We start from the raw sequence: 57,671 nt of genomic DNA, 5'->3' as shown, positions 1-57,671 counted from the left end.
ATCACCGAGTACCTGCGCGGCAGGGTCGCGCCCTACAAGGTGCCCAAGAAAATCGTCTTTATGGACAAGCTGCCCACATCGGCCATCGGCAAAGTGCTCAAACGCGAGCTGCGCAGCCAGCTGGCCGAGAGCGCCAGGAAATAGCGGCAGGGCCGGAAGCAAGGAAAACAGAAGAGGGCGGGCCTGATGCCCCGCCCTCTATTATTATCGAAATAGGAAAACCGTTTGTTTCAGATGCTATTTCTGGTTGCCGCCGCCCTGACCGCCGCCGCCGGCGCCGGCGTTTGAAGAGCCACTGCCCTGATTCTGCTGTCCGGTCTGCTGCTGGGTCTGCTGTTGAGTCTGCACGGTAGCCTGAACCTGTACCTGCACCGGCAGCAGAGATGGTGTCTGGGCCTCGATTTGAGCCTGAGTCTGTGTCCCAGTCTGAGTCTGGGCCTGAATCTGCGTCTGAGTTTGTGTCTGTGTTTGTGTCTGTGTTTGAACGCCCTGTCCGCCACTGTTGCCGGACTGTCCATGCACGGCCTGCAGCTTTTGTTGTACCTTTAACCTGGTCTCGCTTCCCAGATTAGTAGTCTGTTGATTTACCTGAGTCTGGTACTGCAGCAGTGCTTGCTCACCTTCATGTGCCAGGATCGCTGTGGCGACATGTTTGTTGGAGTTCTCTATGGCGTTGAGCAGGCCGCTTTGCGCTGCTTCGGGCGCTTTTTCCAGCACTGAGAGCAGGATTTCCTGCTGTTTAAGATAATTCTGTTCCAGGTTGGCGACGAGTTCCGTTGATGCCGCTTCACCCTGGCTGGCCCTGACCTGCTCTACGGCCTGTACGGTGTTCTGCAGTTGCAGAGCATACTGTTCGGTTTGTTTAGCGCCGACATCATACTTGCCCGCCGCATACATCGCCTTCAAGGCCAGCGCGTCTTCGCCGGCGTACTTCAGCATCAGTTTGGCCTTTTCGGCCTCGCTTCCGGCGAACGCCAGCTGAATGTTTCTGCCCCAGCCGTTCAGGAAATTAAATCCCGAGTCCGGCAGGATTGCAGGCGTTGTGGCCTCCCCTATGGCTGTTATCTCTGCGCTGTCGGCCGAGGCCGGCGCGGCTGAGACGACCATTGCCAGGGCGCAGACCATAACCAGTAATGCTGTTAAAAATTTAGACATATTACCCCCTGTACGATTATGTAATCACTATAAGAAACGTATTTGGGAGTAGAAAAGTTTATTATGTTTGAACAACAGGTTACGCATCCATATAATTAACGCCAATAAATGGAGGTGAGGCATATGGTTGAAACGGTCAGACTTGAAAAAGACGGCAAGATATCCAGGTTGATACTTAACCGCCCGACACATTATAACGCCTTTAATTTCGACATGATCGACGGGCTGGCCTGTGCCCTTGTGGAGCTGGCTGTCGATAAGAGCGTGCGTGCCATTATCATAACCGGCGAGGGTAAGGCTTTCTGCGCCGGCGGCGATCTCAAGTGGGTCAGCGGATTCGCCGGTGGTCCGGCCGCAGGTTTCCACAGGCTGGCGGCCAGCTATCACCTGGCCGTGATGGAGATACGCCGCATGAACAAGCCGGTGATCGCCGCCATCAACGGGATCGCGGCAGGAGGCGGATTTTCTCTGGCGCTGGCCTGCGATTTCCGCGTCATGGAGAAATCGTCAACCATGCTACAGGCCTACACTTCCAACGGGCTGTGCATCGACGGCGGGGGCACCTTCACACTCCCCAGGATCGTGGGGCTGGCGCGCGCGCTGGAGATCATGGCCTTCGATGCCCCGATATCGTCCGGGCAGGCGCTCTCCTGGGGTCTGGTGAATAAAGTGGTTGACGACGGTAAATCGCTGGCCGAGGCGACCGCCATGGCGCGTACGCTGTCAGACAGGTCGCTGATTTCTTACGGCTGCGTTAAGCAGCTTCTCAACGATTCCTTTGCCAACAACTTTGAATCGCAGATCGAGCAGGAGAGGATGATGCTGTGCGCCTGCGCGGACGGGCCGGACGCAAAAGAGGGCTTGAAAGCCTTCGTCGAGAAGCGCAAACCTATCTACCACTCTCATTAAACAGGAAATCGATACTTACAGGGTTATGTAATTATTGTTATAATATATGTACGTCTATATGTATGTATGCCTGTATGCCTGAATGGAGGAACTTAATGAGTAGAAGGATGACAGTAGTATTTCATAGCGATGATCTTTATACTGATTTGAAGGTAGCAGCGGTAAAACGCCGGCTCACAGCAAGCGAAATTGTGGCGGAGGCCGTAGCCGAGTGGCTGGAAAGCCGTGAAGACGCTTCGCTTATGTCCGTGATTAAGGCCGCCCGTGCAGAGTATCAGTCAAAGGGTGGGCGCCCCTGGAGTGAAGTGCGGAAACAACTGAATCGATCTGGCAGCAGAAAAAAGAGGCCGTAATTGAATTGGATGACACATGATGGGATCAGCAAATTATCAAATCGAGCTCTCGCCAGCAGCAGAGCGGGATACCAGGAAACTATATCGCCGAATATCCCGTCAGGATTCCGAACGTTTAATTGCTGCTATTGATAAATTAGCCGAAGAACCCAGACCACGCGGGGTCAGGAAGATAGAACGTGCTGTTACTGCCTATCGGATGCGTGTAGGCAGATACCGTATAGTTTACGATGTCTTCGATGATAAAAAACGTGTTGTGATACTTGAATTAACACGTCGGAATGAGGCCACGTATAATTTGTAATAATTTCCTGACGGTGGGAATCTGATTTATTTATACGAGGTAAGTCATGCGGAAGTTTGAGGATGTATCTAAAGAGGAGATCAGGGACCTGTTGGGCAAAGGCTGGCTGACCCATGACGGGATGTGGTTCTACACCGTGAGCAGCGAGCTGGGAGTGGACATGGCTAATAAACTGAACAAGGCCGCCATCAAGGCCATGGCCCCTTTTGAAGTAAACAGGCTGAAGAAGGTGACGGGCCTGCGGGAAAACCAGCTGACCGGCATTGAGGTACTGAAGGAATTCCTGCCGGCCGGCATGCAGATGATACTGCCCGTATCCGTGTTCAGCAAACTGCACTTTTCAGTTATGCCCGGCAATATTCTTCACTGGGAGTGGGAGGATGGAGAGTGCTTCGCCTACAAGGGCATGGGTCGCATCGGCGTGATCGACAGATATGAGTGCGGCGTGATGTACCGCGTCGAGTGCTGGCTGGAGCTGCTGGGCTTGAAATTCACGTCCATCCCGCAGACAACGAATTGCCGCATGCATACACAGGGCCACTGCTCAGGCGAATTCATCTTTGAGTTTTGATGGCCTTGCCGTTTAAACATCAGAGGTCATATCGTAATTAACCACCGGACTGCGCCGGAAGCCCAGATTCTCCACAGCCTTACGAAGCTTTTCATTTTTTTCAGGGAATATAGCGCGTACGATGTATATGCCCTCCTCATGGCATTTGTCGAGGATCTCATTGACGAGCCTCCTGCCGACGCCCTGCCCGCGATGCTCTTCATCAATATCTATGGCATTGATAACACAGAACTCGCTGAAAGGCATCCCCATATACATCAGGCGGGCGAGGACAAACCCTATAACTTTATTGCCGATCTCCGCTACAAAGCTGAAGTCGAGTGGGCCACCGGGATCAAGGGATACCATATCCTTATAGGTTATCTCGCTCTTACCTCCACCAAGTTTCTTGTCAAGTTCTATGATGGTTTCGATGTCTGCCCTGGTCATGCGCCGGATCGTGACCTTTCCATTTGCGATCGTGCCCATTGCTCCACCTCCTCAAGAATGATCCAGATCGCATGATAATAACCGGTCGCAAGGTGGCTGTCAATGACTCGCCGGAGCTCTCCTGCTTGTTGAATCGTCCTTATACGGGCGGTGACTACAGCCGGCAATTCGTCGGCAAAGCATTAATTTCAGATACGCGCCTGGAGGGATTCGAACCCACGACCCTCGGTTCCGAAGACCGATGCTCTGGTCCGCTGAGCTACAGGCGCATGTATTTTTAGACCTCCACGCTGACGCTCGCCTGAAATCGAAGCAACAGCCGGAGGTATTCGGAGTATAAATATTCTATCAGATTAGCGCCCTTTCCACTGCGGCGGCCTTTTCTCGAAAAATGCCAGAGGGCCTTCGACGAAATCTTCGGATTTAAATAACCTGTCCACACCGGGGAATACAGTGTTAATGGCCTCTTCCAGTTTCATATCAAGCCCTCTCAGAGCAGCTTCCTTGGTAGCCTGGATGGTGAGCGGCGAGCCGTGCAGTATATCATCGGCCCACCTATCGGCTGTGGACATCAGGTCTTTCAGTGGAACAACTTCATTTACCAGCCCGATGCGATAGGCTTCCTGCGCGCTGATCGGTCTGCCGGTAAACATCATGCCCAGGGCTATTTTCTGGGGTATCATACGGGGCAGGCGGTGAATACCGCCGGCGCCGGCTATCAGCCCGACCTTTGCTTCCGGCAGGCCGAACTGCGCATGGTCGGCGGCTATGATAATGTCGCATTTGAGCGCAAGCTCGAAACCGCCGCCCAGGGCATAGCCGTTGACTGCGGCGATCATGGGTTTGGCGCAATAATAGTGCTCGGTGATGCCGCCAAAACCGCCCGGAGTTTTAATCGCCATATAGGCAGGATCACTGCCGTGCTGAGCCTGGTACTTGAGGTCGTTGCCGGCCGAGAAGGCTTTCTCACCGGCGCCGGTCAGAATGACTACCCAGGCCTCAGGATCGTCACGAAAATCGGAGAAAGCCTCCCACATCTCATCGCTGGCAGGCGGACAGATCGCGTTCATCACCTCGGGACGGTTGATAGTAATATATGCGATTCTTTCCTTCTTTTCGTACAGCAGGTATTTGTATGACATACGCCCTCCCCGACTCACATCGCGTTCTATCCCATTTTCTTGCTTAGCAGTTCACGTATCATCTTGGGATTGGCCTTGCCGCCCGAGGCCTGCATCACCTGGCCGCCCAGGTTCAACAGCCCTAACTCGGCCAGCTGTTCGCGTTTCACCGTAGAGGGAGCGCCGGTGAGGGGACAGGCGGCGCTGCGGTTCTTGGGGAAAGCGATCACCTCGCGTATGGAGGGGGTTTGCAGGATCATCGACACGGTGCGGTCCATGCCCAGCGCCAGGCCGCCGTGCGGCGGCGCGCCGAAATCGAAGGCACGCAGGAAAAAACCGAACTTCTCCTTCGTTTCCTCTTCGGTCAGACCCAGCGCAGCAAATATCTTGCGCTGCACATCGCGGTCGCTGATGCGGATGCTGCCGCCGCCCAGTTCCTCACCGTTCACGACCAGGTCGTAGGCCCGCGAGCGCAGCGCCAGCAGTTCCTCGATGTTCCCGGGATCGAAATCCGTCCGGTCCGGCGCTGTGAAGGGATGGTGACTGGAGGTGACGCCCCCTTCCTCGGTGGGCTCAAACAACGGGAACTCCGTTATCCAGACCGGGTAAAAGCTGTCGGCGGGGATCAGGCCGAGACGGTTGGCCAGGTGCAGGCGCAATTGTCCGAGCGCCGATGTGACAACGGCATACGAGGCATCGGCGATCATGATGAGGACGTCCCCGTCGGCGACGTCGAACCTTCTGTGCAGCTCCTTCAGTTCCGAACTGCTGAAAAACTGGACTATATTGGATTCGAGTTTACCCTGTTCGGCTCGCATCCAGGTCATGCCCCTGGCGCCGAATGAGGGCACTATCTCTTTGGCATATTCATTCTGCAGTACGTTTTTACTGAGTTTATCGGACTGGCCCTTGATGTTTATGCCCTTTATGCATCCGCCTCGTTGAAGTATCTGGCGGAAGATGGAATAGTTGGTTTGAGAAAACACGTCCGTTACATCGACGAAGCGCAGGCCGAAGCGCAGGTCGGGACGGTCCGAGCCGGTGGTGTCCATGGCCTCCATATAGGTCATGCGGGGGAAAGGCCGGTGCAGCGTGATTCCGCCTATGTCAAACATCTTGACGGTGAGATCTTCGACCAGCCCGTAGAGAAATTCCTCATCGATAAAAGAGGCTTCGATATCGAGCTGGGTGAACTCCGGCTGCCGGTTGGGACGCAGGTCCTCGTCGCGGAAGCAGCGCGCCAGCTGGAAATAGCGTTCCATTCCGCCGATCATCAGCAGTTGTTTGAAAAGCTGCGGCGACTGGGGCAGGGCGTAAAAATTCTGCGGATGGACGCGGCTGGGGACAAGGTAATCGCGCGCACCTTCCGGAGTGCTCGCCGTCAACACAGGCGTTTCGATCTCCACAAAGCCCCGCGAATCGAGAAATTCCCGCACGCACTGAAATATTCGGTGGCGGGCAATTAAATTGTCACGCATTGAGGGACGGCGCAGGTCCAGATAGCGGTACTGGAGCCGTAAATCCTCGGCCACGTTGTCTGTGCCTGCGGATGCCGCGCCGGTGACCATAGCCTTCTCGGAGATGGAAAAAGGTAGCCCGTCCGATTCGGAAAGCACGGTCAGCTCGCCGACCATGACTTCGATATCCCCTGTTTCGATGTTGGGATTTTCGGCGCCGGCCAACCGCTTCTTTACCTCGCCGCTGACTGCGATACAGTATTCGGCGCGCAGAGCGGCCGCCGTCCGGCAGACGTCGGCTGCGGCTACTTCCGGGCTAAAGACTATTTGAATTATGCCGCTGCGGTCGCGCAGGTGGACAAATAGCAGGCCGCCATGATCGCGGAAGGCATCCACCCAGCCGGCCAGCAGCACCTTTTTCCCGACTTCATTAAGAGTTAATTGTCCGCAAAAAACACGTTGAGCAAACAGCATGAGAAAAGTCCTTTCTATTCGAGCAATTAAAGAATAACTCTATGTATGTAACTATAAATATATGCCGCGAAGCGTATCGTTACTGTTCCGCTGCCTGAAAAAATTTCTTAATAAGTGTATCATCTTTCAAACTGGAGTTGAAGCAGGGGAAGCTTCTTTTAAGGGGCTGACTACATAGAGGGCGTTGCCTGTAAGGCTGACTTACGATAACATTATGAAACGAAGCGCGCGCATCCGGGATATCTATCAGGGGAGTATTTGCCGCATATGGAAAAGTTCTCATATTTCTTGCTTGCCTCTCTTTTAGCCGCAGTCATAGCTATTACGGCCTCCGGCTGCGCCGGGCCCGTGAAAAATCTGAAGCAGATGAAGTCGGCAACGGAAAACCTGCAGGCTATTATACAATCCAAGCTGTTGAACCTGGACAATGCGGTTGCGGATGCCGCTGAAAAAATAGCCAAAAGCGGGCTGCAGGGTGAAGAGACGAGGGGCATATTGAACGGCCTCTGCAGGAAATACCCCTACCTGACGGACTGCTCTGCCTCCGACCCTCAGGGAAAGATGATCACTGTGGCGCCCGAGGCATACCGCCGCTACGAGGGGACGGAGACCGCTACCACGGAAGCTTCAAAGAAGTTCTTTGCGGATTTCGCTGAAAACAGGAAGCCGATGCTGAGCAATGTCTTCAGGGCGGTTGAGGGGATCGACGCCGTGGTGCTGGTCCGGCCTGTTATTACTGAGGATGGTGAGCTGCTGGGCACGGTCAGCGCCCTGTTCAAACCGGGGGACCTGCTGGACGGCACCATCGCTCCCGCCGCAGAAGTGAGGGCCATGAAGGTCAACGTCGCTCAGACCGACGGACTGACAATTTACTGCTCCAACGGAATTGAGACCGGAAAGAACCTGCTGACAGACCAGCGTTATAAAGATTATCCCGAGCTGGTGGCGATGGGTGAGAAGATGGTCGCGCAGAGGACCGGCTCGGCTGAATATACTTTTATCAGCGATGCGACAGGTAAGCCTGTAATAAAAATCGCCTTCTGGACCACCATAGGATTACACGATACGGAGTGGCGGCTGGTATCGATCGCTGAACTGGAAGACTGATGTTACAGCCTGTTATAAAGAGCGATGGGAGGCAGCTATGTTCAATGCGATTACAGATATACCGGGTATCAGTGTCGGTCATTACACCGATTTAACAGCTGCAACGGGATGCACCGTGGTCCTCTGCGAGGCGGGCGCAGTGGCAGGTGTAGATGTCAGGGGAGGCGCTCCGGGCACCAGGGATACAGACCTGCTCAATCCGATAAATGTGGTTGAAAAGATACATGCCGTCCTGTTGAGCGGTGGCAGCGCCTTCGGACTGAATGCTATAGGCGGTGTACAGCACTTTCTGGAAGAAAAGGGAGTAGGATATGAAATGGCCGGCGTAAGGGTACCGATCGTGCCGGGAGCAGTGGTTTTCGACCTGGATATTGGCAACGCCACAATCCGGCCGGGTGTACCTGAAGGGTATCAGGCATGCAGGGATGCAACTTCAGGCCCGGTTGCCGAAGGCTGCGTGGGCGCCGGCACCGGGGCCATGATCGGACAGCTCAAAGGCAAGAGATGCGCAATGAAGAGCGGCCTGGGCACCGCCAGCATAAAATTCTATGGCGAAATAGTTGTTGCTGCCCTGTTTGTTGTGAATGCTCTGGGCGATATTGTTGACCCGACAGGCGGACGGATTATCGCGGGAATCCGGCGTGAGGATGGCAAAGGTCCTGATAATACCATAGAGTTGATGAAACAGGGATATACATTTCTGGCAGAGCCCGGCCGTAATACGGTAGTTGGAGTTGTGGCCACGAATGCAGCCCTGACTAAAGCACAGGCTGCCAAGGTCGCCGGGATGGCGCATGACGGTCTGGCCCGCTCAATTAATCCTTCGCATAGCATGCACGATGGGGATACGATCTTTGCGCTTTCCCTGGGCGACCGGGCGAGTGATGTCACTTCAGTGGGATCAATGGCCGCCGAGGTAACCAGGATGGCTATAATCAATGCGGTAAAAAAGGCTACCAGCCTTGATGGAGTCCCCTGTATCAAAGATCTTCCGTATTGAAGTTGCGCTGATATTCAGGCGTTTCTTTTGCGGGTCATCAGTACAAGGAACACAATCAATGCCAGCAGGGCGCAGACAGCATCCATTACAGCGTACAACATATCGCCTGCCATGAAGCTGTTGATTCCGAACAGGATGCAGGCAATAACATACGTTGCGGGCAGGAAAACATTGATATTTCGGGTCTTTTTAATCAAGGTCTCGTACAATTGAAATAACCAACCTATTATTGTGAAAATAAGCCCCGCTAAATACATAACGTCTCATTCCTCCTTATAGCTGTTTGAATATACTATCGCGCCTCGTTATTAACAGGGTGCCTTTTTACGGGCTGATAATATTGAACATGGGATCGTAGCTATCCATCATTCCCATCAGATCGAGTATCTTTAAAGCATCTCCTTCAATAGTTACTTTTCCGGCTAAAATCTCCTTGGGAAACGTAGTCTCACCTGCCAGTACAGAGATCAATGTAGCACGTGACAGATTCAATGTGGCATCGGCCCTGTTCGATAGTCGGCCCGATGTGTAAGTCAACGCCGAGTTTTCAAGGTTAAGGACATATTTGTCGCCGGTATCAGTGAAATTCCAGTTGATTACAATCTTTTTACCTTCGGCTTTGGGACCGTTAAGGCGGCTGCCCATCAAGTCGAAATACTGGGGTAGAGTTATACCTCTCACCATGTCGGGGCTGACGCTGCCCGCACCTATACTTTTACTCATCCCGGTGCGCAGTTCGGAGGCGCCCACCAGATAACAGTTACGCCACACGGTGGATTCAGCCTGGTAAGCGAGTTGCTCCATCGCGTCAGCCTCCAGGTTACGCGCCTCCTGATTGTCGGGGTAAGCGAAGACAACCTGGTTCATTACCTGCGCTACCCAACGGTAATCACCGTTGGCATAATCAACTTTTGCCCTGTCGATAACGGCCTGGGGACCGCCCATGTATTCGACATATTTCTTGCTGGCCTCAACCGGCGGTAACGGATTGAGGTTTGCCGGGTTGCCGTCGTAGAAACCGAGATATTTCTGGTAGACGGCCCTTACATTGAAGCTCAGCGTCCCGTAGTAGTCGCGAACATCCCATCCTTTAGCCAGGCTTTCCGGCAGTTTGATCATTTCGGCTATTTCATTGGGCGTATAGCCATGGTTCAGCAGCCTGAGCGTCTGATCATGAGTATATTTATACAGGTCACGTTGCTGTTTGAGATAGCCGACTATTTTATCGTTGCCCCAGCACGGCCACTGCTGTGAGGCGAACATCACGTCGGTCTTATCACCATACAACTCGATCATCTCATTAATAGCCTTGGCCCACGCATTGGCATCGCGAACCTCCGCGCCTCGCGGGGTCAGCAAATTATGGTTACTCTGGCTTGCGATCTCGGCTGTATCAAGCGCCCGCAGCTGTGGGAAGTATATGGTCATCGCGGCCGGCGCCTCGGTGCCTGAGACTATCTGGAATTCCATTTCCACTCCGTCAAGGAACAGCTTTTCGCCTGTAGCTTTAATTTCCTTGTTGGGTCCGATCAGCGCCATTGTGCCAACGGGTAAGGCTTTGCCGCCTCCACTATCCACCTGCCCTCCGGCATTCCTGGGCAGATAGACACCGAACTGGTACTGCGCGCGGCGGCTCATGGCGTTGCCGGCCAGGATATTCTCACTTATGGCATAATCGAGGAAACCTTCAGGCGCTATAATCTGAACGCTGCCGGATTTTGCATCTTCGTCCGAAATAATGCCTTTGATTCCGGCGAAATGATCGATATGGCTGTGGGTATAGATAATGGCTGCCACCGGTTTTACTCCGCGCTCCCGGTAATACAGGTCAAGCATGGCTTTGGCAGTCTCAGCGCTCATCCCCACATCGATAATAATGATCTTGCTGTCACCTTCGACAATAGTCATATTGTTTATATCAAACCCTCTTACCTGGTAGATGCGGTCCGTCACCTTGTAAAGGCCGTTGTTCAAATTGAGTTGAGAATGTCGCCAGAGCAGGGGATTAACGGTCGCGGGTATCTCTGTTTGTTTTTCGAAATCGTAGTCGGGCATGGACCACGCTATGCCGCCGGCAGCGTTTTCAATGACGAGGTCCGGCACGGTGGCGATGAATCCGCGTTGTGCGTCTTCAAACTCTTCCCGATCGGCGAAATCAAACTGGTTTTTTACTTCCTCGTTGGCTTTGATAGTCCATTCCGACGCCCCAGCCTGTGTCCCTAAAGAGATCTCTGGAGTCGCAGCTTTGTCGGGGGCTTTCTCGCAGGCGGAAAATGCGGGCAGCATGATTCCGATTATGACGAAAACAGCCGCGATTACAGTTGCCGGACGTTTGATCAAACCCATGATTACCTTACCTCCTGCCCAAAATGATTGTGATGTGACGCCATGTTGTTAACGAAAAAAAGATGGGGTGAGTGGAGGGATTCGAACCCTCGATATCCAGGGCCACAACCTGGCGCCTTAGGCCTCTGGGCCACACTCACCACAACGGGAGAGATTATACCTAATGAAAGGGGTTTTTACCAATTTAATAAGATTAGCCCGTTGAACTCGTACTAATGAATTGTTACATCGTCATTGCGAGGAGCATGGCGACGAAGCAATCTTGTGCATGATTGCGGGTACACAGGATTGCCGCGCTTCGCTCGCAACGACGTAGAGGATAACGCCTGGCAATTAAGAATTATTAACGTCTGTTATTCCGATAAATAATGACCTGTATCGAAAGGCCAAAGAGAATGGTGAAAACGAGCGCGACCAGCAGGCCGTTAGTAGTATTATCCGGTGGTATGGCTGAAGTTGAAACCGTCGGCTCTGCGGCCGTGTTGAATGAGAACACGGGGCTGCTGTCGCCCGGCACCGGTTTGAGCGGTGTGACCTGCCAGAAATATGCCGTCGCGTACTCCAGCCGCCAGGGCAGTTTGAAGGCCGCTGCATCGACTGTCTGGTCGATCACGGGCTGGCCCAGGTCCGGGTCTCCGGCAAGCACGAATCGGTAGCCGGTTGTTCCCTGCGTTGGAGACCAGGAGAAGCTGAGCGGATAAGGCGGGACCTCGCAGGCGTTGTGGCAGGGTTGCAGCGACTCTATGCCTGTATAGGAAGGCGCGGAGACCGGATAGCCGGGTCGGACGCTGAAGCTGAAGGCGGGTGACCAGCGGCTGCGTATGACCTGGCCGGTGGCCGCCCTCCTCACCCTCACACGCCAGAAATAATCCTGCCCGGCGGCGGGCAGCACGCCCGGCCTGATATAGTACGCGGGGTAAAGCGAGTTCTCCGGCACGAAGAAGGGGTTCGTCACCGGTTCCGCCTCGCTAACCGCCAGGTCGAACCATTTGTCCTTGCCCACCTCCACCTGGTAAGCGTCGGCCAGCGACAGCTGCTCCCACCTGAGGTCGACCTGTGCGTTGCGGCCGGTCACGGGATCGCAATAAACCAGGCTGTTGCCTTTGGGTGAGATCAGCCAGGGCGAACGGTTGGCCAGCGTGTCCCTGAACGCCCATAGAAGGCCCGTACCCAAAGCGCAATCGTAATCGCGCGCATCGAACGCCCACAGAGCATCGTCTGCATACACCAGCGAGATCGGCTCCAGTCGGAAGACGACGCCTGCAGAAAGGCCGGTCGACAGGCTGTCCCAGAATATACCGTCCTTGGGTATGCCGCCGCGCGAGTAGGTCGTCCTCGATACCCCTGTTACATCGTTGGTCTGGCTGAAGGCGGCGTAATACATGCCCCGCACCGCTATCGCCTGTCCGTAATAGCTGTTATCGGGCGGCGCCATATCGTCCCAGCGGTTGCTGTTACCCACGGTCCAGCGGTACAGCCCTCCCGCATCGTCGGCCAGATAAATCAGGTGGTTATCCTGGAACTCCTCGTCGAAAGCCACATGACGGTTGCCGTTGCTGTATGCCGGCTCGGTTATCAGTTCCCAATCCTCACCGCTATTCAGCGAGTATGATACGGGACACAGCCTGCCCAGCGCCGCGCCGGCCACGACGCTGCCGTCCTGCACGACGATATTATGGGCGGACAGCAGGCCCGTATCCCGTATTTTGTCCCAGACCCATCCTATCGTTTCGTACCTGCCCCGCCTGATAAGCGCATCGGCCTGTATCACATAGAGCTCGTCGCTGCTCCCTGCCGCCATGTCCTGTAAATAAACTCCCGGCAGACAATCGCGCCAGGTCTGCCCGCTGTCCCGCGACTGAATGATGTGCGTACTGCCCTGATTGCCCAGGAATACAACCGATCCGTTCTCTTCGTCCGGCGCCGGCCTGAGCAGCGGCGCGCTGAAGTCCAGGCAGGCTATTCTTTGCCAGGCCTCTCCTATCACGGGGGTACGGCTGCGCCAGGTGCCGCCCAGCCCGTTATCGTTGACCGACGATATGTAAACGGTTTTGCCGTCTTCGGCTACGGCCAGCGCGCGGTAGCGGTTGATCTGCGTGTCGATCAGGCTCAACTGGTTCCAGGAGACGCCGTCGTCCCGGCTGAGCGAGAAGGCGGTCTCGTCCAGCGGGGACGAGGCCCAGGTCGCGCCGTTGATGTCGGCCCATTGAGCCGGGCTGCTGCGGTTGCCCGAGCCTGTCCCCGCGAAGGCTGCTGATCCATCATCAGTCCAGGCGACCTGCGCGTTGCCGAAGCCTGTATTGTAACCGCCGGTAGGCGGCTTGAGCGGCTTGATCCAGGTGCTGCAGTTTGCCAGTGGGTCGGCCGTGAACCAGACCTGCGCCTCCCCGGTGACACTGTTGGATTCAACACATCCCGACAGCAGCTTGCCGGATGTAGTCGATCCGCTGTAGGCGATGGAGCTGACGCGCGGCTTCCCTGCCGGAAGATTGAGACGGGTGATGATGGTATCGTTGACACGATAGACGTCGTCCAGCGGCCGCGACGTGCCGGCGGCGGCGCCGTTGGAATCGCAGGCGGCGAATATGACGCGTTTCTCGCCGGAGCAGCCGTTGAAATCATCCGGCAGGGCCAGACTACCGGTTATAATCCTGTCTTTGCCGCTGAACGAGGCGCCGGCCTGGTCCGGCGTGCACAACTCGACGGGATAGCCCGGCGCCGTGTTCCAGAAGCATGCGTTGGCGCCGGTATCGCGCATGCCCAGATTGATATAAGTACGCTGTGTGGTGCATGCGATTATAACCAGCGCCGCGTCCTCTTCGTAGGAGGGAGAGGGCTGTAAGGCGAGTATGTCCCCGCCCGCGAAGCCCTGCGCCTGCCAGCCCGCCAGGCCGGGGCAGCGCAGCACGTAAATCTCACCCTGTGCGAAGATGCCTGCCGGGGTGCGGCTGGCCACGATGATATCGTTAACCCGCGTCTCGCGATAGTCGTAAGAATGCGTTATTGCGATACAGCCTATCTGCTCATCGGGGCCGTACAGGAATGGGATGGCCCCGCAGTAGGTCCATATTGTGCCGCCATCCTCGCTGTAATAGACCTCCCTGCGGCGGTCGCCCGCTGCGTTCATGCAGACGGCAGCCACAAGGTCGGTATTATCGGGAGCAACTGCCAGTGCCGCCACCGGGAAAACCGGCGCGGGCGGACTGGATGTCCTGGCCAGCCACTGCGTGGGACGCTGGCTCCAGGATATGCCGCCGTCTCCGCTACGCCAGATGCCCGCATTGGCAACCAGGCCCGAGCTGGAGTTGGGTATATCCAGCATATAAATGATCATGCCGCCGCGCGAGACGGACAGAGCATTTATCTCGCTGAGGAATCGTATGTCGTTGCGCTGGGGGTAGCCGCCGGGTGTATCGATGGTTCCCCATTTGAGGACACAGGAGGACGGCGTGGCCGCTTGAATCAGGTGAGGATGAGAGAGCGGTGTTATCAGCGCTAAGGCTGCAGCGAGGATGATAACGCGGAGGCAGTGCCCCGGACTTACTTTCCCCGGATGAAGGACGGTTCTATCCACGCCTCACTTCCCTTCCTCCACAGCTCGCCGGACTCAACTCTGAAGATGAGCTCGAAATTGCGATCGGCCGGATCTCCCGGCTCGGCTTTATGATTCTCTATTTTATACATTCGCCGAAAATGCGCTCAAAACAGTTATTTGACATGTCGCTTTCAATGCAGGAGTCCTCGCTGTTAACGCACACCCGCATGGTTATCGGATCGCAGGCGGCGCCATAGCCGCCGATATAGTTGAAGCGAGGCGAGAAATGGTGCTGCTGAAAAGCCTCCGCACGCTCCTCACCGACCTTTAGCGGCGCCATATAATCCTGCGATATCTCCAGATCGTTTTTGTACAGCCGGGTTACGGTTGCACAGGAGGCCAGGTTGCCTGTGTTTTTCACGCGATAAGCAAGGATATTGCCGCTGGTCCATATCTCCGTGACCTGCAGGTCCGGCTTCTCCTTGATCACAGGTGTAACTACCACATTCAGTCTGCTGGAGCTAACGCCCCCGCGGTTTATGGCGTACAAAGTGTAGGCGGTATCCTCATCTGGAGTGACGGACACGCTACCCTCCGCGTCCACAGCCCCGGGCAGCGGTCGGATATCGATCCTGGACGCATTTGAGACCTTCCAGCCAAGCTGCACGGGCTGACCGGCGATCGTTCTGGACGGGATGGCGGAGAAAGATGCTATTTGCGGCAGCGGCAGCGAAACATCGCGCAGTATGGAGAAGCCGGCGCTGGCGCCGGGCCTGCCGTCGATATATAGATCAACCCGGTAATCGCCTCTCATAAAGCCTCCCGCAGGCGCCGGCAGTGTGAATCCAGCATAGCAGTCCGTGCCGCAGACGGTACGATCCTGCAATATAAGCGGCCCGGCCTCTTTGGGCACCTGTCCCCTGACATAGACCCAGTCTGCCGTAACGGAAGTATTTTCACTCACACCGGTGATCTTTACCGAGCAGCAGACCTGCGGGCTGTCCACGTAGAACTCGCTTTTTACGTCGAGCGGGCGGTAATCAGACGACAATCCCGTTGAAAGCGTGAACTCCGACAGCGAAGGAGAAGAAGCGGATATGCCCGCGCAGGACAAAATCAGCAGAATCGGGACCGCGATTGATATCAGGGCAAAGGATGATTTTATACGAAGCATCGCAAGATTATATCACATATTACATATTATAGTTGATATCTCAGCTACATTATCGGTTTGAGCGCCCAAAGTACCTCCTGGTCATATAGACGATCCAGGTCCAGTGTGTGATTATATGTGTGCTGAAGAAAACCAGCAACCCGACGGCCAGCCACTGGTGCACCTGTATCCAGGTGCGTCGATCGAAGAGGACGGTTGTGCCCGCCGCAGTGCCCTCGGGAAGTGCGAACCACAGGATGAACCCCGACACAACCAGCAGGAGCAGTATAACTCCTTCGATAGCGTCGAGTATGTAATGCATGGTGGCCTTGCGCATGTGTACCTCCGGGTATCAGGGCTTAAATTTATTATAGCTCGGACAACGACTGCCGATAATGCAGTTGCCGCAGAGCGGGCGCTGCGCTTTGCAGGTCCTGCGTCCGTGCTCGATCATCAATACGTGGCAGCGGTAGATGTCCGACGGACGCACCAGGCGCTCCATCTCGAAATGGGCGGCGTCGGCCGTGGTTTTAGGCGCCAGCAGGCCCAACCTTACGGCCACGCGCAAAACATGTGTATCGACGGGAAAGGCCGGCATGCCGAGCGAGAAGAGCAGGACGCAGCTGGCCGTCTTCATACCCACGCCGGGCAGGCGCGTCAGCCAGGCCCGGGCCGCCCCGAGAGCCATATCCTTGAGAAAGCGCAGATCATAGCCTGACGTCTCCTTCTCAAGGCGCTGAAGCACACCCTGTATATATCCGGATTTCACCTCCGCCAGGCCCCCCGTTTTAATGGTCACCGCAATGCGCGCAGCCGGCGCATGCGCGACTTTGTCCCATCCGCCGAAAGCGGCAGTCAGCGATTTAAAAGCGCGCCGCGAATTCACGTCAGAGGTATTCTGCGACAGGATGGTCAGTATCAGTTCGTCCACGGGCTCCAGCCGGCGCCCGGGTGCGCGGTCTCCGTAGGCTGAGATAAGAAGCTTCAGTATTTTTTCGATTTTGTCCATGTCAGTTTTAGTAGGGGCGGGTTTTTAAACCCGACCGTAAATTTTCCGGGCGTACCTTCAGGTGCGCCCCTACGATTTAATCTGAACCCGTGCACAGTCTCACGACTATGTCTCTGTACACTTCTGTCCCTTTTTCCATGCTCTCGACGCCGATCTTCTCGTCGGTTCCGTGAATCGACTTTAAGTGCTCGGCCGGTATGACCGCCGGGCAGAAGCCGTACGAGGTCACTCCCTTCTTCCTGAAGAAGCGCGAGTCGGTGGTGCCCAGCATCAGGTATGGCGCTGCTATGGCGCCGGGATAGTGCTCCAGCAGCGCCGCTTCGATCGTTGCGTAGTCCTGCGTTTCCATAGTCGATTCATTGCCCTCGCCCTTCATGATGAATTCGATCTGTATCTCATCGTCGGCAAGCTGTTTTTTTATAAGGGCTACCCAACTATCGATATCCTGGCCAGGCAGCAGCCTGGTGTCGACTTCGGCCTCGGCATACGAGGGAATGACATTGACCTTGTTGCCGCTGTGCAGCGAGTTCAGGCTGACCGTGTTCCTCAGCATGGCGTTGATCTGCGGAACGGCCAGCAGGTCGTTCTCCTCTACGAGCTTTAAAAGCGTCTCGTCGCTGCCGTCCTCCATATAAGGCTTGAGGAAATCCCAGGCCTGCGACATGCGCCGGAAATACTCCGCCACGATGGGCGTCACCCTGGGCCTGCTTTTGTGCTCGAGCAGCCGGTTGACCGCCTCGCTCAGTCGCTCCAGAGGATTGAGGCCGTGGGGCGTGGAGCCGTGGCCGGGCAAACCCCGCCTTTTCAGTCTCATCCAGCAGGGACCTTTCTCCCCGGGGGAGATCATGGCCAGCAGCCGGTCAGGCACAATACCCTCAACCACGTAGCTGCCCTCGTTGAGCACCAGGGACGCGCCGAATTCCCGGGCATGCTCCCTCAGTAAATATTCCACGCCGCAGTCAGCGCCGGACTCCTCGTCGGCTGTGGCCAGGAAGACAAGATCACGGTTAAGCTGAAGTTTATGATGTCTTATATCCAGGAAGGCCAGCAGCTGCATAATGCCCAGGGACTTGGTATCGAGGGCGCCGCGGCCGCAGATATACCCGTCTATGATTTCGCCGCCAAAGGGATCGAAGCTCCATTCGTTTTTATCCGCCGCGATTACATCGGTATGGTGCAGAAGTATAAGGGGAGCCCTCTGTCCCGAACCTTTCAGCTCCGCCCGTATGGAGACGCGGCGGGGACGCGGCTCAAAGAGCCTGTAAGGTATGTCCTCAGCGGAGAAGATAGCTGCCAGGAAATTGGCCGCGAGGTGTTCGTTTCCCGGTGGATTGGATGTGTCCAGCCTTAAATAGCGGCTGAGCAGTTCGGCTGCGTTTAAATTCATATTTATGCTTCTCCGCGGTCTTTTCTTCCAGAGATTATACCCTATATGAAGCCGTTTCCGGTTGCCGTGCGCTCTTTGCGGCACCGCTTATAGCCCCGCCTCTATTATCGGCGGCTGAGTAGTTGATGCTATAATAATCAGGCATTACGATTGGAGGTAATAAAATGAGGCAATTTGCAGGCCAGGACGAGATCAAGGTTTTCTGCGGCAACGCCCACCCGACGCTCGCCAGCTCGGTCTGCGATTACCTTGGCATTCCGCTGGGCAAGATCGAGGTCTTCGAGTTCAGCAACGAGAACACATTCGTGCGGATCCTGGAGAACGTGCGCGAACGCGATGTGTTCATTATCCAGCCGATATGCTCACCGGTCAACAAGAACCTTGTAGAGCTGCTGATCATGCTGGATGCCTTTAAGCGCGCCTCAGCCGACCGCATCACGGCCGTTGTACCTTACTACGGCTACTCGCGTACCGATAAGAAAGACCAGCCGCGTGTCCCCATCACCGCGCGTCTGGTGGCGGACCTGCTCTGCACGGCCGGCGCCAACCGAATTCTTACGGTCGATCTACATGCGGCGCAGATCCAGGGCTTTTTCAACATCCCCGTGGACGAACTGACCGCCCTTTTCCTGGTCAGCGATTACTGGAGGAGCAAGAAGCTCAAGGACGTCGTGGTGGTCGCCACCGATATCGGCATCAGCAAGCGGGCGCGCGACCTGGCGGAAAAGCTCAATGTTCCGCTGGCCATTATCGAGAAAAGGCGCATGGGCAACGACGATACCACCGAGACGCTGAACATTATAGGTGAAGTTGAAGGCAAGCGCGCCATCACGGTGGACGACGAGATCGATACGGCCGGGTCGCTGGTCAGCGCTGTGGATACATTGCTGAAGGCCGGCGCAAAAGAAGTTTACGCCTGCTGCACGCACCCGGTGTTCTCCGGGCCGGCCATTGAACGCATCTCCAAGTCCAAGGTCAAGGAGGTCGTGGTGGCCGACACGATCCCTTTAAATGGAAAGAAGAAGATAAGCAAAATCACCGTGCTGCCGATTGCGCCCCTGCTGGGCGAGGCCATACACCGCATACACACGGGAATGTCCGTCGGCGCCATGTTTGAAGATTAGGAAGGATTATGCCGAGCTGGTTAGGCAAACTGTTCGATTCCAACGAAAGAGAAATAAGCCGCTTCAAACCCCTGGTAAAGCAGATAAACGATCTGGAGCCGCAATTCCAGGGCCTTTCCGATGAAGAATTGAAGTATAAGACCGCGCAGTTCAGGCAGCGGCTGGCGGACGGCGAGACCCTGGATGGCCTGCTGCCCGAGGCTTTCGCTGCAGTGAGGGAGGCCTCTCGCCGCACCATCGGGTTGAGGCATTTCGATGTTCAGCTTATGGGCGGCATCGTGCTGCATGAGGGCAAGATCGCCGAGATGAAGACCGGCGAGGGCAAGACGCTGGTGGCTACGCTTCCGCTTTATCTTAATGCGCTGGAGGGCAAGGGCTGCCACCTGGTGACCGTCAACGATTACCTGGCCCGCCGCGACGCCTACTGGATGAGCCCTGTTTTCAGCGCCCTGGGAATCACCGTCGCCAGCATCTACCCTGTGCAGAGCGCCAGCGAACAGCTGCCGGCGCTGATTTACGACCCGGAATATGTTAACGAGAAGGACAGCCGCTGGCCGCATTTCCGTCCGGTGGCCCGCCGGGAAGCGTACGCGGCCGGTATAACCTACGGCACCAATAACGAGTTCGGCTTCGATTATCTGCGCGATAACATGGTGCTGGATATGTCTCAGAAAGTGCAGAGGCCGCTGAGCTATGCCATCGTGGACGAGGTGGACAACATACTCATCGACGAGGCGCGCACTCCGCTCATCATCAGCGGGCAAGCCGAGGAGGCTACACAGAAATACTATACCTTCGCAAGGCTGGTATCGCATCTGACTCCCGAAGACTATAAGATCGAGGAACGGGAGCGGCAGGTCTACCTGGCGGAATCGGGCATCAACCGCATGGAGGAGATGCTGCGCCGCGAGGGATTGCTTAAGGCGCCCAGCCTCTACGATCCTTCCAACTATCACCTCAGCACTTTCATGGACAACGCTCTCAAGGCGCAGGTGCTGTTCAGGCGCGATAAAGACTATATGCTCAAGAACGGCGAAGTAATCATCGTGGATGAGTTTACGGGCCGGTTGATGTTCGGCCGACGCTACTCGGAGGGCCTGCACCAGGCCATCGAGGCCAAGGAGAAGGTCAAGATACAGAAGGAGAGCATCACGCTGGCCACCATCACCTTCCAGAACTACTTCCGCCTTTACAGCAAGCTGGCCGGCATGACGGGCACCGCGGCCACCGAGGCCGAGGAGCTTTTCAAGATATATAAGCTCGATGTGGTGGTTATGCCCACCAACAGGCCTATGGTACGGGTGGACCATCAGGACTTGATCTACAAGGATGAAGACTCCAAGTTCAAGGCTATCGCCAACGAGATAGAGAAGCTTAGCAAAGAGGGTAAACCGGTTCTGGTCGGCACCGTCTCCATCGAAAAGTCCGAGCTTTTAGATGATCTGCTGATGCGTAGGGGTGTGAGGCACGAGATACTCAACGCCAAGTACCACGAGCGCGAGGCGGAGATCATCAAGCAGGCCGGCAGGGTGGGCGCCGTGACCGTGGCAACCAATATGGCGGGGCGCGGCGTGGACATCATACTGGGAGGCAAGCCGCCTCAGACGGAGGATTTCGAGGACGAGAAGGAGTTCCAGCGGAAATATAATGAGTGGAAGTTGGGACACGAAAAGGTGCTGGAACTCGGCGGGCTGCATGTCATCGGCACGGAGAGGCACGAGGCCCGGCGCATCGACAACCAGCTGCGCGGCCGCGCCGGACGCCAGGGCGACCCCGGGGCCTCGCAGTTCTTCGTCTCGCTCGAGGATGATATAGTCAAGCGATTCGGTGGGGACCGTGTTAAAAGCGTGATGGAATGGGCCGGCATGGACGAGAATACGTCGATCGAGCACCCCATGATCAGCAAGGCGATCGAGAACTCGCAGGTCAAGGTTGAAGCCTTCCACTTCGACATCCGCAAGCATCTGGTCGACTACGACAACGTGGTCAACAGGCACAGGGAAGTCATCTACGGTGAGCGCGACAAGATACTGTCGGGGGCCGATCTCAAGGCCAATATTCAGGAGCTGGTCGAGAAGCAGATCGAACAGATAGTAAATACTTATTGCCATGGCTACGATGCGCCGGATCTGGAGGGCATTTTGAGGGAGGTCACGGAGATGCTGCCTCTGCCCGAAAACGTGGCGGACATGCAGATGGATAAACTGGGCAAGAAGCAGATCACCGAGAGGTTGATCGACTATAGCCGCCAGGTATACGAGCTCAGGGAGAAAAGCCAGGGGCCGGAGCAGATGAGATTACTTGAGCGCCTGGTAATGCTCAGGGTGATCGACGACCACTGGAAGGAACATCTGACCGCCATGGACCACCTGCGCCAGAGCGTGGGCCTGCAGTCGGTCAGGCAGATCGACCCGCTGGTCGTATATAAGAAAGAGGGAGGGGCTTATTTCGATAGCCTGATGGCCGGCATACAGCACGATATCGTGCATACTATATTCAAGGTCAGCATCGAGAAAAAAGAGCTGCCGGCGCGCAGGCCCTCTGCTGTTCCCGGCCAGAAGGTCGGCCGCAATGACCCCTGCCCCTGCGGCTCAGGCAAGAAATACAAGCACTGCCACGGAAAGTAGGCCGCCCCTGTAGCTTCGCACCCCCTTCATTGCGCCATCCTCGGGCGGGTTTAAAAACCCGCCCTACATTAATCCACGTATAGGGGCGTACCTTCAGGTGCGCCCGCCAATTCTCCTCAATTGGCTTTCTGCTTCTTGGCCTCTTCTTCCTGCAGTATGCGTCGCATGATCTTGCCGACCATCGACTTGGGCAATTCGGTCCTGAACTCTACATGCTTCGGCACTTTGTAGGCGGTCAGGCGTTCTTTGCAGAAAGCCTGAATTTCCTGTGCGGTGCTTGTCTGGTCCGGCTTCAGAACGATCCAGGCTTTGACGGCCTCGCCCTGTACGTCGTCCCTGACTCCGGCTACGCTGACCTCCAGCACCGCCGGATGCTGAGTGATCACCTCTTCCACTTCGCCCGGGTATACCTGGTGGCCGCTGGGTTTGATCAGCTCCTTCTTGCGGGAGGTGATAAATAGATATCCGTCCTCGTCCAGGTGGCCGATATCTCCGGTAAACTGCCAATCGCCGCGGAACATCTCGGCGGTGGCCTCTGGGTGGTTCCAGTAACCCTGCATCAGGTGCGGGGCTTTCACGATGATCTCGCCGTCCTCGCCCGTCTTCAGCTCCTGTGTTCCCGTGTCGATATCGACGATCTTCATCTCCACATCCGGCGTGGGCATGCCCACCGAGCCCTCCTTCCATTTCCCCACGACCGGACCCATGACCAGTATGCCGGATTCGCTCAGGCCGTAGGCCTCTACGATCTTGCCCCCGGTCAGGGCCTCCCAGCTTTTCTTGGTCTCCACCAGCAGCGGCGCCGCGGCGGTGATGCACATCTTGAGATTGCTGAAATCCATCTTGCCCGACTTTACATCTGGATGGTTCATAAGGGCGATAAAGAGCGTGGCCACCCCCGGGAAGAAGGTCGGCCTGGTCTTTTTAAAGGTGGCCAGCAGGTCCTTGATGTCGCGCGGATTGGGTATCAAGACAATGGGTACCGGCGGATTCACGATGGTCGAGATGAGTATCCAGTTGCCCGCGCCATGGAAGATGGGCATCAATAAAACAGCCTTATCGACCCAGCCCTTCAGGATAGGCGAGCACCAGGCGCGGATCTGCATTGCGTTCATGACAATGCCCTGATGAGAGTGCATAACACCCTTGGGTGAGCCTGTTGTGCCTCCGCTGAAAAGTATCAGCGCGGTATCCCTGGGGCCTACCATAACAGGCGGGAGAGCTGTGCCGGCATATTTGCGCATGATGTCCTGCAGCCAGAGGTCCCCCGGCTGCAGCTCGATCCGGTGCCCCCCTTTCTTCTCCATCAGCAGGGTGAACATGGTTCGCATGAACGGGCTCAGGTATTCCTTGATGGAGGTGGCTATGATCGTTTTCACATTTGTTTTCGATTGGACTTTCTTAACCTGGCTATAGAACGGTGTCAGCACGATAACGGTCTCGGCGCCGCAGTCCTTGAGCGCATGAACCAACTCTTCCTCGGAGTACAGGGGATTGACCTGTGCCGTGATGCCGCCCGCCCTCCATACGGCAAACTGGCCGATGATTATCTGCGGGCAGTTAGGCATGATCAGCGCAACACGGTCGCCCTTCTTGACACCCGTGCCGATCAGCGCCTTCGCCAGTATATCCACATACTCCGCAAACTGCCGGTAGGATATGGTATTGCCTTTGAACCAGATCATCATATGATCCGGGTTCTGCCTGGCGTTCTCCTTGATGACTTCGAGCAGCGTGATATCGGGATAGGGTTGCAGGCTGTGGGCTACACCTTCATCGTAGTTGTTTAACCAGGGATAATCGGCCACTGCTTACCTCCTCGTCATGTTATTGCCGCCTGGGATTGAATCAGGCATCGATTATACCATGAATACGGGATACACGTGGTAAAATAATCGTTGTGAAAAACGCTGAAATAGCCACGGTTTTCGATAATATAGCCGACCTGCTGGAGCTCAAGGGCGAAAACAGGTTCAAAATACGTGCCTATGCGCGCGCCGCCGAGACCATCAGGCACCTGCCCGAGGAGATGGAATTGATGCATGAGGAGGGCAGGGATTTCCGGGACGTCGCGGGCATCGGCGACGCCATCGCGGCCAAGTCGGTGGAGCTTATCACCACAGGCCGGCTGAGGTTTTACGAGGAGCTGAAGGCCAGCCTGCCCGAGGGCTTCATCAACCTGATGGACATACCCGGCATCGGTCCCAGGACCGCGTACAAGCTGGCTACCGAACTGAGTGTGGGAACCGTTGACCAGCTTGAGGCGGCCATCAGGGACGGCAGGGTGGCCGGGCTGGAAAGGATGGGAGACAAGACGGCCGCCAATATACTGCGCGCCATCGAAGCATTCAGGCGCAAAGACAGGCGCATCCCCCTGGGAGAAGCCCTGCCTGTGGTCGAGGAGGTATTAGGCGCATTGCAAGCCGTGCCGGGCGTGCTCAACCTCACGCCTGCCGGCAGCCTGCGCAGGTTTACGGAGACCGTGGGCGACATCGATCTGATGGGCACCGCCGATGATTCCGAGGCAGTTATCAGGGCTTTTGTATCTTTACCGCAGGTGAGGGAGGTGCTGGCGCAGGGACCCACCAAGGCCAGCGTGATCCTGCCGGGCGGGCTGCAGGCCGACCTGCGTATGGTGGAGCATGCGGATTTTGGATCGCTGCTGCAGCATTTCACGGGTAGCAAGCAGCATAATGTCACGCTGCGCACCTGGGCGCAAAAGAAGGGATTCAGCCTCAGTGAGTACGGCATCACGGATATCAAGACCGGCAGAGTGGAGAGGTTTGCACGTGAAGACTCTTTCTACGCTTACCTCGGTTTGCAGTATATCCCTCCCGAGATCAGGGAGGATATGGGCGAAATCGACCTTGCGGAGAGAAAGGCTATTCCCGATCTGATCGAGCAAAAGGATTTAAAAGGTGATTTTCACACGCATACCATCGGCAGCGACGGCATAGATACCATCGAAGCTATGGCGGCTGCGGCCGGAGAGCTGGGTTACCAGTACATGGCCATCACCGATCACTCCAGCGGACGCAATATCGGCAGCGACAGGAAGCTGGACCGGGTCGCCAGGCAGACGGAGGAGATAAAAAGGCTGAACGCCTCAGGCAGCGGGCCGTATCTGCTCAACGGAGTCGAGGTGGACATAAAGGCGGACGGCAGCCTGGACCTTCCCGACGATATTCTGGCTGAGATGGATATCGTGATAGCCTCGGTGCATTCGTCCTTCATGCAGGCCAGGGACGTGATGACACGCCGTATAATAGGCGCGATCGAGCATCCTCACGTCGATATGATAGCCCACCCCACCTGCCGCAAGATAGGGGAGCGCGAGCCGGTGGATGTAGACCTGGAGGCCGTATACAGCGCCGCCGTAAAACACGGCAAAGCTCTGGAGATAAATGCCATCCCCGACCGGCTGGACCTCAAGGACATTCATGCCTATCGTGCGCGCGAGCTGGGGGTGACCCTGGCCATCGGCACCGACGCCCATGCCGTATACCATCTCGGTTTCATGAAGTTCGGCATCGGCGTGGCCCGCCGGGCATGGTGCCGGTCCAGCGATATTTTAAATACCAGACCTTTGAATGAGGTGCTGGCTTTCCTGCACAGGAGCCGTGCATGACAAAGGTAAAATGCGATGAAGAGAATGCATCAGGATAATGACCGGGCCCGGAGTGCGGCGGCCCTGGCGGGCGATGCGCGCGCCATACAACATCTCAAAGACCAGGTTAAAGCCGGCAGGAACTGGTATACCGTGCTGCTCGAGGCCATTGCCATGTGGCGCAGCACGGAGGAGGAATACAAGGGGGAGCATTACCTCTACCTGGTGGGAGGAGAGGCATTCGACTGGCTGCGCCTGGCCGAGCGGCTTTGTGACGAGATAAGCGGTTCGATACCCGAAGATGAGTTGAACGGTCTGCTCTTCTTCGACCGGCCCCCGGTTAAGATGAGCGAGCAGGAATTCAAGGCGGCGCTGGGGCCGGCCAAATATCGAGCCTATTTAAATTACCTTTACGGCGTTCTGATTGAGCAGGCTTTACTGCTGGCAACCATCTATGAGGTCAGGAAGGCCAGCATCGTACCTCTCGGCCCCGAAGAAGAGGCCGCCAGGGCATATAAAAGAATCTACAGGGCTGAGCTGAACGACCTGTTAAACAGCTTCCAGAAAGAGATGAGGTATTCGCACCGCAAATCTCTGACACTGACCGAGCTCAAGGAGTTCACCTACTGGCTCTTCCGCTACAGGGTAAAGACCAGCGAGAAATCGAGGGTGGCCAGCGACACCAAGAAAGCGCTGCTGCTGATGTATCGCAGGATGTCCAACCGCAAGCTTTAGCCGAGCTGCTGAAGCTCGGCCTTCATGCGCGCAAGTTTGTCCGTGTACTCCCTTAAACGCGCTCTCTCTTTCTCTATCACCGCTGCCGGAGCTTTGGAGGTGAACTGGGCGTCCTCCAGCCTCTGTGTGAGGCGCGCTATCTCGCGCTCCAGCACGGCCATCTCTTTAGAAAGCCGGGCTTTCTCCGCTTCTATGTCCACCATTCCTTCCAGCGGGATGACCACGTCGGCATTCCTTAAATTTAATACGACCGCCTTTTCATTGGTGGAAGGTCGTTTTTCCATGGGCTGGATATCTATCGTCGCTTTTGATAGTTTTCCTATGATATTGGACCTCAATCCTATTGATGTAGAAAAGGTCGCCATATATGCACGTGCTTTTACCGGTTTGTTGATGTCAACTTTATATTCAGCACGCGTATTTCGAATTGCACGTATAATCTCAATCTCATTCTCAATCTGATTCTCAGCTTCCATGTCCAGTAGTTCTTGGTTTGCTGAGGGGTAAGGCGCGATGATAAGTGCGGGCGAATCGAGTGTTTCGCCGGGCAGCCGTTCCTTCAAGTTCTGCCAGAGCTCCTCCGTGATAAATGGCATAAAGGGATGCAGCAGACGCAGAGACTTTTCCAGCACATATACCAGCACGGCTATGGGAGAATCTTTAGCGCCCAGGCGCTGCTTGGCTATCTCGATATACCAGTCGCAGAACTCGCCCCACAGAAAGTCATGTATCTCCTTCTCGGCCTCTCCGAACTGGAAATCATGCATCAACCGGTCCACCTCACCTATCAGCCGGTTCAACCTTGATACTATCCAGCGGTCCTCGATCTCCTTTCGGCCTTTAGTTCCCGCTTCGGCGAAGGCCTTATTGGTGACCGGCTCAGCCTCGAGCGCCTTCAACACGAAGCGGCCGGCGTTCCACAGCTTATTGGCGAAATTGCGCCCGGCCTCGAGGCGGTGCTGCCCCATGTTGAGGTCGTTGCCGGGAGCGGTGCCCGTGGTCAACGCGAAACGCAGGGCATCGCAGCCGTACTGGTCGATGGCGGTCAACGGATTCAGTACGTTGCCTTTCATCTTGCTCATCTTCTCGCCCTTCTCATCGCGTATCAGTCCGTGAAGATAAACCGTGCGGAAGGGCACATCCCCCGCGTCCTCGATGCCCATCATGATCATGCGCGCCACCCAGAAAAAGAGGATATCGTAGCCCGTCTCCATGACGGAGGTGGGATAGAAATACTTGAGGTCATCGGTCTGGTCCGGCCATCCCAACGTGGAATGCGGCCAGAGGCCGGAGCTGAACCAGGTATCCAGCACATCGGGGTCCTGCTCGATCTCACTGCTGCCGCATTTGCCGCATTTAGCGGGTGTATCCACGGCAACCGTCATCTCTCCGCATTTATGGCAGTACCAGACGGGTATGCGGTGTCCCCACCACAGCTGGCGGCTGATACACCAGTCCCGTATATTCTCCATCCAGTTGAGATAGATTTTAATGAAGCGATCCGGGATGATCTTGATGCGGCCGTCCCTGACAGCCTCGATGGCCGGAGCAGCCAGTGGGGCGATCTTTACAAACCACTGCTTGCTGACCTCGGGCTCGATCACCGTTGAGCAGCGGAAGCAGTGGGGAATGGCATGCGAGTAAGGCTCGATCTTCTCCATCAGTCCGGCCTTCTCGAAATCTTCCACTATTTTTTTTCGCGCCTCGAACCTGTCCAGGCCGGCATAAGGGCCGGCGTTATCGTTCATGCTGGCGTCCGGATTGAGTATATGGATGACGGGCAGGCCGTGCCGCTGTGAGATATCGAAGTCCACAGGATCGTGGGCAGGGGTAACTTTGACCATGCCCGTGCCGAACTCCCTGTCTATAGCATCGTCGGCTATGATGGGGATCTCGCGCTTGATGAAGGGCAGGATGACTTTTTTACCGACCAGCGAGGTGTAGCGCCCGTCCTCGGGATTGACGGCTACGGCGGAGTCGCCCAGATAGGTCTCGGGGCGGGTAGTGGCCACCGTAATATGGCCGCTGCCGTCAGCATAGGGATACTTCATATGCCACATGTTGCTGACGAGGTCCTTGTTCTGCACCTCGAGGTCCGAGAGGGCCGTCCTGCACCTCGGGCACCAGTTGATAATGCGCTCGCCGCGGTAGATCAGCCCTTTGTCGTACAGGCGCACGAAGGCGGTCTTGACCGCCTTGACAGGGCCGTCGTCGAGGGTGAAACGTTCGCGCGACCAGTCGCAGGATGCGCCCAGCCTCTCGTGTTGGTGCGTGATGGCGCTGCGCGATTTGTTGGCCCAGGCCCAGGTGCGCTCCACAAATTTTTCGCGCCCTATCTGATGGCGGTCCAGGCCCTCTTTAGCCAGTTCCTTCTCGACAACCACCTGCGTGGCGATGCCGGCATGGTCCACGCCGGGGAGCCAGAGCGAAGGGTCGCCCTTCATCCTGTGCCAGCGTGTCATGATATCTTCGAGGGCTGCCGTCAGGGCATGACCAACGTGCAGTTCGCCGGTGACGTTGGGTGGAGGCATGATGATGGTGAAGGGCTTTTTCTTCGGGTCGATCTTCGGCTTGAAATAGCCGCCGTCCAGCCAGAATTTGTAGCGGATCTGCTCCACGTCTTTAGGTTCGTAGGCTTTAGGTATATCAGGCATGTTTAACCCCGCGTTTATTAAATATCCTCGTCGGCTTTGGGCAGCTTTAGTACCCAGTCGACGACCCGGTGAGCGACACCTATCAGCAGCCACGAGTAGACTGCAAGGTTGGGATTGATGAAAGCCAGCCCGATCGAAAGGGCGAACCAGCCCGGCGCAATCAGGTTTGTTATTATACCGCGTCTGACCCATGCCGGGCCAAGCTTTGCATCAATCAGCTTGCGGCGGGTTGCGTATATCCATAGCCCGGTGGCCGTGAAGCCGGCGCATGCCATGTTCGCAGCATAGAGAACGACGCTGGCTGTCTCCTCGAAATCGCTCAAAACGCTGGTGGAGAAGGGGATCAGCACGATGAACATGAGAAAGAGAAGGTTGAGCCAGAGCAATCCGGTATCGTACTTGCGGATAACGCGGAACTGGCGCACGTGGACAATCCAGTAAAGCCCGATAACCACGAAGCTGATGAGGAAAGCCAGGTACTTTGGCCAAAGCTCCAGCAGCGCCTGCGGCACCTCTGCCCTGGAGGTGCCGTAAGGTAGTACGATATTCATTATAAGCAGGGTTATGGCGAATGCGAATATACCGTCGCTTAAGGAAAGCAGGCGGCCGAGGATTTTTTCGTGGTCCGGGGAAATCCTTTCATTCGATTCCATGGTCAGGTTATCTTAGCACGCGGTTTTCTTGAATCTTTGCAGGTACTGACGGCCTCTATTTCAAAACTCCGCGCAGTTTATCAAGTACCCTGTCCGCCACCTCATCCTTGGGCATGAGGGGCAATTCATCGACCTTGCCCTTACTGTCGATGATGGTCACACGGTTGGTCTCTGTGCCGAAGCCGCAGTCCTTCTCGGTGATATCATTGGCCACGATAAAATCCAGGCCCTTTCTTTTGATTTTATCTCCGGCGTTGGCGATCAAATCCCGGCTTTCGGCGGCGAAACCGACGCGCACGAAATTGCCCGTGGCCTGGGCCAGTATATCGGGGGTTTTCTCCAGTTCAACCGTCAGCTCGCTCAGGTCCTGCCGCTTGATCTTATGTGAGGAGGCTTTAACCGGGCGGAAATCGGCCACGGCGGCGGCCATAATGAGCGCGTCGGCCTTTTTCACCGAGTCCTGAACGGCCTTTAACATCTCTGCAGCCGTCCTGATAGCAATGACCTTGACCCCGGGAGGCGTGGCAAGTGCGGTGGGGGCGCTGACAAGGGTTACCTCCGCTCCGCGATTGCGCGCAGCTTCAGCGACTGCATAGCCCATCTTGCCCGATGAGTGGTTGGTCAGGCAGCGTACGGGGTCCACCGGCTCCTGCGTACCACCCGCAGTGACCACTATATGTCTGCCCGCCAGGTCGCCCTTCCTGCCGAGCACCTGCAGGGTAATGCCGTATATCTCGTCCAGCGAGGTGAGGCGTCCCAGACCCATCTTGCCCGAAGCCAGCCTCCCACGCGCCGGGCCGACGAAGGTGAAGCCGCGCTTCATCAGCCTGGCCACGTTTTCCCGTGTGATCGCGTTGGACCACATGTTGTCGTTCATGGCCGGTGCGATGACGACGTGCGCCTTGGTGGCCAGTACGGTACAGGAGAGCATATCGTCGGCCATGCCGCAGGCGATCTTGGCTATGATATTGGCGGTCGCCGGCGCTATCAGGACGACATCGGCCGCCTCTGCCAGAGCGACATGCTCCACACTGAACTCGGAGGCAAGGTCCCACATGGTGGTGAACACCGGCCGCCCTGTGATATTGCGGAATGTAAGGGGTGAGATAAATTGCTGCGCCGATTCCGTCATAATGACGTCGACGCGGAAGCCCTCAGCGGTGAAACGGCTGGCAAGCTCAGCCGCCTTATATGCGGCGATGCTGCCGGTTACGCCCAGTACAATGGTTTTTATTTTATTTGCCATGTTTCTTTCCCGGGCGCACTCAAAGGTACGCCCCTACGTTTAAACTAATGATTAGTCCCGGTTCATATTATAAATCAGGCGGAGGCCGATTAGGGTAAGGTCCGGATTAACGACGTCTATGACAGCGGAGGCCTGCGGCGCCATGGTGGCGAAGCCGCCGGTGGCAACCACCTTGGCTTTCACCTCCAGTTCGGCCTGTATGCGCTGCACCAGTCCTTCTATCAGGCCTATATATCCGAACACTATGCCCGATTGCATGGCGGCCACAGAGTTGCGGCCGATGGCCTTCTTGGGTATGGCCAACTCGATTCTGGGCAGTACCGCCGTGCGGGTGAATAAAGCCTCGGTGGCGATGGCAATGCCCGGGGCGATGGCGCCTCCGATATAGCGGCCGTCTTTTGAAACGACATCGAACGTGGTGGCGGTGCCCATGTCGATTACGATGACCGGCCCTCCATACAGATTATGGGCTGCGACGGCGTTGACGATACGGTCGGGCCCTACCTCGCGCGGGTTGTCCATATCGATGCGGACGCCCGTCTTGACGCCGGCCTCTACAATGAGTGGTGCCTTCTTGAGGAAGCTCTTGCACACCTGTTCGAAGACGATCAGCATGGGAGGGACCACGCTGCAGATGACCACGTCCTTGATCTGCGGCCCGGTTACTCCCCGCCGTTCCATCAGGGACAGCATCAGATGAGCGTATTCGTCGGATGTGCGGTGGATGGCGGTGGAGACACGCCAGGTCGTCTTGATCTTATCCCCGTTAAAGACGCCGAACGTAACGTTGGTATTGCCTATATCGATCGCCAGCAGCATAGTAACTCATTATGACATAAATGAAGGTGTAAATCATCCCCTGCACCCACATTGTAGGGGCGTTGCTACAGATGCGCCGGGAAGAGCGGGCAGGTCTAAAGACCCGCCCCTGCAGCAAGTTCCCTGATTGCCTTCGGAAGGGCCGGCAGCAGATCTGTAGCAAGCATGCCCGCGTCACCCAGTTCAGCTCTCACCATCTCCCCCGCCGCTGCGTGCAGGTAAACTCCCAGAACGGCCGCATCTAACGACGGCATGCCCTGTCCGGCCAGTCCGGCGATGGCGCCTGCCAGTACGTCGCCCGTGCCTGCCGTGGCCAGTCCTGCGCTGGCATAGTCGCTTATGCGTACGCTGCCCGCGGGATCCGCGATGATGGTGTAGGCCCCTTTGAGCACGACGATCTTGCCCCAGTGCGCTGCGGCTTTGCGGCACATCTCCAGCCTGTTACCCTGCAGCTTCTCTATGGACAGTCCCATCAGCCTAGACATTTCGCCGGCATGGGGTGTGACGACCGTGCCGGCGGGAAGCTGCTTCCACCATCCATCCATGCCCGCAACGATATTGAGCGCATCGGCGTCAAGTATCAGCACGGGCGGTTTTTCCGGCAGGCCTGTCAGCACAGTTCGCACGAAATTCCTGGTATGAGGATGTTGTCCCAGGCCGCAGCCCATCAGAAGCACCCTGTAATACGGCAGTATGCTTAAAATAGCCGACGAAGCTTTTGCCGAGAGTGTTCCCTTTGTAGTTTCCGGCAGCGGCGCGTAAGTGACCTCGGTGAGCTTGGAAGCCAGTATCGGCTGCAGGCTTCTGGCGGTTGACAGCGTGACCACGCCCGCTCCGACGCGTGCGGCGCCCATGCAGGCCAGGTAGGCGGCTCCAATGTAGTTCTCCGATCCCACCACGGCAAGCACCCTGCCGAAAGTGCCCTTGTTGGCGCTGGCCGGTCGCGCCGGCAGGGCAGGCCGGGCCCATTCTGCGGTGATCAGCTCCGTTTTGATGTTCCGGCTCAACCTCTCGGGTATGCCGATGTCGGCGACTACCACCCTGCCCGCCATGCCTGCGCCCGGGAAGCTATACAGGCCGGGCTTGGGCAGGCCCAGCGTTACCGTAAGGTCTGCTTTGAGACAGCTCCGATCCACGGCGCCGCTATCTGCATTCATACCTGTTGGTATATCGATGGCCACCGTTATAAGCTGCGGCCGCCGCTGCTTCTCAAGGTTGATCATGTCAAGAATTTCTTTGAACCTGCCTTCGAGCGGCCGGGCGCGCCCTGTGCCCAGTATACCGTCGACCATCACCTCCGCCCTGGACAGGACGTTTTTCAGCTTTGCGTACCTGATGTCCTTATGCATAAAAGTCAGAGGTATGCCGTGTTGCCTGGCCAGGGCCAGGTTTTTATCTTCAAGCGATCTTTCGCTCAATAAATAGATACTTACATCAGATCCCCACTCGTGAAGGTACCTTGCTGCGACCAGGGCGTCGCCTCCGTTGTTGCCCGGACCGGCCAGCACGAGGACGATTCTCCCCGCCATATAATCCACGAAACCGCGTGTTTCCTCGGCCACAGCCCGCCCGGCGTTCTCCATGAGGAACGATGTAGCGATACCGGCATCGGCCGCCTTGCGGTCTATCGTCCTCATCTGATCGGAAGTTACGATCTTCATCGACTTACTCCTTGCGCCGGCGGCCGTTCCTCCGCGTCGAACTCAGCCATCTTCCTGTTCATCGCGGCCCAGTGCGTCCCGCGCCAGTAGATGCGTCCGCAGGAAGGGCATTGCATATACTGCTCCTGCAGGTCGTAAACCCTCGCCGGCACCGATCCTGTCACCTCGCTTTTATCCCTGCTGGAAAGCTCGGCGTTGCATTCCAGACAGCGGGTAAAAGGCCTGTAGTCCCGGTCTATGTTCAGCGCTGAAATGGCTGTACGCATCTGTGCTACAGGGTTATCTCCCGATACCAGCAAAGCCCTTACGCGGCCGCCGGCAACAGCCCGCCTTTTCATGAACTCGGTGTCGCGGGTGATAACGGTCCTGCCCTGCGCCAGCGCCAGTTTAACCATGCTCCCATCGTCAGGCCCGTTGAAGAAGATTGTGTCGTAGCCCATCATACGCAGCCATCTGGCGAGCTTGCCCGCATTGGCATCCACGATAAACCGCTGTTCCACGTTCCAATTAAATTTTAGGGCCTAATCAATCCGCCCGCAAGGGATTGAAATCGGTCCCATAGTCGTAAGTATCGAGGTTCTCGGCCTTCTTAAGATACCCGACCAGTGTATAGGTTAACGGCGTGGCCAGGATTTCATAACAGATTTTAAACAACCAGTGCCAGAGTATCATAGAAAAAATGAACGCGGGCGGCAGCACTCCCCAGAATCCGATAAGGAGTACAATGGCTGTATCGACTGCCTCACCAGCTACGGTTGATGCGATTGTGCGTGTCCACAGCCATTTCCCTTTGGTTAACATCTTCATGCGGGCCATAACGTAGGAATTCACAAATTCCCCGGCCAGGTAAGCGATAAAAGAGGCAATCAGGAAACGGGGAGTATTGCCCAGTATCCGTTCATAGGCGGCCTGCGCATCGAATACCGATGAGGCCGGCAGGATGCCCACCAGCCAGATGGCGCTGACCATCAGCAGGTTACAGAAAAAGCCCAGCCAGATGACGCGCCTGGCCTGGCTGTAACCGTATACCTCGGTCAACACATCCCCGAAGATGTAGCTGAGAGGGAAGATTACAACGGCAGCCGGGAGGGGGAGGCCGAAAACCTCGATCTGCTTAACGATCAGGATGTTGGAAGCCAGAAGACATGTGATGAAGAGCGCTGTGATGAAAACGAACCTGTACGAGTAAGACAATCCCCTGGTTGCTCCCATGCGCCTGCACCTAAATCCAGTTCTTGCGATGGAAGTACCATAACATCGCGCCCGCGGTGACCAGCATAAAACCGATGACTACGACGAAAGTGAGGAAGTCACCCGATCCGTTTCCGCCCGGCAGGTGAACATTCATCCCGTAGATGCTGGCAATCAGGGTGGCCGGCGCCATCATTGCCATGACGATGGTCAGCACCCGCATAACCTCCTGGATGCGATGCGAAGTGAGCCAGTTGCTGGTATCCGCCAGCCCGTCCACAACCTCCTTGCAGTCTTCCAGTCCGTCCCAGATCTTGCGTATATGGTCGGCTATATCGCCGAAATACACGTCCTGGTCTTCTTTAAAGAACGGATATTTCTCCTTTTCCAGCTCCTCCACAACGGCTATCTGAGGGTGGATAATGCGGCGGAATGAGATCAGGTCACGGCGGATCATGGAGATCTCTCTCACCGTCTCGGGAACGGCGCGTGAGAATATAAGGTCCTCGATCTTATCAACATTGTCCTCGATCCTGTCCAGGATTGGGAAACAGTAATTAACCAGGCGGTCCAGCAATTGATAGAAAAGGAAGCTGGCGCTGCGCCCCATGTATTTCTGGCGTACGTTTTCATCGATGAGACACTCGTTGAACAGCTTGGAGAGCGGCTTGAGGTCGCCCTTGTGGCTCGTGACCACGTAGTTCTCGCCTATGAAGATGTCAAGCTCGCTGGGCGTGGTCACGCGATTGGTCTTATCGAAAACGGGGAAGTGCAGGATCACAAACAGATATGATTCGTAGTCATCAATTTTGGGTCGCTGGTTGCGGCTGAGCACGTCGTCCAGCGCCAGTGTGTGAAAATGGAAGTTGTCGGAGAGATACTGGACCTCGCGCTCCGTGGCCTTTTCTATGTAATACCAGGTCAGTTTGCTGTTACAGCAGACCGAGTTGATATTATATGAGTCTGTCGAAGCTGTAATTTGCATCACTTTTTCCGGACGATTTTCCTGCTGCCCGTTTCCCGGGCGACAACTTGTTATTATAAATCTTCTGCGATTTTTATTACAGGCTATACTGCGGTCGACTTGTAATCGGAATTACAAACGGCTATATTGATTAACATGATGAGCGGAAAGAACAAGCAGATATCTGTAGGAAAAATCCGGGGGCTGCAGCAGATAGCGACGCCGTCGGGGCTGCTGGTTATGTGTGCCATGGACCACCGCTCCGGGCTTGTCTCAATGATGGAAGGCTCTCACCGTGAAGCCCCGGATTATGCTGAGATCGTTCAGATGAAGCTGGATATCTGCTCGGCGCTGGGGCCGCACTCCAGTGGAATATTACTCGATCCGGAATACGGGGCTGCTCAGTGTATAGCCGGCAGCGCTTTGCGAGGGCAGACAGGTCTGCTGGTAAGCATCGAGGCCACCGGATACCAGAAGGATCCAACTGGACGGCTTACCGCGTTGCTCAAGGACTGGGGTGTGGAGAAGATCAAGCGTATGGGCGCATCGGCGGTAAAGATACTGATCTACTACAGGCCTGATATCAGCAAACTGGCGAAGAAACAGCTCAAAATAATCGAGAGCGTTGCGGCAGACTGTATTAAATACGACATTCCGCTGCTGGTCGAGCCCAAGACCTATCGGGTCGAGGGTGAATCCATGGATTCAGCCGAATTTGCTCGTAATCTGCCTCAGATGGTGATCGAGACGGCGCGGCAGATCACCGCCCTGCCGATTGATGTGCTGAAAGCCGAGTTTCCGGCGGATTTGAAATATGAGCAAGACACGGTCAAACTGGCCGACTATTGCCGGCAGCTTGATGGGGCATCGTCCGTCCCCTGGGTTATTCTCAGCGCAGGCGTAGACTATGACACGTTCAAGCAGCAGGTGACCATCGCTTGCCAGGCCGGCGCCTCCGGGTTATTGGGCGGACGCGCTATATGGCAGGAGGCAACTGAGATGGAATCAAGAGATAGCAGGATCAGCTTCTTATCGGGGACTGCTGCCAAACGGATGCAGGAGCTGGTTGAGATAGCCGGGCGCTATGCCCGACCCTGGTACGGTAAGTTTGGTCTGAGCGCAGAAAAACTGGCGGATACGGACGCGGGCTGGTACCGCAGGTATTAGGTTTGGAGATGGCCAAATTGCCGCAGCAGGATCTGACCCTGCGAAAAACCAAAATCGTTTGCACTATCGGCCCCAGCAGCATAGTGCCCTCTGTGATCAGACAACTACTGGAGGCCGGGATGAATGTCGCCCGCATTAATGCCTCGCATGGCACCGTTGAAGAGCATGCCGAGTATCTGGGACTGCTGCGCCGGGAGGCGACCAAATTGAAGTTGTCTCCGGCCATGCTGCTTGACTTGCCCGGCCCGAAGGACCGTACCGGCAAGGTCAAGAAAGGAGGCGTCAGGCTCAGAGAGGGAGCCGATTTCATTCTGACCACGCGGGACGTGCTCGGGGATGAATCGCAGGTATCGGTCGACCTGCCCGATCTTCCTCATCATGTGAAACTGGGACAGACCATTTTACTGGATGATGGATTGATCAGCCTTAAGGTGGAATCTATCAGCGCCGATTCAGTCAAATGCAAGGTCGTCACCGGGGGCAGGCTATACGACAACAAAGGTATCGCTGTGCCCGGGGTGACATGGGATATCGATGCTATCACGGAAGAGGACTGGAGGCATCTCGAGTTCGCTGTGGTTCAGGACGTCGACTTTGTGGGGCTGTCTTTCGTGCGCTGCGCTGAAGATGTGATAAAGGTGCGGGAATTCCTGGTGGAGAGGGGATCGACAGCCAAGATAATCGCCAAAATCGAACGTCTCGAGGGGCTGAATAATTTCGATGCAATTCTTGAAGCTGCCGACGGCGTGATGGTGGCGCGCGGCGATCTTGGCGTGCAGATACCCATACAGCGCGTGCCGATTGTGCAGAAAGAGCTTATTAAAAAATGCAATCACGCGGGTAAACCCGTCATCGTGGCAACCCAGATGCTGGAGTCGATGGTTGATTCCCCCGTGCCCACACGCGCCGAAGCCACCGATGTGGCCAACGCTATCTTCGACGGCACGGATGCCATAATGCTGTCCGAGGAGACGGCCGTCGGTCAATATCCTGTGGAGACTGTGAAAATGATGTCCCTCATAGCCCTTGAAGCGGAGGCTGCACTGCCCTACGATGAAAATATGGCCAGCCGTGGTAAGTACCTTCAACCGCTGACGGATGATGCCATCAGCTATGCGGCCTGCCACACGGCGCACCAGCTGGGAGCCAGAGCCATCATAGCCTATACGGCTTCGGGCAGCACCGCCAGGCGGGTGTCGAAATACCGACCGCGCACGCCCATACTGGCCGTTACCGCCATAGAGTCCATACGCAGACAGTTAGCCCTTTCATGGGGTGTGACAGCTCTTAAAATTCGTGAGCCTAAACTGGTGGTGAATATGTTTACAGAGGCCGCCGATGCCGGTCGCAAATGCGGCCTTTGCTCCGCGGGAGACCTGGTGGTGGTGACCGCTGGGGTACCAATGGGTAAATCAGGCACCACCAACATGCTCAAAGTCGAGAAGATCTGATTGATTGCGACTGTAACACTGAATCCATCGCTGGACAGGCATGTGGCGGTGGAGAATCTTATATTGGACGATACCAATCGCTGGCTCAGCTTCAAACGGGAGCCTGGTGGGAAGGGCATCAATGTTTCCAGGGTGGTTAAGGAGCTGGGCGGCAGAACGACTGCATACGGCTTCGCAGGGGGATTCACCGGCAGGACGCTCAGGGCAATTCTGAAGCAGCAGGGCGTCCCCTGTGATTTCACGCCGATCAAAGCTGAGATCAGGAGCAACTTTATCATCACTGATCTCAAGACACACTGTCAGACCAGGATCTCTGCACCCGGCCCCAGAGTCTCAGCCGGTGAGCTTAAGAAACTGGTGGGCAAGGTCGTATCACTCAAGCCCAGGCCTAAATATATGGTTATGGCCGGCAGCGTGCCGCCGGGTGTGCCTTTTTATATTTACAGGGACCTCATTCGTGAGATGAAGGCGCTGGGCATCATCACTGTGCTCGACTCGGCCGATCTCTGGCTACAGGAGGGTATCAAAGCCAGGCCGGACGTGGTCAAACCCAACGTGCGGGAGGCGCAGACCGCCATGGGCATCGATCTCTCCAGCCAGGATGATATTATGCATGCTGTAAGAACCCTGATCGGCAACGGAATCGGCATAGCAGCGATTTCGTGCGGCGGGGAAGGCATGATTATCGGCGATAAGGATGCTATTTATAGGGTCGTGCCGCCGGGCGTGGACATTATGAGCACGGTGGGCGCCGGGGATTCCGCGGTGGCGGGCCTGGTCTTCAAGCTGAGCGGTGGAGGCACTCTGGAAGAGGCCTCACGGTTTGCCGTGGCAGCCGGGACGGCGGCTACATTGACGCCCGGCACAGAGCTGTGCCATAAGCGCGACGTGGAAAGGTTGCTGCCACTGATAAGAGTGGAGAGGCTGCCCGTTTGACCGGGGATGCTACAGCAACGTCTTGGTTCCCGCGCTGTTGAAAAAGAAAGCCTCGCTGAATTCGTTTGCCAGGATGGCGCCTGATTTCAGGCCGGTGCAGTGCGAGACACCCAGTTTAGCAATTTTAAAACTCCTTAATGCATTGACAGTCTCGTCCATCTGGGTTTTACTGGCGCTGACAAGGTGCGTGCCGCCGATAACGGCGTAGATTTGCCCGACACCGGTAATTTTACGTGCATGCAGGATAGTATTAATCAAGCCCCTATGGCCGCAGCCCAGCAAAATGATCAGCCCCTTCTCCGTCTTGATTATCAGTGAAAGGTCGTCGGAAAGAATGTCGGGGACGTAATCTTCCTCTTCTTTAGTATGCAGCGTGGAGTCGATATGCTCGTAATCGACGCTGACATCCACCTCCCCGGTCGTCATAATGCTATCGGTTATTCTGACCGGGTCCCGCGACAGGTTAAAGCGCGCACCCAGGGCTTCGAGCTCGGCGCGTGTGCCGGGCATGCCGATATATTTGGCGGGAAGACCTTTCAGATAGAAATGTTTTTCCTGGAAGATATCAGGATGAGCTATAATCTCGATGCCATCCGGCCTGTTACCCGAGCTCTGTATCAGGGCCAGAACATCCTTGAGACCGCCGGTATGGTCGTAATGGCCGTGGCTGATGACTATTTTATGAACCGTGCTCAGATCGATTCCCAGCGTTCTTGCGTTGTCCAGGATATGCCCGCTGGGGCCGGTGTCGAAAAGGATTTTCAGTCCGTCCGCTTCGACTAAAAGGCTCTGGCCCCACTCGCCGTAAAGCGTGGGTACCCCCGATGTATTTTCAACCAGCGTAGTAACCGTAATCGCCATTATTCTCCTCCATCGTTTAATTTATCAACCTGCCAGCAGGAGAGTCAATTCATTGAGGCTTTGCAGTGACCCGGCAGTACCGGTTTTCCCGTCACGATCGAGGTGGAAGGCCCTGATGCCGATGCTGGCGGGCTCGATGCAATCGAACTGCATATGATCGCCTATATGTATTACCTGACCGGGGTCCACACCCAGATCACGGCACATGGCGGCCCAGAAATCGGCGGTCTTGACCTGTTGATTATCGGAGGTCGATGAATAAACGGCGCGGAAATTGTGCTCGATGTCCCGCAGCAGATGCTTTAAGAAAGGCCTGGGCGATCCCGACGCCACGCTCAGCACGTATTTTTTATTAAGTTGTTTAAGTACATCCTGGGTATCCGGGTAGTACTGCACCCTGGGCTGCAGTTCCTCCATGGCGATATCCGCGTCACCCAGGTCGAAGCGGGTGAACCAGTACTGGACATCGTACCACTCCAGGCGCTGATCACCGATGCTGTCATAGGCCTGTCTGACCTTAATGGTCGCTTCTTCAAAGTTTAACCCGTGCCTCCTGGAATAGCGCTCCGGTATCATTTCGAACCAGATCGCGCTGCTGAAATCAGTGGTTACCAGGGTACCTTCCACATCGAAAGAAACCACGGCGATGCCGTTATCTTTTTTCCGCATGACAACAGATTTTAGCACTTTGATCGCTGTTGCGCCCTGGTAGAGTGGAATTTCCACCGAGATAACTTAAGCGATAAAATAAATGACAACATGGACCTGGAAAAGCTGAATCAGTACTACTTTGAGACCGGACCGATACGGCCTCCCAGCGAGGCTTACTCGCTTCTAATCCGCGCTACGCGCAATTGCCCCTGGAATAAATGCGCTTTCTGTCACACCTACAGGGGATGTAAATTCGAATTGCGACCTGCTGAGGACGTGATAAAAGATATAGAGACAGCCCGGGCCATAGTGCAGGGTATCAAGGAGTTCGGGTGGCAGAACGGCTTCGGCAACCAGCCGCGCGAGGTGGCCGCCTATATACACAGCCTGGTGACCAATAACGACTCGGTCAGGCAGGTGGCATTGTGGCTGTGGGCCGGCGGGAGGTCGGCATTCCTGCAAGATGCGAACAGCATCATTATGCGTCATGCAGATCTGCTGCGAGTGGTATCAGCTCTCAAAGACAATTTTACCGACCTCGATCGCATCACGTCATATTGCCGCTCAAAGACGGCCGCCAAGAAAACCGTTCATGAGCTGGCAGAGCTGAGGCAGGCCGGCCTTTCGCGAATCCATATAGGCATGGAGAGCGGGTGCGACGAAGTGCTTAAATTTGTGGACAAGGGTATGACTGCCGACGACCATATCAGGGGTGGCAGCAATATAAAGGAAGCCGGTATAGAGCTGTCCGAATATTACATGCCCGGGCTGGGGGGCAGGCTATGGTCAAAGGAGCATGCCGCGCAATCGGCGGCGGTGCTCAACCGTATAAATCCGGATTTCATAAGGCTGAGGACGTTGATGGTGGGGGAGACGCTGCCCCTCTGGGAAAGGGTCAAATCCGGCGAATATAATGTGCTGGACGAGGATGAGATCGTAAAGGAAACAGGCGATTTTATCTCGAGGCTGGATTTCACTGGAGAATTGAAGAGCGACCATATAGTAAACCTCCTGCCAGAGCTGGAGGGGAAATTTCCGCAGGCCAGACAGGCGTGCCTCGACACTATAGAGCGTTATCTCGAAATGCCTCTCAGGGAGAGGCTCAATTACCGCGTGGGCAGACGGGCCGGGCTTTACGAAAAGCTCAACGATATCTTCGACGCCGCCAGGTACGAGAAGATCGATACGGCCATGCGTCGCGTGGGCGTTGAGACCGCTGAGCAGGTGGATGAACTGATCGACGGAATGAAAAAGCACTTCATTTAAACGTATAATTAGGTTAAGTTCAAACGTGGTTGGTGGCTCATTTCTTTGTTACCATCAATATTGCTGCTGATTGCTTTTTAATTCGCTTGGCTTTTTTCTTGGCAGCGTGCTTCTTTACTGCTGCTCTAATCTGTAGACGTAATTTCTGCCTTTGTTGTTGTTCAGGTGTTAGCACATTGATGATTGGTTTTGGCTTGGATATTTGGCTGATAGGGGCTGTTTTGGTTACTACATCATGCCAGTCATGGAACGGTAACGGAATACCCATCCCGACTGCCGGTGGCACATTACCCAAAGCTTCGTGCTGTTTAAAGAAATTGTAGTGAATTAGCCATCCCTGAGTTATCAGGTCAGCAGCTTCAACGTTTTTGTATGCTCTGACTACCTTTGTCCTATCCTTGAACGTGCCGTGAAATCTCTCTATTTGGTTTGTACTGTCAACCGTAGTAAATGGCTTGCTTCTTACGTGTGCAACGTTATTATGCCCAACCGCAAAATCCACCCCATCGATATATGCGTGCAGTTTATCTGTAATTATTACTCTTGGATATTTACCTGCTCGCTGCACCGCTTTTGTTATAAGCGCCTGTGCATCTTCCGCTGTACGTGTGCTGGATATATGCGATGCTAAAAGGTATCTCGTTTTAGCATCTATGATGTCCCAGAACCAGAGGTCACGCTTGCTACCGTGTACATCTATACCAGTCTCATCAGCAATCCATACATCTCCAACTTCAGGTGTAAAGTTCTTGGATTTATCAACAGCATCTTTAGTAAATCGTACAATCCAGTAATAAATAGTGGATTCCGATACTTCATTTCCAAATTGGTCTTTAAGTTGTCCCTGTATGCCATCTAAAGACATGCCACGGTAATACATTCCCATAGCAGCAGATATTTGGTCAGTAGGTGTCTGCATACTCGGTAATGTATTGGGTACAAACTTACGATTGCAATCGTTGCAGAAGTAACGCTGTATTACAATACCATCTTCCGTAGTGAGTGTACCGTACTTGATAGTGTTCGATGATTGACAGTATTTACATCTCATTTCATCCATAGCTAATTCAAATATAACTTAGCTTCACTATTTCGGATTATAGCTAAACGGATATTTTTTGTATATAGTTATAGAAATTAGTTTTAGCGATTGACCTAAACTTATAACCTAAACAATAACAGCTATCTAATATGGAAAGTATATTGTATAAAGACACCTATTAAAGTTCCTATCGCTGTACCTATAACTAAACCAGCAATGCCCAAAACAAAATCGAAGAAGATTTTATCTTTGTTCAATAGGTCGAAATCTAAAATAGAATCCCATTCTTGGAGTATAGTGCCACCTAATTTTACTTGTAGTTGTAGATTGTAATGCGTAGCTTTGTTTAAATGTGGTAATTTTAGGTATGCCCTCAATATATCATCATCAGTTATACTTCTTGTTAGTCTGCCTACATCAGCGTATTTAACTTCTTCCTGTTCTCCGTTTAATAACCTCCACGAATATTCAAGAATATCTATTTTAAATTTAGATTTACGGGGATACTTGATTTTAAATAACAATTGAATATCCGCACCTGTGAAATATGGGAAAAAACCAAATATGTGTGTATTTCTAAACTCGTTTATTCCAGTCGGTTCTACACATAAAGGGTTACTGAAAGGTGGAAAATATAATTTCCTATATGTTGGCATCTTAAATACTTTGTGTAAGTACGTTACTATTCTACTATTACGTATGATAGAATGACAATCGCATTTGAGGATGGGAGGTTTTGTATGCGTGTGGTATATATCTGTATCGCTATTATAGGTGCTCTGGTTGCACTCATAATCTTGTGTAACTATGTCAACATGGCCTTTGGTGGTGCTGATTTCCTTGATGGAATTTTTGGGTGTTTTGAGTGTAATACTATTTGTATCATCTTTGTCGGAGTTATTGGAATCATCATCTTTGGAATCTTTTTTAGATTTGCTTCTGATCGCCATAAAGGCAGATAAGATAGTTACCACCCCGATAATTGGTAATCCGATATACGGATTCAGTAAAGCCAACCGTGCAAAACATAGGGCTGCTATTATTGCAGCCAAAATAGCTATTAAATAACATAGGCATTGAAGTGACGAAAACCCATACCAACCCCCTTTGAACTGAACCTATAATTATGTTAGTATATTCTCCCCGGTCAGCCGGGTTTGTACCGGGAATTTCCAGAAAATCGTACAGTGAAAATCTGCAACCAATTGACGGTTGCCGCGTTATAAAAGCAGAAAGTCAAAGGAGAGATATGAAGAGGATATTAGTATTAGCAACGGTCATTACTATTTTTATCACGCTTTTACCCGCATGCACGGCAACACAGCCGCAACTTCACCCCGTTAAGGGTACATTTGTCGAATCGCAACTTGGTGAAAGTGCGCAAACACTTAATTGGATAATTGCTACCGATGGAGGGGCCTCAAGAAGGTATGCCAGTTTTATGGTTGAGCCGCTGGCCGTTTACGATAACCAGTATAAGCTGCAACCGCGATGCATTGCCAGGGAATTGGAGGTGGCTCCGGATGGGCTGACTTATACCGTCACTATCAGGGATGACCTGAAATGGAGTGACGGGACCGCTGTATCGGCGGATGATTACGTGTACACAATTAACAACATCATGCTGGCGGACTGGCTGGAAAGTGCGGACAAATCACGCTGGCAGGAGGAGGTCGCAGGATATTTAGTGCCGGTTAAAGCAGAAGCGGTGAGCGGCACTGCTTTCAGGATCGTCAGGAAAACCGCTGATCCTAATTTCGAATATGCCGTATACGACCTGATGCCCTATCCCGAAAATATTGCTCGCCATTATGAAAACATGGCCGACGCATTTATCGCTTCGCCGGAGTTTAACAATATGAGCTACTGCGGCAACCTGGGACCCTACAGGCCTATTGAGTGGACGTCAGCCGAGGGCCTGGTGATGGAGCGGAACCCCTATTATTACCTGGGCAAAGATAACGGCGCTCCTTATTTTGAGGGATATGTTATCAATCAACCCGGCCTGCAGAATTTCATAAATGAGGGGCTGAACCAGGGGAAGATATCTTATGCATTTATTGAACCGCAGGACGCCAATACGTTTCGTGGTAACAAGGACCTGAAAGTTGTAACCATCCCATCGGGGCAATTCCTGATGCTTGCCTACAACCAGCGCGACAACGGGTGGATCGGCCTGAAAGACCCCAGAGTCAGGCAGGCCATATCGATGTCAATCGATAAGCCGGCCGTCATCAACGATATCTTCGGAGGATATGCCGAGCCTGCATATGGAATCATCCCACCCTATTCGCCCTGGTATAGCGAGAATGCGACTCAGGAATTCGGCATGAACGCTGCCGCTGATGTACAAAAAGCCATCGCGCTGATAAAAAGCGCCGGCTACGAGATGAAGGACATCGACGGCAAGCAGCGCTTCGTGGATAAGGACGGCAAAGCAATTAAACTGGTACTGCCCGTTGCCATTGACAGCGAAGTTCAGAAAGCCGCAGCTTACATCATTGGCCAGAATCTGAATAGTATCGGATTTGAGGTCGAACCCAAGTACCAGGTGCAGGATTTTGTTGCGCGCGAGATTTATATGAACAAGGTGCCCGGCGTCGACAGGAATCCGGAATACAATGGTGGCCCGGGGGCTGTGAGCAGCCAGCCGTGGGATCTGGTAATTCTATCGTCCTTCGGCGATGCCCTGACCATAGGCCGCAGTGAGATTTTCTTTTCAACCAAAGGCAGGTTAAATATCTTCGGCTTTTTCGATGATAAAATAGATGACCTTTATAAAAGAGCATCCTCCGCTGAGGCTGTTGACCCGGTCAACCGGCAGAAGATATATAGCGAGCTTGCTAAGGCCGTATCCGATGCTCAGCCTGTCGATTTCATCGTCTACTACAAGGATAACTTTGCATTTGCCGACAAGATAAAGGGAATTGAACCCGGGGTTAACATGTTCTATAACTACCAGTTGTGGTATACGGAGTAAATCGGGCGGCGCGGATCACAGGTGAGGGAAAAATTGAATAATACAGTAGTAAAGAGCAGTTTCGCTGCGATTACCCTGGCGTTGCTTCTGGCAATCTCTCTGTCGGCCTGTGCTGCGCCTGCTACAAGGGGTAGTTTTATCGAGGGCGACGTGTCGGGCGGTGAGGCCGAGACTCTCAACTGGATACTGGCTGCCGACGCTTCTTCTTTCGGTTATGTGGGATTCACACTGGAATCGCTGGCGAATTACGATAACGAGTTCGACATCGTTCTTCGCTGCCTGGCAAAGGATATCGAAGTATCGCCGGACGGGTTGGTCTATACCTTAACCATACGTGATGACCTCACATGGAGTGACGGCTCACAGGTCACTGCGGAGGATTACGTCTATACTTTAAAAAACCTGATGTTTTCGGACTGGCTGAACTATAATTACAAGGATGACTGGCAGGAGGATGCAGGCGGTAAGAAGGTTTTCGTTACTCCCGCTGTGGTTGATGACACGACTTTTACGATAACACGGCAAAGTGTACAGCCTGAATTTATTTACACGTTATATAACCTGATACCCTATCCAAAATATATTGCTTTGAAGTACGAGGGGGATGTGGATGCATTTACCAGGGCCAGGGAATTCAACGACCTCTCGTATACCGGTAACCTCGGTCCTTACAAATTCAAGCAGTGGTTGAAAAACGATAAGTACGTCCTTTCCCGCAACCCGCAGTATTTCCTGGGCAAGGATAACGGCGCGCCGTTTTTCGATGAATATATAATCAAAATGTTTGGAACCTCGGCGGTGATGCAGGCAGCGCTGGAGGCCGGCGATATAACCTATTGCGGAATCGAGCCGCAGAATGTAGCCAAATTCAAGAAAATGCCGGACATCAACGTATACACGGTGCCGACCCGGGGCTATAACATTATCGCTTATAACCAGAGAGATAACGGCTGGGAAGGATTGCGCAGGAAAGAGGTTCGGCAGGCGCTGTCCATGGCCATAGATAAGGAGACTATTGCGAAGAAGATCTCCCTGGGCTTTGCAGAGCCGGCATACAGCTTTATCCCGTCCAGCTCACCCTGGTACAGCGATAACACGGTCATGAAGCTGGGCGTGGCTCCCCTCAACGATAAGCAACAGGCCATGCAGTTGCTCAAGGCAGCCGGATATGAATATACAAAGAACGGCGACCGCGACATTCTGCTGGGCAAGGACGGCAAGCCGGTTAAATTGCTGATGGTGACCACACCCGGAAGCGACGTGGTGGAGTCCATGTCCCTGCTGATCAAACAGGAGCTGGCGGCCGTCGGTATAGATGTCGAGGTCAAATGGGTGCAGTGGCCTACACTTCTGAGGCAGTATATGATGAACAGGGAGCCCGGCACGGATCAGGAGCCGAGATATAATAACGGCCCGCGAGCCGTGAGCGACGAGAACTGGGATATGACTCTTATGGCGCATAATACCGATCCCCTTGCCCCATCCGGCAGCCGCGTTTTCTTTGCCTCGGACGGCGGGCTCAATTCATTTGGCTTTTTCAATGACCGGGTTGATCAGCTTTTCCAGAAAATACGCTCTGAAGAGGGGATGAATAAAGACGATCGCTCACTTATGTATGGGGAACTGGCACGTGTGATATCGGAGGAACAGCCGGTGGACTTTATTACATATACGCGCGCCAATCGGGGATTTCAGAGTAATGTCAAGGGCATCGAGCCGGGCATCAATATGGGTTATAATTACTACCTGTGGCGCTTTGAATAATAGACAATAGCAATAGCTTCCCAAGCGCTGCACCAGGCACATATAGATGCGCAGCTATATTATCAAGCGTCTTATCTACAGCGTCGTCATCGCCTGGGGCATCATGACCGTCACTTTCATTCTGCTACGTCTGGGACCCACCTCGCCAGTTGACAGGTACATTCTCAATATCGCTGCCAGGGGTCAGGACGTGGAATCTGCTCGTCAGGCCATCGAGGCGCGCTATGGGCTGGATAAGCCCATTATCGAGCAGTATTTTACCTACATGAGTAACCTGCTGCAGGGCAACTGGGGATGGTCTTTCAGCACGTCTCAGACTGTTGGCGATCTGATAGCCTCGCACTGGATATATTCCTTCCAACTGATATTGCTGGCTACCATTTTCGCCATCGTTATCGGGGTTGGGCTCGGCATGCTGGCAGCGGTAAAGCAGAATACCAGAATAGATTACGCTGCATCCATCTTCTCATTCATCGGTATTTCCATACCGGGATTCTGGCTGGGACTGATGCTGATAATGGTATTTGCTGTTTACCTGGGATGGTTTAAAACGTATTACGATACCAGTTATCCGATTTGGTCGCTGGAAAACATCAAACAGCTCCTGCTGCCTGTGCTGGCGCTGGGTATAGGCGAACTGGCGGGATATCTGCGTTATACCAGGTCCGCCATGCTGGATAACCTGCGCAAGGATTTTGTGACAACAGCGCGCGCCAAGGGACTGCCGGAGAAGACGGTCATCGGCAAACACGTTCTGCGCAACGCCGTGCTGCCGCTCGTTACAATTATTATGTTCGATCTGGGAAGCGTTGTTTTCGGCGGCGCGTACCTTACGGAGATAGTTTTTGGGATTCCCGGGCTGGGGCAGGTATCTTTCAATGCTATTTTCGCCAACGACTACGCCGTGGTGGTGGCGGTTACCCTGATCGGCACATTCCTTGTACTCTTCATCAACCTGGCGACAGACCTGATCTACACGTATCTCGATCCGAGGATAAGATATGAATAAGGGTAAGCCGGCACGCTCCGGCAAGCGGCTTATCGATTATTACTGGGAAAGGTTGCGTAAAAACCGGCTGTCCATCGCGGGTTTGGGCTTTGTCGTGTTCCTGTCACTGGTAGGTATATTCGGCCCGATCTTTGCGCCGGACCCGCAAAACACGGATTTTATGATCAAGAACCTTCCTCCGCTGGGGTTTTCAATCGAAGAATCGGTCTACGAAATATCGACCGGGGAATCCACAACTACGGTTGTATGGGGGAGGCCGGATCACCCGCTGGGCACGGACAGCAAGGGGCGCGATATGCTCGCCATGCTGATTTCGGGGGCCAGAATATCGTTGCTGGTCGGGTTGCTGGCTACCGGAATAGCCCTATTTCTGGGCACGTTTATCGGCGTTCTATCGGCTTTCTCGGGAGGATGGGTGGACAATGTTTTAATGCGCTTCACCGATATAATGATGACATTTCCATTCTTTCTCTTGCTGGTGATGATCGTGTTCATTTTCGGGCCGAGCCTGGCCATCATAGTGCTGGTCATAGGTCTGACGGGTTGGACTGGGGCGGCCAGGCTCATCCGGAGCGAGACGCTATCCATCAGGACCAGGGACTTCGTCACTGCATCCAGGGCGCTGGGGGCCAGCGATGCCAGAATAATGTTCCATCATCTTATTCCCAATGTCAGCAGCCTTATTATCGTGATGGCTACGCTCTCAATACCCGGTGTGATCATGGCTGAAGCGGCGTTGAGCTTCATCGGGCTGGGAGATCCCATGAGCACCAGCTGGGGAACCATCCTTAATACCGGCCAGCACAGCCTGGACACAGCCTGGTGGGTAGCTGTCGAGCCGGGCATCATGCTCTTTCTCACAGTTCTTTCCTTCAATTTCTTTGGCGACGGCTTGAGGGACGCCTTTGATCCCAGAGCCAGTATATGAAATAACGTACGGGAATAGTGTTGGAGTGAAATCTGAAACAGTTCTGGAAGTTAAGGACCTGAAGACATGGTTCTTCACACGCCGCGGCACGGTTAAAGCCGTGAACGGTGTGGATTTCGTTCTTCGGAAGGGAGAATGTCTTTGCCTGGTGGGAGAGTCCGGCTGCGGAAAGACGGTGACCGCCCTCTCGATTCTACGCCTTTTCGATAATCCACCCGGGAGGATAGTAGGAGGCCAGGTTATTTATAAAAACGCTGATCTGACTACCTGTCCGATAACATACCTGAGAGAGATCAGGGGTGGGGATATCGCCATGGTTTTTCAGAACGCGCAATCGTCGTTGAATCCTGTTTTTACTATCGGTGACCAGATCGCCGAACAGGTGATGGTACATGAACATGTCAACCGGACTAAGGCGATGGACAGGGCCCGGACGCTGATGGAGGAGATGAATATCCCACAGCCGGGACGCGCGCTTAAGATGTATCCGCACCAGATGTCGGGAGGTATGAAGCAGAGGGCCATGATTGCCATGAGCCTTTCCTGCAGCCCGGAGATATTGATCGCTGATGAGCCGACTACGTCGGTGGATGTGACAATCAGGGCACAAATAATACACATTTTGCAGGAGCTGAAGATTCGCAGGGAGATGTCCATCATTTTCATCACGCATGACCTGTCGCTGGTCAAGGAGATAGGAGATCGGGCTGCTGTAGTGTATGGAGGCAGGGTGGTCGAAGTTGCCGACGTTGAAGACATATTGAAAAGCCCGGCACACCCATATACCGTCGGACTCATCGATTGTCTGCCGGATGTGTCATCCCAGGCTAAAAGGCTGCCATCCATTCCGGGCGTTACTCCCAATCCATTGGAAATGCCGCCCGGTTGCCCTTTCCACCCCCGCTGTTCAAAGGTAATGGATATTTGCAGATCCACAATGCCTGCATCCGTGAAGATCACTGATGTTCACAAGGTAGCCTGTCATTTATTCGGGGATAAAGATGGAGGCGGAGCGCGATGATCGGCGGAGCCATGCTGGAGGTTAATAACCTTAAAAAGTACTACCGGATTACAGGCGGGCTGATATCACGTTCGATCGGGGAGATACGGGCGGTGGATGGTGTTTCTTTGACTGTTAACAAGGGTGAGGTGCTGGGTCTGGTAGGGGAATCAGGGTGCGGGAAATCGACTCTGGGCAAGACCATTTTGAGATTGGAAGAACCGACATCCGGTGAGATCAGATTCAACGGTGTCGATGTGGTCGGTCTTAACAGGCACAGCCTGAGAGAACTGAGGGGAAAAATGCAAATAGTCTTTCAGGATCCGGATTCGTCTCTGGACCCCAGAATGACTGTCGGCAGTTCGATAGCGGAGGCGCTCATTGTGCATGGTATCAGTGACCCTGCTGAGATGGAGGACCGCGTGGCACGCTTACTGGAGAAGGTCGGGCTGGAGGCGGATTTTGGGGAGAGATATCCGCATGAGTTCAGCGGCGGTCAGAAGCAGCGCATCGGCATTGCCAGGGCGCTGGCAATGGATCCACAGTTGATTATAGCCGACGAGCCTGTCAGCGCATTGGATGTCTCGGTGCAGGCACAGATACTTAATCTCATGATGGATATTAGAGACAGGGATGGACTGGCTTATATCTTTGTAAGTCACGATCTTTCGGTGGTCAGGTACTTATCCGATCGTGTAGCAGTCATGTATCTGGGCAGGATTGTGGAGACGGCGGATAAAGCAGAGTTCTTCCGAAATCCGCTGCACCCTTACACGGAGGCTTTGTTATCGGCTATAGCCGGCCTTCGTCCCGAAGGCGGGGAAAGGATACTGCTGACGGGTGATGTTCCGTCTCCTCTTAATCCCCCGGCAGGTTGCCGCTTCCATACCAGGTGCCGTCGCGTGATGCCGGTGTGCTCTCAGATCGAGCCGGAACTCCATCAAATTACGCGCGGACATCCGGTATCATGCCACCTGTATGCTTGATCCGAGCTTCTTGCACATATAGTGGTCTTCAAGTTCATAGCCGAATCCGCGGCGGAAATAGTCACGGGCTCCCACGCCGCTGATCACGGCAATGCTGTCTGTTGCGAATTCCTCACGGGCGATTCGCTCCGCTTCTTTAACCAGCGCCGATCCCAGCCCCTTGTGCTGGGCAGCAAGGTCGTCCTGCTCGCCGATCGGCACCTCCGAACCAAAAATGTGGACCTCCCTTATCAGGGCAGGATAAATATCACGTGAACCGATGCGGAGCCGTAATAAACCGAAAAGTGTGCCGGCATCATCTTCGAAGGACAGGAATACTTCCCTGCCGCCTGATGCCTCATAATCGTATCTGTGCAAGGTTGGCTCACCTATCTTCCAGCCTTCCCGCCGGCGATGGCCGTATTCACGGCAACGCGTGCACCGGCACTGCGCCCCTCTCTTCTTCATTACCTCTTTTACTCCGGAGCGCAAGGAAAGATCGCGGCAACCCGCCACGATAAACCTGGTAGGGATATCGCGCATCACGCGCGGAATACGTACATATCCCGGCACGGTATCCTTGATATCGGCTATCAGATCCGTCATTTTGCCCATGGAGTAAGGAGTGTATTTGCCCTGGTGGTACCATTGCTCGAGCTCGGTGCCGGTCACAACGAGAGTGGGATAGATCTTGATTCCATCGGGCTTATACCTAGCATCGCTGAAAAGCAGCTTTGCCTGCGCCAGGTCATGCGGGGGTGTCGATCCGGGCAGGCCGGGCATCCAGTGGTAGTAGACCTTTAAACCGTACCTTTTCAGCAGGGCGGTAGCGTCGATTACATCTTTCGCGTAGTGACCGCGCCGGACCAAACGGTATATGTCGTCGTCCAGCGTTTGCACACCCAGCTCCACGCGGGTGGTGCCGAATTCAAGCATGCGCTTTACATCGTCCTCACTGCACCAGTCCGGTCTGGTTTCTATGCAGAGTCCGACACACCTGTATCCGGCAGTTTCGTTCAATCTTTGGGCATCCTCCAGGTTTTGTGAGGGACGCCCATTAAGCGCATCGTAGCAAGACCTTACGAAGTTGTACTGGTATTCAGGCGGGGAGGCCAGGAAAGTACCGCCCATTATGATTAATTCCACTTTATCGACCGGATGTCCCATTTTGGAGAATATACTGAGGCGGAACTCCACCTGCCTGGTTGGGTCGTATTCGCATGACAGGGCTCGTAATACCGCGGGGGATTCCGGAGTATAACTCTTGGGCGAGCCGTCGAATGTGGGACAAAAAACGCAGGAGCCGGGGCATGGCATAGGCCTGGCCATTACCGCTACGGGTGTGACGCCTGAGATCGTCCTTGAACCTTTTCGCATAGTGGGATGCAAATATACAGGTGTGATATATTTAGGTTGCGATTCAAGTTTAGCAAATCGGGCAAAATGCCACCAAAGGACAGTCACATTTCAAATACTTACGACAATATAGCGGAGAGCTGGTACCGCCTGCGGCACTGGACACGCTTTGAGACCGAACTGCGGTCCCTGGCGGATCGCTGGGGGCAGGGCAGGCTTTTAAATATCGGCTGCGCCCACGGCCCGGATTTTCTCCCTTTCAGGGGCAAATTTGAGATGTGGGGGCTCGACTCATCGGGACAGATGATCAAGATGGCCGTTAAATACGCAGAAAAACATAACATCAGTCCCCGGTTATTAATGGCGGATGCTGTTCAATTGCCCTTTTGCGATGGCGTTTTCGATTATGCATTAGCTGTGGCAACCTATCATCACATCCCCGGCAGGCAGAGGCGGGATATTGCCTTTCGGGAGCTGAAGCGCGTGCTCAAACCCGGAGGGGAAGCCTTTATCACCGTGTGGAACCGGTGGCAGAGGATTTTTCTGGGTAAAGGCAAGGAGGTCCGCGTGCCCTGGAAGATCGGAAATCAGGTAATCCACAGATACTACTATCTATTTACTTATTTTGAAATCGTGAAGGCGCTCAGCAGTGCTGGATTTAAAGTGCTGGCAGCGCGGCCGGAAAGCTATTACAAATTACCGTTTAAATGCTTTTCACGCAACATATGCATCCTGGTTAAGCGGGATTAATCGGTTTCCTGGCGGACCCGTTGCATCTCGAGCTCGATATCATCGGGCGCTGTTGAAAGCACTATCGGTATAAAAGTCCTGACGATATTAGGATCGAATTGCGTGCCGGCGCATTTTTCCAGTTCGGCGACGGCTTGCTTGAAAGTAAGTGCCGAGCGATAAGGGCGCTCCGATATCATAGCCTCGAATGCATCGGTAACGCACAGTATGCGCGCTTCAATGGGTATCGTCTCTCCTTTCAGTCCTGCCGGGTAACCCTTGCCGTCCCATCGCTCATGGTGGTGCTTTACGGCAGCCAGACAGGCGCTCAGGCTCGGGACGTGCCCCACAATAGTAGCTGATAGCCGGGGGTGCTGCTTTAGCAATTCCCATTCCTCATCCAGCAACTTCTCGCTTTTGTTGAGCACGCTGTCCGGTATGCCCACTTTCCCGATATCGTGCAGGAGCGCTGCTGCGCTGACCAGTGTCACCTGTTCCGGCGCCAAGTTCAGTTTTTCCGCAACGGCAACAGCGTATCGGCTTACGCGGCGTGAATGACCGTAGGTAAATTTATCCCTCGCCTCCAGTGTCGCCGCCAGCGCATATATGGTGCTCAGTACTTCTGCTTCAGAGTTTACGCTTACACTGGGCTCGTTAAGTGAGAAAAGAGTGCGCGACGCTATAGATGTCCTGTTCTGTCCAGTACGTTTGGCATAGTAGAGAGCCATATCGGCCGCGTAGCAAAGCTCATCAAGCGTAGTGCCGTCTCCGGGCCAGGATGCGACTCCGATACTGACCGATAAATCGAGCTGCCGCGCCGCCATTGCTTCAGCTATCCTCTCGCGCATGCGCTCGGCAACGCTGAAGGAGTCCATGGTGGAAGAGTTAGGGAGTATCACCGCAAACTCATCTCCTCCATACCTGAAAGCCTGGTCCGATGACCTTATGGAGCTTTTTATTATTTCGGCTGCCTGGACCAGGAGTCGATCGCCGGCAAGGTGTCCGAATGTATCGTTGTATTTCTTGAAGTTATCCAGGTCGATCAGCAATATCGAGAGTATATCACCGTATCTCGAGTGGCGGTCTATCTCCTCCCGCATCCTTTCGTCGAAATGGCGGCGGTTGAAAAGCTCGGTGATACCGTCGATGCGAGCAATCTCCTCCGATTTGGTAAAGAGGCGGCTGTTTTCAATGGGAGCTGCAATCTGTGATGCAAGGTGCTCGAGCAATATCGTCTGCTCGGGGCTATAAGCCGCGGCCTTCTTACTTCCGACCAGCAAAACTCCTATCACGTCTCCCTTATTTACGAGAGGCAGATAAAGCATCGATTTGATCCCGCGTTTGACGTGGTCTTCTCCAGTCCAGAACCTGCTGCTCTGGGAAAGGTCGCGTTCATAGAATGAACGCTTGTTGAGGAAAACCCATTCAGCAGTGGTGCCGGGCAGGGGTATTTTTTGCCCCGTGTTCCATGCAGAGCCAACATCGGACGATACTGCGGCGAAATATATCTCGTTTTCCTCAATCAGACAGATCGCAGTGTAGTCTGCCTCAACCACTTCCTGCAGTTCGTCTGCAAAGGCGTCGTAGACATCCTGTATATTGAGGCTGGATGAGATCACCGCTGACAATTGGTTGAGGAGAGATAATTCCTGCTCGCGCTTGCGCAACTGGTCCTGCAGGTATTCTTTTTCCAGACTGGTAGCGATATCCCGGATTACCCTTTCCGCCAGGTTAATATCCTCGAGTGTGTAGCGGTGTTTATCCACCCGTTCCCCCAGCATCATGAGGCCGATCGTTTTACTCCTGCTTATGATGGGAAGAAAAAGATGAATATCCAGCCGCCTAATAGTATCTTTTTCCTCGTTCCACAGGCCTTTAAATTCAGGGGCTATTTCCAAAGTTTCACGGGTTAGATAGGTATTCTCCTTTGCCAGCCACTCCAGTAGAGGGCTGTCCTTTTTAATAGTGAATGAAGCGTCATTACTTAATGGGGGGAGTGCAAACCGCACGTAAAAATCCGATCCGTCTTCCTGCGGTAGCAGCAGGAATGCCTTTTTACACCTGAGCGAGCCGGAAAGCAATGTTAGAAGCTCGCTGCCGAGTTCATCAAGGCTGATCAGACGCCTTATTCTGTCCCTGACCAGTGTATTTAGTTGTTGCCTGTAGCTGTAACTTTCCCTGTAAAAGAGTTTATCTATCTGGCTGGATGTGAAGCTCCGAATCTGTAGAATCACCAGCGTTATGATAAGTGCGATTCCCATGCCCAGCGCCAGATTTGAGGGCGCAATTTCGATGTTAAATAGAACATGGGCAATGGCGAACAGCAATAGGTATATACCGACACCGACTGTAGCCATTAGCAGCAGGGTCAGTCCGCGGCGGGCTATCAACCGCAGGTCCAGCAGGCGATGCCTGATAACTGTATATGTGAGAATAAGCGCGAGAAGGCAGTTGCCAACCTGTGCCATGGGATAAACACGTCCGATCTCGATGGCCGTAGTGAGCGATAGAATGAGCGCGATACAAAGACCGAATATAAGGTTAATGATCTGGTTACGTACAATCGGATCAGCCAGATGGCTCAATTTTCGCGTCAGCAAAAATGCATCTCTTGCCAGCAGTAAGAAGTTGAAGAGCATCACCGGGTAAAGCCAGAATCCGTATATTGGTAAAACACCGTTCTCAAAGAGGACAGTTTGGGGGAGGAAAAGAAGAACAATAATTATTGAAATAACGGAAAAACCAAGGGCAAGGGGAAAGCCGGGCTTGGCGGTCTCATAATACGTACGTAAAAAATAGTGAAGCGGCGCTATAGATAGAGCAAGAAAACACAGGGTAATTTTAGCGAGCAGCAACTTGTCATCCATGAAGAAGTCGCTGCGGAAGAGGAAGGTGCCGAGGCTCCAGATCATCATGCCGACGAGGAAGGCGGCAAATAGCTTATGCCGCCTTTGCCAGGGGCGGTTGGCAATAAGCAGGATCAGGAGCGGTATATAGGCTATAGTCGCTAAAAGCGAGACTAATGTACCGATATTCATAATTTAGAAGTAAATGGTGTATATCAGTCATTATCAATGGAATCAGATATAAAAGTCAAGGGAAGTTACGTGGCCGATGATATTGAAATGCCCGGAAATAAGTATCAGGCGGTCGCTTTAGAGCGACCGCCTGATACAGTCTTCAGATAGCCCGGATTATATCTATCGTCTGTCTATTTCCCGGAAGTTATGCCCACCGGTGTTGATACAGGGGCGGGAATCTCGGCGATCTCCGGAATTAAGATGGCCAGATCTTTGTCCGTCGGATTGATATGCGGCGGCTTTAAATGCGCAAGATCAGCCCCCAGCGATCTGCGCAGGTTTAAGTATCGATCAAAGGCGCCCCTGGGCAATAGCGTGACCTTAATCGGCTCGGAGCCGAGGATATTCTGTACATTCCCGTAAGGCAACCCGTCGTCCATTTTCTGCAGTTCCCTATAGATATTTTTCGCGATTTCCTCTTCAGGAATTCTCGAATCTCCTTTTAATTCTATGAGGATATGCAATATGGCATCCTTGCCCCGGTATTCTTTGCGTGCAACCCAATCTACGTATGGGACTTCAGATCTGCTCACTGCCTGCCAGATAACTTTTTCTGTGAGCCTGATGAAGCCGCCAATGTCGATCGTGTGATCGACCCTACCTTCAAACACCATCTGGGGTAACTGGATGTTCAGGTTTTCATTACTTAGAGAGGTGATCTTGATTACGTCACCCGTTCTGTATCTCACCAGAGGGGACCCGTGGAAATTTGTGACTACCAGCTCGTATTTCTCGCCCGGCTGAACTTCGTCCAGAAGTAGAACGCGGGGCACATAGGAGCTGTCCGCCTTGTTCCTGATATAGTCAGCCTCGGGGATGAATTCGAGGAAATTGAGACTGGGTGTAAAGGTCATACCGCCGAAATCCCAGGCCTGCATGGCTACCAATCCAGACT

At 54.2% G+C, this 57,671-nt stretch carries 49 protein-coding genes and 2 tRNA genes (2 of these 51 cut by a window edge); 22 read left to right on the top strand and 29 right to left on the bottom strand.

Going from position 1 to position 57,671, the window contains the following annotated elements; all coding sequences use genetic code 11:
* Positions 1 to 144: the final stretch of an AMP-binding protein gene (locus WC359_06745; GenBank protein ID MFA5400116.1), read on the top strand. It extends 1,560 nt beyond the left edge of the window; only the last 144 of its 1,704 coding nucleotides appear in the window; its start codon lies off the left edge, out of view; the stop codon is at positions 142 to 144.
* Positions 145 to 237: 93 nt separating this feature from the next.
* On the opposite strand, the gene WC359_06740 is transcribed toward WC359_06745, so the two are convergent.
* Positions 238 to 1,155, bottom strand: coding sequence for a DUF5667 domain-containing protein (locus WC359_06740; protein MFA5400115.1), 918 nt, complete (start codon positions 1,153 to 1,155; stop codon positions 238 to 240).
* A gap of 123 nt (positions 1,156 to 1,278) precedes the next feature.
* Between WC359_06740 and WC359_06735 the strand changes: the two genes are divergently transcribed.
* From WC359_06735 to WC359_06720, 4 genes are all read left to right on the top strand, one after another.
* Complete coding sequence (locus WC359_06735; GenBank protein MFA5400114.1) at positions 1,279 to 2,064, top strand: enoyl-CoA hydratase-related protein; 786 nt, start codon at positions 1,279 to 1,281, stop codon at positions 2,062 to 2,064.
* A gap of 95 nt (positions 2,065 to 2,159) precedes the next feature.
* The gene (locus WC359_06730) at positions 2,160 to 2,417 is read left to right on the top strand and encodes a hypothetical protein (protein ID MFA5400113.1); all 258 of its coding nucleotides are present in this window, start codon (positions 2,160 to 2,162) and stop codon (positions 2,415 to 2,417) included.
* A gap of 16 nt (positions 2,418 to 2,433) precedes the next feature.
* Positions 2,434 to 2,721: a type II toxin-antitoxin system RelE/ParE family toxin gene (locus WC359_06725; protein ID MFA5400112.1), complete on the top strand. Its 288-nt coding sequence runs from the start codon at positions 2,434 to 2,436 to the stop codon at positions 2,719 to 2,721.
* 46 nt (positions 2,722 to 2,767) lie between these two features.
* The gene (locus WC359_06720) at positions 2,768 to 3,292 is read left to right on the top strand and encodes a DUF6125 family protein (protein MFA5400111.1); all 525 of its coding nucleotides are present in this window, start codon (positions 2,768 to 2,770) and stop codon (positions 3,290 to 3,292) included.
* A gap of 12 nt (positions 3,293 to 3,304) precedes the next feature.
* On the opposite strand, the gene WC359_06715 is transcribed toward WC359_06720, so the two are convergent.
* The 4 genes from WC359_06715 to aspS all read right to left on the bottom strand — a co-directional run bounded on the left by WC359_06715 (position 3,305) and on the right by aspS (position 6,773).
* Positions 3,305 to 3,760, bottom strand: a complete 456-nt coding sequence (locus WC359_06715; protein ID MFA5400110.1) for a GNAT family N-acetyltransferase — start codon at positions 3,758 to 3,760, stop codon at positions 3,305 to 3,307.
* Between the two features lie 156 nt (positions 3,761 to 3,916).
* Positions 3,917 to 3,990, bottom strand: a tRNA-Arg gene (locus WC359_06710).
* Between the two features lie 84 nt (positions 3,991 to 4,074).
* Positions 4,075 to 4,863, bottom strand: coding sequence for an enoyl-CoA hydratase-related protein (locus WC359_06705; GenBank protein MFA5400109.1), 789 nt, complete (start codon positions 4,861 to 4,863; stop codon positions 4,075 to 4,077).
* Positions 4,864 to 4,889: 26 nt separating this feature from the next.
* Positions 4,890 to 6,773: an aspartate--tRNA ligase gene (aspS, locus tag WC359_06700; protein ID MFA5400108.1), complete on the bottom strand. Its 1,884-nt coding sequence runs from the start codon at positions 6,771 to 6,773 to the stop codon at positions 4,890 to 4,892.
* 267 nt (positions 6,774 to 7,040) lie between these two features.
* On the opposite strand from aspS, the gene WC359_06695 reads away from it, so the two are divergent.
* Positions 7,041 to 7,880: a hypothetical protein gene (locus WC359_06695; protein ID MFA5400107.1), complete on the top strand. Its 840-nt coding sequence runs from the start codon at positions 7,041 to 7,043 to the stop codon at positions 7,878 to 7,880.
* 37 nt (positions 7,881 to 7,917) lie between these two features.
* The gene (locus WC359_06690; protein ID MFA5400106.1) at positions 7,918 to 8,880 is read left to right on the top strand and encodes a P1 family peptidase; all 963 of its coding nucleotides are present in this window, start codon (positions 7,918 to 7,920) and stop codon (positions 8,878 to 8,880) included.
* Between the two features lie 14 nt (positions 8,881 to 8,894).
* On the opposite strand, the gene WC359_06685 is transcribed toward WC359_06690, so the two are convergent.
* The 8 genes from WC359_06685 to WC359_06650 all read right to left on the bottom strand — a co-directional run bounded on the left by WC359_06685 (position 8,895) and on the right by WC359_06650 (position 18,310).
* Entirely contained in the window at positions 8,895 to 9,137 is a 243-nt protein-coding gene (locus tag WC359_06685; GenBank protein MFA5400105.1) for a hypothetical protein, read from the bottom strand.
* 67 nt (positions 9,138 to 9,204) lie between these two features.
* Positions 9,205 to 11,226, bottom strand: coding sequence for an alkyl sulfatase dimerization domain-containing protein (locus WC359_06680; GenBank protein MFA5400104.1), 2,022 nt, complete (start codon positions 11,224 to 11,226; stop codon positions 9,205 to 9,207).
* Between the two features lie 63 nt (positions 11,227 to 11,289).
* Positions 11,290 to 11,366, bottom strand: a tRNA-His gene (locus WC359_06675).
* A 203-nt stretch (positions 11,367 to 11,569) separates the two neighbouring features.
* Positions 11,570 to 14,800, bottom strand: coding sequence for a sialidase family protein (locus tag WC359_06670; GenBank protein MFA5400103.1), 3,231 nt, complete (start codon positions 14,798 to 14,800; stop codon positions 11,570 to 11,572).
* Between the two features lie 97 nt (positions 14,801 to 14,897).
* Positions 14,898 to 15,935, bottom strand: coding sequence for a CARDB domain-containing protein (locus WC359_06665; GenBank protein MFA5400102.1), 1,038 nt, complete (start codon positions 15,933 to 15,935; stop codon positions 14,898 to 14,900).
* Between the two features lie 49 nt (positions 15,936 to 15,984).
* Entirely contained in the window at positions 15,985 to 16,251 is a 267-nt protein-coding gene (locus WC359_06660) for a DUF4405 domain-containing protein (protein ID MFA5400101.1), read from the bottom strand.
* Between the two features lie 15 nt (positions 16,252 to 16,266).
* Positions 16,267 to 16,923: an endonuclease III gene (nth, locus tag WC359_06655; GenBank protein ID MFA5400100.1), complete on the bottom strand. Its 657-nt coding sequence runs from the start codon at positions 16,921 to 16,923 to the stop codon at positions 16,267 to 16,269.
* 76 nt (positions 16,924 to 16,999) lie between these two features.
* Positions 17,000 to 18,310 carry a M20/M25/M40 family metallo-hydrolase gene (locus tag WC359_06650; GenBank protein MFA5400099.1) on the bottom strand — a complete coding sequence of 437 codons (1,311 nt, stop codon included), beginning with the start codon at positions 18,308 to 18,310 and terminating at the stop codon, positions 17,000 to 17,002.
* 164 nt (positions 18,311 to 18,474) lie between these two features.
* Here WC359_06650 and WC359_06645 point away from each other — a divergent pair, with 164 nt between their 5' ends.
* Entirely contained in the window at positions 18,475 to 19,434 is a 960-nt protein-coding gene (locus tag WC359_06645) for a ribose-phosphate pyrophosphokinase (protein MFA5400098.1), read from the top strand.
* 8 nt (positions 19,435 to 19,442) lie between these two features.
* Positions 19,443 to 22,061 carry a preprotein translocase subunit SecA gene (secA, locus tag WC359_06640; GenBank protein MFA5400097.1) on the top strand — a complete coding sequence of 873 codons (2,619 nt, stop codon included), beginning with the start codon at positions 19,443 to 19,445 and terminating at the stop codon, positions 22,059 to 22,061.
* Positions 22,062 to 22,177: 116 nt separating this feature from the next.
* On the opposite strand, the gene WC359_06635 is transcribed toward secA, so the two are convergent.
* Positions 22,178 to 23,869, bottom strand: coding sequence for a long-chain fatty acid--CoA ligase (locus tag WC359_06635; protein MFA5400096.1), 1,692 nt, complete (start codon positions 23,867 to 23,869; stop codon positions 22,178 to 22,180).
* Positions 23,870 to 23,961: 92 nt separating this feature from the next.
* Here WC359_06635 and polX point away from each other — a divergent pair, with 92 nt between their 5' ends.
* Together polX and WC359_06625 are read left to right on the top strand one after the other, a co-directional pair.
* A complete protein-coding gene (gene polX / locus WC359_06630; GenBank protein ID MFA5400095.1) occupies positions 23,962 to 25,689 on the top strand; it encodes a DNA polymerase/3'-5' exonuclease PolX in 1,728 nt (575 codons plus the stop codon).
* 15 nt (positions 25,690 to 25,704) lie between these two features.
* Complete coding sequence (locus tag WC359_06625; protein ID MFA5400094.1) at positions 25,705 to 26,403, top strand: hypothetical protein; 699 nt, start codon at positions 25,705 to 25,707, stop codon at positions 26,401 to 26,403.
* Here the strand turns inward: WC359_06625 and WC359_06620 are convergent.
* The 8 genes from WC359_06620 to WC359_06585 form a co-directional block, all read right to left on the bottom strand.
* The gene (locus WC359_06620; protein MFA5400093.1) at positions 26,400 to 29,057 is read right to left on the bottom strand and encodes a valine--tRNA ligase; all 2,658 of its coding nucleotides are present in this window, start codon (positions 29,055 to 29,057) and stop codon (positions 26,400 to 26,402) included. The two genes, WC359_06625 and WC359_06620, sit on opposite strands and share 4 nt — an antisense overlap.
* A 17-nt stretch (positions 29,058 to 29,074) precedes the next feature.
* A complete protein-coding gene (locus WC359_06615) occupies positions 29,075 to 29,710 on the bottom strand; it encodes a TMEM175 family protein (GenBank protein MFA5400092.1) in 636 nt (211 codons plus the stop codon).
* A 55-nt stretch (positions 29,711 to 29,765) separates the two neighbouring features.
* Positions 29,766 to 30,956 (bottom strand): bifunctional phosphopantothenoylcysteine decarboxylase/phosphopantothenate--cysteine ligase CoaBC, encoded by a 1,191-nt coding sequence (coaBC, locus tag WC359_06610; GenBank protein MFA5400091.1) that lies wholly within the window; start codon positions 30,954 to 30,956, stop codon positions 29,766 to 29,768.
* A gap of 51 nt (positions 30,957 to 31,007) precedes the next feature.
* Positions 31,008 to 31,775 carry a type III pantothenate kinase gene (locus tag WC359_06605; GenBank protein ID MFA5400090.1) on the bottom strand — a complete coding sequence of 256 codons (768 nt, stop codon included), beginning with the start codon at positions 31,773 to 31,775 and terminating at the stop codon, positions 31,008 to 31,010.
* A gap of 95 nt (positions 31,776 to 31,870) precedes the next feature.
* The gene (locus WC359_06600; GenBank protein MFA5400089.1) at positions 31,871 to 33,436 is read right to left on the bottom strand and encodes an NAD(P)H-hydrate dehydratase; all 1,566 of its coding nucleotides are present in this window, start codon (positions 33,434 to 33,436) and stop codon (positions 31,871 to 31,873) included.
* On the bottom strand, positions 33,433 to 33,936 hold the full coding sequence (locus WC359_06595) for a Mut7-C RNAse domain-containing protein (protein ID MFA5400088.1): 504 nt from the start codon (positions 33,934 to 33,936) through the stop codon (positions 33,433 to 33,435). The genes WC359_06600 and WC359_06595 overlap by 4 nt, the downstream gene beginning before the upstream one ends.
* Positions 33,937 to 33,961: 25 nt before the next feature.
* Positions 33,962 to 34,648 carry a queuosine precursor transporter gene (locus WC359_06590; protein MFA5400087.1) on the bottom strand — a complete coding sequence of 229 codons (687 nt, stop codon included), beginning with the start codon at positions 34,646 to 34,648 and terminating at the stop codon, positions 33,962 to 33,964.
* A gap of 10 nt (positions 34,649 to 34,658) precedes the next feature.
* A complete protein-coding gene (locus WC359_06585) occupies positions 34,659 to 35,612 on the bottom strand; it encodes a magnesium transporter CorA family protein (GenBank protein MFA5400086.1) in 954 nt (317 codons plus the stop codon).
* Positions 35,613 to 35,750: 138 nt separating this feature from the next.
* On the opposite strand from WC359_06585, the gene WC359_06580 reads away from it, so the two are divergent.
* Genes WC359_06580 through pfkB form a run of 3 tightly spaced genes read left to right on the top strand, consistent with a single transcriptional unit; the run spans position 35,751 to position 39,145 of the window.
* A complete protein-coding gene (locus tag WC359_06580) occupies positions 35,751 to 36,758 on the top strand; it encodes a tagatose 1,6-diphosphate aldolase (protein ID MFA5400085.1) in 1,008 nt (335 codons plus the stop codon).
* Between the two features lie 8 nt (positions 36,759 to 36,766).
* Positions 36,767 to 38,209, top strand: a complete 1,443-nt coding sequence (pyk, locus tag WC359_06575) for a pyruvate kinase (GenBank protein ID MFA5400084.1) — start codon at positions 36,767 to 36,769, stop codon at positions 38,207 to 38,209.
* The gene (gene pfkB, locus WC359_06570) at positions 38,210 to 39,145 is read left to right on the top strand and encodes a 1-phosphofructokinase (GenBank protein ID MFA5400083.1); all 936 of its coding nucleotides are present in this window, start codon (positions 38,210 to 38,212) and stop codon (positions 39,143 to 39,145) included. It begins immediately after the preceding gene.
* Between the two features lie 9 nt (positions 39,146 to 39,154).
* Here pfkB and WC359_06565 read toward each other — a convergent pair whose 3' ends face one another.
* Both WC359_06565 and WC359_06560 read right to left on the bottom strand, forming a co-directional pair.
* The gene (locus WC359_06565; protein MFA5400082.1) at positions 39,155 to 40,006 is read right to left on the bottom strand and encodes an MBL fold metallo-hydrolase; all 852 of its coding nucleotides are present in this window, start codon (positions 40,004 to 40,006) and stop codon (positions 39,155 to 39,157) included.
* Between the two features lie 24 nt (positions 40,007 to 40,030).
* Positions 40,031 to 40,693: an HAD family hydrolase gene (locus WC359_06560; protein MFA5400081.1), complete on the bottom strand. Its 663-nt coding sequence runs from the start codon at positions 40,691 to 40,693 to the stop codon at positions 40,031 to 40,033.
* Positions 40,694 to 40,765: 72 nt separating this feature from the next.
* On the opposite strand from WC359_06560, the gene WC359_06555 reads away from it, so the two are divergent.
* Positions 40,766 to 41,923: a radical SAM protein gene (locus WC359_06555; protein MFA5400080.1), complete on the top strand. Its 1,158-nt coding sequence runs from the start codon at positions 40,766 to 40,768 to the stop codon at positions 41,921 to 41,923.
* A 37-nt stretch (positions 41,924 to 41,960) separates the two neighbouring features.
* Here the strand turns inward: WC359_06555 and WC359_06550 are convergent, their stop codons facing one another.
* A complete protein-coding gene (locus WC359_06550) occupies positions 41,961 to 42,983 on the bottom strand; it encodes a DDE-type integrase/transposase/recombinase (GenBank protein MFA5400079.1) in 1,023 nt (340 codons plus the stop codon).
* A gap of 122 nt (positions 42,984 to 43,105) precedes the next feature.
* Entirely contained in the window at positions 43,106 to 44,017 is a 912-nt protein-coding gene (locus WC359_06545) for a hypothetical protein (GenBank protein ID MFA5400078.1), read from the bottom strand.
* Between the two features lie 197 nt (positions 44,018 to 44,214).
* Between WC359_06545 and WC359_06540 the strand changes: the two genes are divergently transcribed.
* The 6 genes from WC359_06540 to WC359_06515 are packed head-to-tail and all read left to right on the top strand — an operon-like array spanning position 44,215 to position 51,632.
* Positions 44,215 to 45,945 (top strand): ABC transporter substrate-binding protein, encoded by a 1,731-nt coding sequence (locus tag WC359_06540; protein MFA5400077.1) that lies wholly within the window; start codon positions 44,215 to 44,217, stop codon positions 45,943 to 45,945.
* 33 nt (positions 45,946 to 45,978) lie between these two features.
* Positions 45,979 to 47,709, top strand: coding sequence for an ABC transporter substrate-binding protein (locus tag WC359_06535; protein MFA5400076.1), 1,731 nt, complete (start codon positions 45,979 to 45,981; stop codon positions 47,707 to 47,709).
* Positions 47,710 to 47,755: 46 nt separating this feature from the next.
* Positions 47,756 to 48,718, top strand: coding sequence for an ABC transporter permease (locus WC359_06530; GenBank protein ID MFA5400075.1), 963 nt, complete (start codon positions 47,756 to 47,758; stop codon positions 48,716 to 48,718).
* On the top strand, positions 48,711 to 49,646 hold the full coding sequence (locus WC359_06525) for an ABC transporter permease (GenBank protein ID MFA5400074.1): 936 nt from the start codon (positions 48,711 to 48,713) through the stop codon (positions 49,644 to 49,646). The genes WC359_06530 and WC359_06525 overlap by 8 nt, the downstream gene beginning before the upstream one ends.
* 25 nt (positions 49,647 to 49,671) lie before the next feature.
* A complete protein-coding gene (locus WC359_06520) occupies positions 49,672 to 50,667 on the top strand; it encodes an ABC transporter ATP-binding protein (GenBank protein ID MFA5400073.1) in 996 nt (331 codons plus the stop codon).
* Positions 50,664 to 51,632 (top strand): oligopeptide/dipeptide ABC transporter ATP-binding protein, encoded by a 969-nt coding sequence (locus WC359_06515; protein ID MFA5400072.1) that lies wholly within the window; start codon positions 50,664 to 50,666, stop codon positions 51,630 to 51,632. Before WC359_06520 ends, WC359_06515 begins: the two co-directional genes overlap by 4 nt.
* Here WC359_06515 and WC359_06510 read toward each other — a convergent pair.
* Positions 51,612 to 52,988: a tRNA uridine(34) 5-carboxymethylaminomethyl modification radical SAM/GNAT enzyme Elp3 gene (locus tag WC359_06510; protein ID MFA5400071.1), complete on the bottom strand. Its 1,377-nt coding sequence runs from the start codon at positions 52,986 to 52,988 to the stop codon at positions 51,612 to 51,614. The two genes, WC359_06515 and WC359_06510, sit on opposite strands and share 21 nt — an antisense overlap.
* A 66-nt stretch (positions 52,989 to 53,054) precedes the next feature.
* Between WC359_06510 and WC359_06505 the strand changes: the two genes are divergently transcribed.
* Positions 53,055 to 53,717 carry a methyltransferase domain-containing protein gene (locus tag WC359_06505; protein MFA5400070.1) on the top strand — a complete coding sequence of 221 codons (663 nt, stop codon included), beginning with the start codon at positions 53,055 to 53,057 and terminating at the stop codon, positions 53,715 to 53,717.
* On the opposite strand, the gene WC359_06500 is transcribed toward WC359_06505, so the two are convergent.
* Together WC359_06500 and WC359_06495 are read right to left on the bottom strand one after the other, a co-directional pair.
* Complete coding sequence (locus WC359_06500) at positions 53,714 to 56,734, bottom strand: diguanylate cyclase (GenBank protein ID MFA5400069.1); 3,021 nt, start codon at positions 56,732 to 56,734, stop codon at positions 53,714 to 53,716. The genes WC359_06505 and WC359_06500 overlap by 4 nt on opposite strands.
* A gap of 173 nt (positions 56,735 to 56,907) precedes the next feature.
* A protein-coding gene (locus WC359_06495; protein MFA5400068.1) for a GH3 auxin-responsive promoter family protein crosses the window boundary here: on the bottom strand, positions 56,908 to 57,671 show its 3' end. 910 nt of this gene lie beyond the right edge of the window; 764 of the gene's 1,674 nt are visible here — the last part of the coding sequence; its start codon lies off the right edge, out of view; it ends in the stop codon at positions 56,908 to 56,910.

It is taken from the genome of Dehalococcoidia bacterium, assembly GCA_041653995.1.
In the GTDB taxonomy this organism is placed as follows: Bacteria; Chloroflexota; Dehalococcoidia; order GIF9; family UBA5629; genus CAIMUM01.
This window is presented reverse-complemented; position numbering and strand designations above follow the sequence as displayed.

Bases quoted from the DNA above. Each gene is read 5' to 3' on its own strand.
- WC359_06740 (MFA5400115.1), bottom strand. From the start codon at position 1,155: ATGTCTAAATTTTTAACAGCATTACTGGTTATGGTCTGCGCCCTGGCA.
- WC359_06735 (MFA5400114.1), top strand. From the start codon at position 1,279: ATGGTTGAAACGGTCAGACTTGAAAAAGACGGCAAGATATCCAGGTTG.
- WC359_06730 (MFA5400113.1), top strand. From the start codon at position 2,160: ATGAGTAGAAGGATGACAGTAGTATTTCATAGCGATGATCTTTATACT.
- WC359_06725 (MFA5400112.1), top strand. From the start codon at position 2,434: ATGATGGGATCAGCAAATTATCAAATCGAGCTCTCGCCAGCAGCAGAG.
- WC359_06720 (MFA5400111.1), top strand. From the start codon at position 2,768: ATGCGGAAGTTTGAGGATGTATCTAAAGAGGAGATCAGGGACCTGTTG.
- WC359_06715 (MFA5400110.1), bottom strand. From the start codon at position 3,760: ATGGGCACGATCGCAAATGGAAAGGTCACGATCCGGCGCATGACCAGG.
- WC359_06705 (MFA5400109.1), bottom strand. From the start codon at position 4,863: ATGTCATACAAATACCTGCTGTACGAAAAGAAGGAAAGAATCGCATAT.
- aspS (MFA5400108.1), bottom strand. From the start codon at position 6,773: ATGCTGTTTGCTCAACGTGTTTTTTGCGGACAATTAACTCTTAATGAA.
- WC359_06695 (MFA5400107.1), top strand. From the start codon at position 7,041: ATGGAAAAGTTCTCATATTTCTTGCTTGCCTCTCTTTTAGCCGCAGTC.
- WC359_06690 (MFA5400106.1), top strand. From the start codon at position 7,918: ATGTTCAATGCGATTACAGATATACCGGGTATCAGTGTCGGTCATTAC.
- WC359_06685 (MFA5400105.1), bottom strand. From the start codon at position 9,137: ATGTATTTAGCGGGGCTTATTTTCACAATAATAGGTTGGTTATTTCAA.
- WC359_06680 (MFA5400104.1), bottom strand. From the start codon at position 11,226: ATGGGTTTGATCAAACGTCCGGCAACTGTAATCGCGGCTGTTTTCGTC.
- WC359_06665 (MFA5400102.1), bottom strand. From the start codon at position 15,935: ATGCTTCGTATAAAATCATCCTTTGCCCTGATATCAATCGCGGTCCCG.
- WC359_06660 (MFA5400101.1), bottom strand. From the start codon at position 16,251: ATGCGCAAGGCCACCATGCATTACATACTCGACGCTATCGAAGGAGTT.
- nth (MFA5400100.1), bottom strand. From the start codon at position 16,923: ATGGACAAAATCGAAAAAATACTGAAGCTTCTTATCTCAGCCTACGGA.
- WC359_06650 (MFA5400099.1), bottom strand. From the start codon at position 18,310: ATGAATTTAAACGCAGCCGAACTGCTCAGCCGCTATTTAAGGCTGGAC.
- WC359_06645 (MFA5400098.1), top strand. From the start codon at position 18,475: ATGAGGCAATTTGCAGGCCAGGACGAGATCAAGGTTTTCTGCGGCAAC.
- secA (MFA5400097.1), top strand. From the start codon at position 19,443: ATGCCGAGCTGGTTAGGCAAACTGTTCGATTCCAACGAAAGAGAAATA.
- WC359_06625 (MFA5400094.1), top strand. From the start codon at position 25,705: ATGAAGAGAATGCATCAGGATAATGACCGGGCCCGGAGTGCGGCGGCC.
- WC359_06620 (MFA5400093.1), bottom strand. From the start codon at position 29,057: ATGCCTGATATACCTAAAGCCTACGAACCTAAAGACGTGGAGCAGATC.
- WC359_06615 (MFA5400092.1), bottom strand. From the start codon at position 29,710: ATGGAATCGAATGAAAGGATTTCCCCGGACCACGAAAAAATCCTCGGC.
- coaBC (MFA5400091.1), bottom strand. From the start codon at position 30,956: ATGGCAAATAAAATAAAAACCATTGTACTGGGCGTAACCGGCAGCATC.
- WC359_06605 (MFA5400090.1), bottom strand. From the start codon at position 31,775: ATGCTGCTGGCGATCGATATAGGCAATACCAACGTTACGTTCGGCGTC.
- WC359_06600 (MFA5400089.1), bottom strand. From the start codon at position 33,436: ATGAAGATCGTAACTTCCGATCAGATGAGGACGATAGACCGCAAGGCG.
- WC359_06590 (MFA5400087.1), bottom strand. From the start codon at position 34,648: ATGGGAGCAACCAGGGGATTGTCTTACTCGTACAGGTTCGTTTTCATC.
- WC359_06585 (MFA5400086.1), bottom strand. From the start codon at position 35,612: ATGCAAATTACAGCTTCGACAGACTCATATAATATCAACTCGGTCTGC.
- WC359_06580 (MFA5400085.1), top strand. From the start codon at position 35,751: ATGAGCGGAAAGAACAAGCAGATATCTGTAGGAAAAATCCGGGGGCTG.
- pyk (MFA5400084.1), top strand. From the start codon at position 36,767: ATGGCCAAATTGCCGCAGCAGGATCTGACCCTGCGAAAAACCAAAATC.
- WC359_06565 (MFA5400082.1), bottom strand. From the start codon at position 40,006: ATGGCGATTACGGTTACTACGCTGGTTGAAAATACATCGGGGGTACCC.
- WC359_06555 (MFA5400080.1), top strand. From the start codon at position 40,766: ATGGACCTGGAAAAGCTGAATCAGTACTACTTTGAGACCGGACCGATA.
- WC359_06550 (MFA5400079.1), bottom strand. From the start codon at position 42,983: ATGGATGAAATGAGATGTAAATACTGTCAATCATCGAACACTATCAAG.
- WC359_06540 (MFA5400077.1), top strand. From the start codon at position 44,215: ATGAAGAGGATATTAGTATTAGCAACGGTCATTACTATTTTTATCACG.
- WC359_06530 (MFA5400075.1), top strand. From the start codon at position 47,756: ATGCGCAGCTATATTATCAAGCGTCTTATCTACAGCGTCGTCATCGCC.
- WC359_06525 (MFA5400074.1), top strand. From the start codon at position 48,711: ATGAATAAGGGTAAGCCGGCACGCTCCGGCAAGCGGCTTATCGATTAT.
- WC359_06515 (MFA5400072.1), top strand. From the start codon at position 50,664: ATGATCGGCGGAGCCATGCTGGAGGTTAATAACCTTAAAAAGTACTAC.
- WC359_06510 (MFA5400071.1), bottom strand. From the start codon at position 52,988: ATGCGAAAAGGTTCAAGGACGATCTCAGGCGTCACACCCGTAGCGGTA.
- WC359_06505 (MFA5400070.1), top strand. From the start codon at position 53,055: ATGCCACCAAAGGACAGTCACATTTCAAATACTTACGACAATATAGCG.
- WC359_06500 (MFA5400069.1), bottom strand. From the start codon at position 56,734: ATGAATATCGGTACATTAGTCTCGCTTTTAGCGACTATAGCCTATATA.